This is a genomic window from Seongchinamella unica, from assembly GCF_004354085.1.
Lineage (GTDB): Bacteria > Pseudomonadota > Gammaproteobacteria > Pseudomonadales > Halieaceae > Halioglobus > Halioglobus unicus.
In genome coordinates, this window is sequence record NZ_SMSE01000002.1 from 1 (window position 1) to 57160 (window position 57160).

General features: G+C 59.9%; 51 protein-coding genes (1 of these 51 cut by a window edge). 22 read left to right on the plus strand and 29 right to left on the minus strand.

Translation table 11 applies throughout. The features are described from left to right. Positions 1–209: 209 nt before the first annotated feature. The 3 genes from E2F43_RS07110 to E2F43_RS07120 all read right to left on the minus strand — a co-directional run bounded on the left by E2F43_RS07110 (position 210) and on the right by E2F43_RS07120 (position 1351). On the minus strand, positions 210–494 hold the full coding sequence (locus E2F43_RS07110; RefSeq protein WP_238946795.1) for a hypothetical protein: 285 nt from the start codon (positions 492–494) through the stop codon (positions 210–212). A 2-nt stretch (positions 495–496) separates the two neighbouring features. Next, positions 497–745 (minus strand): type II toxin-antitoxin system Phd/YefM family antitoxin, encoded by a 249-nt coding sequence (locus E2F43_RS07115; RefSeq protein WP_133211158.1) that lies wholly within the window; start codon positions 743–745, stop codon positions 497–499. Between the two features lie 315 nt (positions 746–1060). Continuing rightward, complete coding sequence (locus tag E2F43_RS07120; RefSeq protein WP_133211160.1) at positions 1061–1351, minus strand: DUF1330 domain-containing protein; 291 nt, start codon at positions 1349–1351, stop codon at positions 1061–1063. Between the two features lie 183 nt (positions 1352–1534). Here E2F43_RS07120 and E2F43_RS07125 point away from each other — a divergent pair, with 183 nt between their 5' ends. Beyond that, on the plus strand, positions 1535–1846 hold the full coding sequence (locus E2F43_RS07125; RefSeq protein WP_133211162.1) for a DUF1153 domain-containing protein: 312 nt from the start codon (positions 1535–1537) through the stop codon (positions 1844–1846). Between the two features lie 17 nt (positions 1847–1863). Beyond that, the gene (locus E2F43_RS07130; RefSeq protein WP_133211164.1) at positions 1864–2523 is read left to right on the plus strand and encodes an integrase core domain-containing protein; all 660 of its coding nucleotides are present in this window, start codon (positions 1864–1866) and stop codon (positions 2521–2523) included. A 731-nt stretch (positions 2524–3254) separates the two neighbouring features. Here the strand turns inward: E2F43_RS07130 and E2F43_RS07135 are convergent. Both E2F43_RS07135 and E2F43_RS07140 read right to left on the minus strand, forming a co-directional pair. Continuing rightward, positions 3255–4493, minus strand: a complete 1239-nt coding sequence (locus E2F43_RS07135; protein WP_133211166.1) for a phytanoyl-CoA dioxygenase family protein — start codon at positions 4491–4493, stop codon at positions 3255–3257. A 302-nt stretch (positions 4494–4795) separates the two neighbouring features. Then, on the minus strand, positions 4796–7093 hold the full coding sequence (locus tag E2F43_RS07140; RefSeq protein ID WP_165954225.1) for an alpha/beta hydrolase: 2298 nt from the start codon (positions 7091–7093) through the stop codon (positions 4796–4798). Between the two features lie 477 nt (positions 7094–7570). On the opposite strand from E2F43_RS07140, the gene E2F43_RS07145 reads away from it, so the two are divergent. The 10 genes from E2F43_RS07145 (at position 7571) to E2F43_RS07190 (ending at position 20964) form a co-directional block, all read left to right on the plus strand. Continuing rightward, complete coding sequence (locus E2F43_RS07145) at positions 7571–8032, plus strand: cupin domain-containing protein (RefSeq protein WP_133211170.1); 462 nt, start codon at positions 7571–7573, stop codon at positions 8030–8032. A gap of 195 nt (positions 8033–8227) precedes the next feature. After that, positions 8228–10741 (plus strand): TonB-dependent receptor, encoded by a 2514-nt coding sequence (locus tag E2F43_RS07150; RefSeq protein ID WP_133211172.1) that lies wholly within the window; start codon positions 8228–8230, stop codon positions 10739–10741. A 130-nt stretch (positions 10742–10871) separates the two neighbouring features. Further along, positions 10872–12068: a M24 family metallopeptidase gene (locus tag E2F43_RS07155; RefSeq protein ID WP_133211174.1), complete on the plus strand. Its 1197-nt coding sequence runs from the start codon at positions 10872–10874 to the stop codon at positions 12066–12068. A 12-nt stretch (positions 12069–12080) separates the two neighbouring features. Continuing rightward, a complete protein-coding gene (locus E2F43_RS07160) occupies positions 12081–13055 on the plus strand; it encodes a thiamine pyrophosphate-dependent dehydrogenase E1 component subunit alpha (RefSeq protein WP_133211176.1) in 975 nt (324 codons plus the stop codon). Beyond that, on the plus strand, positions 13052–14035 hold the full coding sequence (locus tag E2F43_RS07165) for an alpha-ketoacid dehydrogenase subunit beta (RefSeq protein ID WP_133211178.1): 984 nt from the start codon (positions 13052–13054) through the stop codon (positions 14033–14035). The genes E2F43_RS07160 and E2F43_RS07165 overlap by 4 nt, the downstream gene beginning before the upstream one ends. Next, positions 14035–15945, plus strand: a complete 1911-nt coding sequence (locus tag E2F43_RS07170; RefSeq protein ID WP_238946796.1) for an outer membrane protein assembly factor BamB family protein — start codon at positions 14035–14037, stop codon at positions 15943–15945. The genes E2F43_RS07165 and E2F43_RS07170 overlap by 1 nt, the downstream gene beginning before the upstream one ends. Further along, positions 15945–17111: a dihydrolipoamide acetyltransferase family protein gene (locus E2F43_RS07175; RefSeq protein WP_133211180.1), complete on the plus strand. Its 1167-nt coding sequence runs from the start codon at positions 15945–15947 to the stop codon at positions 17109–17111. The genes E2F43_RS07170 and E2F43_RS07175 overlap by 1 nt, the downstream gene beginning before the upstream one ends. A gap of 266 nt (positions 17112–17377) precedes the next feature. Continuing rightward, positions 17378–18430, plus strand: coding sequence for a cytochrome P450 (locus E2F43_RS07180; RefSeq protein ID WP_165954226.1), 1053 nt, complete (start codon positions 17378–17380; stop codon positions 18428–18430). A 53-nt stretch (positions 18431–18483) separates the two neighbouring features. Then, positions 18484–18963, plus strand: a complete 480-nt coding sequence (locus E2F43_RS07185) for a nuclear transport factor 2 family protein (protein ID WP_133211184.1) — start codon at positions 18484–18486, stop codon at positions 18961–18963. 84 nt (positions 18964–19047) lie between these two features. Continuing rightward, on the plus strand, positions 19048–20964 hold the full coding sequence (locus E2F43_RS07190; RefSeq protein WP_133211186.1) for a pyrroloquinoline quinone-dependent dehydrogenase: 1917 nt from the start codon (positions 19048–19050) through the stop codon (positions 20962–20964). A 319-nt stretch (positions 20965–21283) separates the two neighbouring features. Here the strand turns inward: E2F43_RS07190 and E2F43_RS07195 are convergent, their stop codons facing one another. Next, positions 21284–21646 (minus strand): cupredoxin domain-containing protein, encoded by a 363-nt coding sequence (locus E2F43_RS07195; RefSeq protein ID WP_133211188.1) that lies wholly within the window; start codon positions 21644–21646, stop codon positions 21284–21286. Next, positions 21643–24129 carry a heavy metal translocating P-type ATPase gene (locus E2F43_RS07200; protein ID WP_133211190.1) on the minus strand — a complete coding sequence of 829 codons (2487 nt, stop codon included), beginning with the start codon at positions 24127–24129 and terminating at the stop codon, positions 21643–21645. The genes E2F43_RS07195 and E2F43_RS07200 overlap by 4 nt, the downstream gene beginning before the upstream one ends. Before the next feature lie 441 nt (positions 24130–24570). Between E2F43_RS07200 and E2F43_RS07210 the strand changes: the two genes are divergently transcribed. After that, positions 24571–25425 carry a transglutaminase family protein gene (locus E2F43_RS07210; protein ID WP_133211192.1) on the plus strand — a complete coding sequence of 285 codons (855 nt, stop codon included), beginning with the start codon at positions 24571–24573 and terminating at the stop codon, positions 25423–25425. Positions 25426–25488: 63 nt separating this feature from the next. Next, positions 25489–25914: a YqaA family protein gene (locus E2F43_RS07215; protein ID WP_133211194.1), complete on the plus strand. Its 426-nt coding sequence runs from the start codon at positions 25489–25491 to the stop codon at positions 25912–25914. Positions 25915–25964: 50 nt separating this feature from the next. On the opposite strand, the gene E2F43_RS07220 is transcribed toward E2F43_RS07215, so the two are convergent. The 6 genes from E2F43_RS07220 to E2F43_RS19005 all read right to left on the minus strand — a co-directional run bounded on the left by E2F43_RS07220 (position 25965) and on the right by E2F43_RS19005 (position 29809). Further along, on the minus strand, positions 25965–26669 hold the full coding sequence (locus tag E2F43_RS07220; RefSeq protein WP_133211196.1) for a hypothetical protein: 705 nt from the start codon (positions 26667–26669) through the stop codon (positions 25965–25967). Positions 26670–26734: 65 nt separating this feature from the next. Then, a complete protein-coding gene (locus E2F43_RS07225; protein WP_238946877.1) occupies positions 26735–27787 on the minus strand; it encodes a zinc-dependent alcohol dehydrogenase family protein in 1053 nt (350 codons plus the stop codon). A gap of 105 nt (positions 27788–27892) precedes the next feature. Beyond that, positions 27893–28201, minus strand: coding sequence for a DUF1330 domain-containing protein (locus E2F43_RS07230; RefSeq protein WP_133211200.1), 309 nt, complete (start codon positions 28199–28201; stop codon positions 27893–27895). A 281-nt stretch (positions 28202–28482) separates the two neighbouring features. Continuing rightward, positions 28483–29073, minus strand: coding sequence for a hypothetical protein (locus E2F43_RS07235; protein WP_133211202.1), 591 nt, complete (start codon positions 29071–29073; stop codon positions 28483–28485). 19 nt (positions 29074–29092) lie between these two features. Next, on the minus strand, positions 29093–29638 hold the full coding sequence (locus E2F43_RS07240) for a hypothetical protein (RefSeq protein ID WP_133211204.1): 546 nt from the start codon (positions 29636–29638) through the stop codon (positions 29093–29095). Between the two features lie 24 nt (positions 29639–29662). Further along, positions 29663–29809 (minus strand): hypothetical protein, encoded by a 147-nt coding sequence (locus E2F43_RS19005; RefSeq protein WP_165954227.1) that lies wholly within the window; start codon positions 29807–29809, stop codon positions 29663–29665. A 33-nt stretch (positions 29810–29842) separates the two neighbouring features. Here E2F43_RS19005 and E2F43_RS07245 point away from each other — a divergent pair, with 33 nt between their 5' ends. Next, entirely contained in the window at positions 29843–30649 is an 807-nt protein-coding gene (locus E2F43_RS07245) for an N-acyl homoserine lactonase family protein (RefSeq protein ID WP_133211206.1), read from the plus strand. A 90-nt stretch (positions 30650–30739) separates the two neighbouring features. On the opposite strand, the gene E2F43_RS07250 is transcribed toward E2F43_RS07245, so the two are convergent. From E2F43_RS07250 to E2F43_RS07275, 6 genes are all read right to left on the minus strand, one after another. Then, positions 30740–31978 (minus strand): Kelch repeat-containing protein, encoded by a 1239-nt coding sequence (locus tag E2F43_RS07250; protein ID WP_133211208.1) that lies wholly within the window; start codon positions 31976–31978, stop codon positions 30740–30742. 194 nt (positions 31979–32172) lie between these two features. Beyond that, complete coding sequence (locus tag E2F43_RS07255; protein WP_133211210.1) at positions 32173–33726, minus strand: long-chain-fatty-acid--CoA ligase; 1554 nt, start codon at positions 33724–33726, stop codon at positions 32173–32175. 26 nt (positions 33727–33752) lie between these two features. Next, positions 33753–34964 carry a dihydrolipoamide acetyltransferase family protein gene (locus E2F43_RS07260; RefSeq protein WP_133211212.1) on the minus strand — a complete coding sequence of 404 codons (1212 nt, stop codon included), beginning with the start codon at positions 34962–34964 and terminating at the stop codon, positions 33753–33755. Next, positions 34961–35965, minus strand: coding sequence for an alpha-ketoacid dehydrogenase subunit beta (locus tag E2F43_RS07265; protein WP_133211214.1), 1005 nt, complete (start codon positions 35963–35965; stop codon positions 34961–34963). The genes E2F43_RS07260 and E2F43_RS07265 overlap by 4 nt, the downstream gene beginning before the upstream one ends. 2 nt (positions 35966–35967) lie before the next feature. Continuing rightward, positions 35968–36951, minus strand: a complete 984-nt coding sequence (locus E2F43_RS07270) for a thiamine pyrophosphate-dependent dehydrogenase E1 component subunit alpha (RefSeq protein ID WP_133211216.1) — start codon at positions 36949–36951, stop codon at positions 35968–35970. 18 nt (positions 36952–36969) lie between these two features. Beyond that, a complete protein-coding gene (locus E2F43_RS07275; protein WP_238946797.1) occupies positions 36970–37752 on the minus strand; it encodes a ThuA domain-containing protein in 783 nt (260 codons plus the stop codon). A 217-nt stretch (positions 37753–37969) separates the two neighbouring features. Here E2F43_RS07275 and E2F43_RS07280 point away from each other — a divergent pair, with 217 nt between their 5' ends. Then, a complete protein-coding gene (locus E2F43_RS07280) occupies positions 37970–38383 on the plus strand; it encodes a hypothetical protein (protein WP_133211218.1) in 414 nt (137 codons plus the stop codon). A gap of 48 nt (positions 38384–38431) precedes the next feature. Here the strand turns inward: E2F43_RS07280 and E2F43_RS07285 are convergent, their stop codons facing one another. Genes E2F43_RS07285 through E2F43_RS07300 form a run of 4 tightly spaced genes read right to left on the minus strand, consistent with a single transcriptional unit; the run spans position 38432 to position 41719 of the window. Further along, positions 38432–39151 (minus strand): TorF family putative porin, encoded by a 720-nt coding sequence (locus tag E2F43_RS07285; protein WP_133211220.1) that lies wholly within the window; start codon positions 39149–39151, stop codon positions 38432–38434. After that, entirely contained in the window at positions 39141–40454 is a 1314-nt protein-coding gene (locus E2F43_RS07290; protein ID WP_133211222.1) for a S8 family peptidase, read from the minus strand. Before E2F43_RS07290 ends, E2F43_RS07285 begins: the two co-directional genes overlap by 11 nt. Positions 40455–40460: 6 nt before the next feature. After that, positions 40461–41123, minus strand: a complete 663-nt coding sequence (locus tag E2F43_RS07295; RefSeq protein WP_133211224.1) for a zf-HC2 domain-containing protein — start codon at positions 41121–41123, stop codon at positions 40461–40463. Then, positions 41120–41719 (minus strand): RNA polymerase sigma factor, encoded by a 600-nt coding sequence (locus E2F43_RS07300; RefSeq protein ID WP_133211226.1) that lies wholly within the window; start codon positions 41717–41719, stop codon positions 41120–41122. Before E2F43_RS07300 ends, E2F43_RS07295 begins: the two co-directional genes overlap by 4 nt. A 348-nt stretch (positions 41720–42067) precedes the next feature. On the opposite strand from E2F43_RS07300, the gene E2F43_RS07305 reads away from it, so the two are divergent. Then, positions 42068–43039, plus strand: a complete 972-nt coding sequence (locus E2F43_RS07305; RefSeq protein WP_165954228.1) for a hypothetical protein — start codon at positions 42068–42070, stop codon at positions 43037–43039. A 2-nt stretch (positions 43040–43041) separates the two neighbouring features. Next, positions 43042–44118 carry a hypothetical protein gene (locus tag E2F43_RS07310; protein ID WP_133211230.1) on the plus strand — a complete coding sequence of 359 codons (1077 nt, stop codon included), beginning with the start codon at positions 43042–43044 and terminating at the stop codon, positions 44116–44118. 39 nt (positions 44119–44157) lie between these two features. Here E2F43_RS07310 and E2F43_RS07315 read toward each other — a convergent pair whose 3' ends face one another. Next, the gene (locus E2F43_RS07315; protein ID WP_133211232.1) at positions 44158–45582 is read right to left on the minus strand and encodes a spinster family MFS transporter; all 1425 of its coding nucleotides are present in this window, start codon (positions 45580–45582) and stop codon (positions 44158–44160) included. Between the two features lie 255 nt (positions 45583–45837). Further along, on the minus strand, positions 45838–46710 hold the full coding sequence (locus E2F43_RS07320) for a crotonase/enoyl-CoA hydratase family protein (protein WP_133211234.1): 873 nt from the start codon (positions 46708–46710) through the stop codon (positions 45838–45840). Between the two features lie 293 nt (positions 46711–47003). On the opposite strand from E2F43_RS07320, the gene E2F43_RS07325 reads away from it, so the two are divergent. Both E2F43_RS07325 and E2F43_RS07330 read left to right on the plus strand, forming a co-directional pair. Continuing rightward, positions 47004–48575: a thymidine phosphorylase family protein gene (locus E2F43_RS07325; protein WP_133211236.1), complete on the plus strand. Its 1572-nt coding sequence runs from the start codon at positions 47004–47006 to the stop codon at positions 48573–48575. Next, positions 48575–49468 (plus strand): ribose-phosphate diphosphokinase, encoded by an 894-nt coding sequence (locus E2F43_RS07330; protein ID WP_133211238.1) that lies wholly within the window; start codon positions 48575–48577, stop codon positions 49466–49468. Before E2F43_RS07325 ends, E2F43_RS07330 begins: the two co-directional genes overlap by 1 nt. Positions 49469–49504: 36 nt before the next feature. Here E2F43_RS07330 and E2F43_RS07335 read toward each other — a convergent pair whose 3' ends face one another. From E2F43_RS07335 to E2F43_RS07350, 4 genes are read right to left on the minus strand one after another with little or no spacing between them, the layout of a single operon-like run. Beyond that, positions 49505–50698 carry an acetyl-CoA C-acyltransferase gene (locus tag E2F43_RS07335; RefSeq protein WP_133211240.1) on the minus strand — a complete coding sequence of 398 codons (1194 nt, stop codon included), beginning with the start codon at positions 50696–50698 and terminating at the stop codon, positions 49505–49507. Then, positions 50695–51927, minus strand: coding sequence for an acetyl-CoA acetyltransferase (locus E2F43_RS07340; RefSeq protein WP_133211242.1), 1233 nt, complete (start codon positions 51925–51927; stop codon positions 50695–50697). The genes E2F43_RS07335 and E2F43_RS07340 overlap by 4 nt, the downstream gene beginning before the upstream one ends. Further along, positions 51924–53600, minus strand: a complete 1677-nt coding sequence (locus E2F43_RS07345) for a class I adenylate-forming enzyme family protein (protein WP_133211244.1) — start codon at positions 53598–53600, stop codon at positions 51924–51926. Before E2F43_RS07345 ends, E2F43_RS07340 begins: the two co-directional genes overlap by 4 nt. 4 nt (positions 53601–53604) lie before the next feature. After that, a complete protein-coding gene (locus E2F43_RS07350; RefSeq protein WP_133211246.1) occupies positions 53605–54531 on the minus strand; it encodes an NAD(P)H-dependent flavin oxidoreductase in 927 nt (308 codons plus the stop codon). Between the two features lie 284 nt (positions 54532–54815). Here E2F43_RS07350 and E2F43_RS07355 point away from each other — a divergent pair, with 284 nt between their 5' ends. Both E2F43_RS07355 and E2F43_RS07360 read left to right on the plus strand, forming a co-directional pair. Beyond that, positions 54816–56351, plus strand: coding sequence for a carotenoid oxygenase family protein (locus tag E2F43_RS07355; protein ID WP_133211248.1), 1536 nt, complete (start codon positions 54816–54818; stop codon positions 56349–56351). A gap of 45 nt (positions 56352–56396) precedes the next feature. Next, positions 56397–57160, plus strand: partial view of a winged helix-turn-helix transcriptional regulator gene (locus tag E2F43_RS07360; RefSeq protein WP_133211250.1) — the 5' portion only. Its footprint extends 184 nt past the window's final position; the window shows 764 of its 948 coding nt (coding positions 1–764); its start codon is at positions 56397–56399; its stop codon lies beyond the right edge, outside the window.

A 57160-nucleotide genomic window follows, 5' to 3' on the forward strand; every position in this document is an offset into this window, starting at 1 on the left:
TCTGGTCAGGGCTCAGCATTATCGGGAGCTCAGGGTTAGTGCGTTCGCTGAATGGAGCAGGGTGGTTGCTTGAGAATCAAGGTCGGATTAACGCTGTCTCCAAAAGTTAACTTGCCGATACCTTTTATACTGCACGGCTTCGCAACCAATCTGCTAGCTCCGATTCGTCGACAATGCCTTGCGCCGCCTTCACGATCAGAGCGCCTATTTCAGCCGCGTCGTAATCGAGCGATATGCCATTCAAGGAGAGGCACACGTCCATAGCCGCGAATGCTGTGCGCTTGTTGGCGTCGAAACGCGTGCCCCACGGACAGGTAGCAGGCGTAGCACGCGGCCAGTTCAAAGACGTCACGGATCATGCCGAAGGCGATCCGGTTGTCGATTCTGCCAATGATGGCCTCGATGGATTTATCCCTGGCGATGCCCTGGAGTTCGTGCCCCTCGATAACGAACTCATGAATCTCGACGACATCCAGCGGCGAGAGGAAGATCACGGTTATTTGTCTTTCAGGTAGTCAAGCGTCGGCTTGAGACTGGAGCGACGTTTGCGCAGCAGGCCTGAAACCTCTTTCGGATCAGCAGGGGTAAACACGATTTTCGCAACGGCGGAGGCGGGTACGAAGTACCCCTCAAGCTGGTTGCGATTCAGGATTGCGACGGGTTTGTCACCCGCTTTCTCGATGACTTTTTTAGGGTCCCGTAATTCCGTGAGTGATGCGGTTTTGTTGGTCAGCAGGTTTTCCATAGCAGATTCCCGATGCGGAGGCATTTGCGGGGACTGTACCACCATGGTCAATTTAAATGCATATTTTAATGCGCATTAAAAAACATCTAAAACAGTCCGCAGCGCTAGGGTTACATGGAAGTGCTATTGCGCGTTCCCTTATATTTCCCTGTTAAGTGGGCCGATTAATGGCCGGCGCTCGGAAAATTGTCTATAAAAACAATGAGGTGGGGTGAGATTTAATGCCTGCAGGGTAATTGGGATCAGATGAAGATTAATTCTCAGCTACTGTCGACGGGTGAGCATGTCTTGCTCATCTGACCCCATTTTCCTTTTTTATTCTAATCCCTTCACTAATATAGAGTTCGCTGTGCTTCCGGCATTACGATGCTTCGATATAGCTTGATACTCATCAGATGTCATCCAAGCTAAGGCCGATTTTTTTGATGGGAACTCAATAATCACCGACCGAGTATCATCCCAGTCGCCCATCAATACCGTCGGATCTTCATCAACACTCAATAGCTTGCCGTCGAATTTTTTGAAGACCTCTGAGAAGCCAGCTTCATATTTATCGTACTCACTGCGATCATGTATTTTAAATCTAGCAATTATATAAACGGACATGGTTTTTATCTCCTGATGTTGTATTGATGATAGCGTAAGCGGCGTCAGGTGAACATTAATCCGTGTTCATCTGACCCCAATATCCACTGTTCGTCTGTGAAACGGTTTGCTGATCGTGACCTTGTAATGACCCAACGAATAACTGCACATGGTATGGTCGCCGCAACTGCGGAGGGCATCACCATGATGCAAGAACCAGAAATCAAACGATGGACTGCGAAGCGCAAGGCTGAGCTGATCAAACAGATCTACCGGGGGCAGAAGACAATCCCGGAGGCCGCCAGGGAATACGACCTCACCCAGGCCGAGATCGAGAGTTGGATGGGTGATGCCGAGGCCGGCATGGAAAACGCCCTGAAGGCCAATCCCAAAGACATTGCCGAACAGTACGAAAAGCAGCTCAGTGAGCTGAAGGAAGCGTACGGTGAGGCCATGCTCGAGAACAAATTCCTAAAAAAGTTGCAGCGCCATCTTGCATCGACCGAGGACTCTTAGAGCGGTTCATTGCTGAGATGGCGGAGGAAGGTCACCAGATCGCAGTCAGCAAAGCCTGTGCACTGGCTGGCATGTCGCGCCGAACGTATTACTACAAACCGAAGCGGCGCCGGCCGAAGGTGAATGAGTTTCTAGACCAGCGCATCAAGCGGGTGATTGACGCCTTGCCCTACGCGGGCTATCGCACCGTGGCCTGGCTCCTCGGTGAGAACAAGAACACCGTGCAGTGGATTTTCCAGATCAAAGGTTGGCAGGTCCGGAAGCGCAAGTCCGGCCACCGGCCGCGGGTGCAGTCATTGCTGTCGGCAGCAACCCGGCTGAACGAGCGTTGGGCCACGGAGATGGCCCGGGTCTGGTGTGGCGAACAGCACCGCTGGTGCGCCCTGACTATCCGGTCCGACAACGGCTTGGTGTTCACCAGCCGACGCTACACTCGTACGGTGTATCGGTATGGAATCAAACAGGAGTTCATCCGGTCCCACACGCCGCAACAAAACGGCATGGTGGAGCGGTTGATCCGATCGGTTAAGGAGCAGTGCCTGTGGCTCCATAACTTCGCCTCGCTCGACGAGGCCAGACAGGCACTGGGGGCATGGTTCCGTTACTACAACGAGCAGCGTCCCCATCAGGCCCTGGGCATGAAAACGCCCCGGGAAATTTATAAATTAGCGGCGTGAGTGTGCAGTTTTAGCTGGGTCATTACATCGGCACAGCATAGATCTACATTCCATAGGCTGTCCTTTGCATGACCGAGGGTAGTCAGCCAGGAGGGGCCGCGATCTGCGGGATCTGGTTTGTAGTGGACCGCTAACACACGCCGGACTATGTCCTTGTCCAGGTCTAAACCAAGAGCCAAGTTGTTCTGCTGTGCGATGCGAGTACAGCCATATCGTGGATTTCGCTGTTTCATTTCCACGATTGCTGCGATGACCTCCTCTGACTGTCCTTTCGGCCCTGGCTTCCTTCCTCCACGGGGAGAGTAAAGGAGGTGATACTTCCGTTTCTTCAGGGCTTTGTGAAAGGCGAGTCAGGTGGATGGCTGGATGATGACGGCTACTCGTCGAACCCGTCCGGGGCTCAAGAATATTGATAAGAATCCCAATATCGTGCGATCTTGAGTATTCAAATTCGGCGCTCTCTGGCGTGCTCGGCTGTGAATGATGAGTGGCTGTTTCAAGAGTAGATTCTCGGCAATGACGGTGCGGTATCCACCAGGCCGGAGTAGTTTGGCAAGTGCGGAAGGTCGATGTAAAAGTAGCAAGATCGCGCCGTTCATAGCGACCGACGGTGATATTCAGGTGTCTGTGGTAGCAGGCGCTAAGTGTCTGATAGTATTAGAGAATTACTAATTCTCCAGGCACAGGTTCAGGGCTGTCAACTTGGCGTTCCCCCTGATGGGAGAGTGAACTCAGGTGTCCTGCCTCGCGGCGCCCGCAATCCGGTCCCGCACGTTGGTCAGTTTGGCCCGCGTCGCACGTTGCTTTTCCACCGGCACCTCTTCGATAAAGTCACCCTGCATAAGTGGCTGCTGCAAACCCGTGTAGACAACCTTCCGCGGGCGCTCTATGGGTGGGTAGGCGCGGTGAAGCGTATCGCTGCAGTGGACCGTCAGGTCACCTGTTTCTGTGACCAGCTTGATCGCCGGCAGGTCCAGGCTTGGGTCCCTGCGCGCGGTTTGTACATTGGCCCGGTGTGAGCCCGGCACGATCCCCAGTGCGCCACTGCGCTCGTCTGCGCCGGTGATCGAAATACCAATGGTAAGACCGTTGCAATAGTACGAGTGGCGCCCCTGACCACAATCTTTGTGCCATGGGAGGTCTGACAGGCCGGTCTTGATGTCCAGGGGTTTGATCAGGCCCTCGGCGCCCATGCAGCCGGAATCCTCGACACTACCGACGAGATTGTCCCCGGTGATATTTGCCAGCCATCCCAGTCGCGAGTCCCTGAGCAGTTCAGCCAGCGTAGCTGAGCGCTCATGGAAGCACAGGACGCGCACCGGGTGTTGCACGCCCTGTGAATCCCCCGCCCACCAGGATGCTCCATCATCAGGCTCTGCCCTTGCCAGTGCCTTGTCGAGGTCCGCGGATACGGCCGCCATTTCCTCTTCGGTAAACACGCCACGCAGGTGCAGAAAACCTGCCTGGTGCAGGAAGTATGAGATTTCGTCGCTATCGTCATCGAGTTCAAAGCTGCGACTGAAGTCGAGGTCGCTGCCATCCCTGTCGACGACAGTGACAGCACCGGCTTCATGGACCGGCCGACCGTCGAAAAGCGCGCGAAACACCGGCTCCCACCCGATCCAGTCATCAAAATTGCCACGGGTCATCTGCACCCTGGAGTTCATGGCGAGCCCCATGGTGCTCGACCAGTCCTGCACGAGATCCGAAAGCGCATCGCTGTCTAGGCTCACTGCAGCGCTATCCGATGCATCTCCCTCCTCGACTTGTAGCGCACCATGTTTCTCACGCAGGGTAACGCAGCGGCCGTTCACCTCCAGCGTAAGCTGGGGCAGAGCCTTGTAGCGAAGGCCTCGACCAGCGAGTTCAGCGTGTTGCGACACCGCTTCGGGGATCAGGTAATCAAAGACTGCGTCTCTCTCCAGGCGAACCCGCTCACAGTGGCGACGGGTGCGACAATCTATGGACATGGCGTGACTCCTGCTGGATTGGTCTTATGAGAATAGCATCTCCACCGGCTTAGCCATGGCGCGGAGCCAAACTGGCGCCACAACCGGGCCAGTTGGTCTGTCACGGCAAGAAGTTTTCTGGAGACAGCCTCTGCTGAGACTGCAGCCACCGCTATACAGTCTGCAGTAGTGACAGAGAACCGGCAGTCCTGTCGCAGAATGACGCGAAAGCCGGCAAAGCTTACAATGCTCCCGGGCCGGCATCTAGGTTTCTTCAATGTCTACCGTGGCGTTTTTGTCGGTTGAGATCAGCTACAGATGTTCTATCGTAGGTGATCACTAGTTCTCCGATCATGGGGAACGATACACGTACCACTGGCCTCTGTCTGGTTTCCGGCCAGGTCGCGAGCCAAGGCAGTGATAGTGTATGTGCGGCCATCTCCTTTGCCTGAGCGTTCCGCACGTACCAGAACATTGCCATCCTCGATGACTACAGCGTCTTCCGCGGCAGCGTCGTTACTCACGCCTTCCACCACCAGCTCGGCAACGCCGGAAAGAGAATCCTCCGCCATCGGCGAGGACACTTGCACCAGTTTGTGATTGGCAGGCCACAGGAGGCAGTCTTCATCGGGCAGACCGGTTATCGTCGGGGCGGTTTTATCCACATTGACCACGACCCCCAGACTGGACTGGTTTCCGGCCAGATCGGCAGCAGTGCCGATTATTTCCCGGTTTTCACCCTCCTCGGAAACCGCAACCGGCGGGCTCACCGAGGCCAGTCCCGAGAGCTCATCACCCGCGATAAAGGCGACTGTCAAATCGCCGTTGTGCCAGCCCTCGCTATTGGCCGGCGGATCGATTACGGCACTGATCTGCGGGGGTGTCCTGTCCAGTCGAATGATCAGCGTATCGGCTTCCTCATAGTTGCCGTTGTTGTCGTGCGCATAGAATGACAAAACACTGATTCCCTCCTCGGTGACGATCAGTTGCGCCCGATCACCTGAAACCATGGCCGAGGCGATGTGAGCTCCCGAAAGCGAATAATGCAATCCCTTGACGCCCGATCCCCCCACATTGTCGGTTGCACTGAGCGTGATTAGCACGTCTTCGTTGTGCCAGCCTTCACTGTTGGCGCCGGGGGCCGTGACCGCGGTGCTGGTTGGTGGCGTGGAATCCGGTTCCGGGCCAGCTTCCAACAAAATCTGTTGTGTAATAGTGATCAGATCTGACGCCACCATATCCAGGTTCGGATTGGCCGGCTCGTGGCCCCAGGCAGGCGGGTGCGAGCTCAGCTTTCCAGGGGTTGCCGATGGCGCGCTGACCATTTCAATGAATTTCTGTTTCCGCTGCTCCGGGGTTCCGTCCTGCGCCAGCCCGGGCCAGTCAGAGGCTTTAAGTGCCACAGGAAAGTCCGGCGCTGTGGGGATTCCCCTGAAGCCGACGATTTCACCGTGACCATCCCCCGGGTTACAGTAAAAGTTTGGGTCTCGCGGATCCAGTTTCAACGGCGTGGCGCAGGTTTTGTCGGGATCTGATTCCAGTAGGGCATTCTTCTCCAATCCACGCTGGTAGTTTGGCTCCAGAATGTTATTCGAAAGTGGTGACGGATGGCCGTAATAATAGTCGGAGCTAAAATCGAAGGGAAACACGTTTTCCCGTTGCCAGCGGTGGTAAAGTCGGCGCACATTTGACCCGAAGCTGATGAGCGTACCTGTATCCCTGACAGGGCCACTGAACACATCGCTGCCGCGTGGACAAATGAGGGGCGCCTGACTGAAAGCACTCGGTGGGTGGTTCAGCCAGGGGCCGGACGGACCACAGCGGTATTCTATGAATAACAGTCTATCGTCAAAGTCGCGGCAGAGCCCCAGGGCGTTGCGAATACAGTCCCACACCCGGTAGCCGCGAAAGTCATGGGTGGCGCGCCAGCGGGTCCAGTTATAGGTTTCCGCCCCGGGCCGGGCCTGTAGAGGGGAAAACAGACCCTCCGGTAAACTTCGGTTTCCCACCGGATCCAGGGGCGCAAGCAAATCTATGGCCACCGGGGTCGAAGCGCCCAATCTCGCCACCGAGGCACCGCCCATGCTGTGGCCCGCCACAATAATTACGGCGTTGGGGTTATGACTGCGAATCGCCTGTAACAGTCTTCGGGCATCTGATTGAAACTGGAAATCTTCATTGGGGATGGCTTTGTTAAAGAAATTGCTGTCCAGGGGAATGAAACCGGCTGCGTGAATGCCCGCTAGGCCACCCGGGTTGGCGTCGTCCGAATGCAACGGCCCGGCCATATACTCCCTGAGCAGGTTGTTCCACCAGGCATAATGTACATAGCCGTTGTTTTCGGCGACAAACTTGGCAAAGTTATAGAGCGTCAGTTCGTCGAGGTTGTTATTGCGCTCGTAGCCGCTGGCAATCAGCGCATAGATACGGCAGCCATCCGGCACGACCAATTGGTCGGAGCCCAGATCGACGGTAAAGGTTGTGCCATTACCACACATTTCGTTTTCAAGGGGTCCCTGGGCGGCGGCAGGGGTACTGATACCGGCGCCAAGGCTAATCAACAGACACGTGGCAGTCATCACCAGAAGGGTCAGCGTTACCAGCGAGCGAGGTATCGGCATGCGTAACATCCTTGTGTCAAAGGGGGGCTTACCAGTAGGTTAGTAGAGATCTACTAATTAACACTGCTTTGCCTAGAACGAATTGGAATTAACAAGGAGAAAAGGCTTGCCGGTCATCCGTGGCCGGGCCGCTGCCCACCACGACAGGAGATTGAGGTCGATATCCGCCTGCGTCCAGATCTTGTCACCGATGTCCTCGAACAGCTCGAGAGCTCCATTGGCGCAAGCTCCCGGAATTGGGTCGCGTGACTAAGATTCGCAGAGTGGGTGGCCTGCAGCACGAAGATACGCGACTAACGGCATAAATTGGCTACAGTAAGTGAACGACGAATAAATGGAAGGGACGGCCCGTTCCTCTACAACCGGTTGGTACTGGTGCATCGATGTTATTCACCTGTACATTGACGAAACCTTTAACAAATCGGCGGACGCCAACTCGCCCGACGCGTCATTCCTGACATAAGCTGGAGAAACCCTATGAACAGCGCAGCAAACCCATATATCTCGGAGCAGGGTGATATTCTCGCCAACATCCATACGATGCCCTGGCTCGAGGTGGGCGGGGGAACGCGCTTCAAGGTGCTGCGGGCCTGTCGGGTAACCGGGGACTGGGCATTGTTCGTCAATATGGAACCCGGGGCTGCGTTCCAACCCCATCGTCATCAGGGACCGGGGCAGTTCTTTATCACCAAGGGAGAGCTTCTGTATGAGGTTGGCAGTGCCCCCGAGGGCACCTACGGATTTGAGCCGGTATTTGCCGAGCATTCCAGGGCCCGCTGCGAAGTAGAAACGGAAATGCTTTTTCTGGGTGCCGGCGCTGTGGTCTATTTCAAGGATGACGGCAGCGTGGATTACGTCTTTGATGCCGAGTCGTTGCTCGGTCTTGCCGCGGGCGATGTCGAATTGAACATCGGCAATGAAAACAAAACCACGGGATAATTTGAATTAAGGCGCAATGATTGGGGGCAGGGCTCGAACGCTTGCGCCCGGGCGTCAAAAAAGTATTGCGACGAGCCATATATTGAATTATATTCAAAAAACTAGTGGAGGGTTCGCGTCAGTCTGTTAGTGTGCAAGTAGATATCTGCAAGACAGATTGCGGGATCAAACGATAACTATAAGTGGGAATCTACAATGGTGAGTTATAGCAAGAAGGCCCTGAGTGTGGCTGTCTGTGTTTCTTTGTCGCAACTGTTCGGTGCGGTTGGCGCGCAGGCTCAGAACAATGATGAGAACAGGCTCCAACTGGAGGAAGTGCTGGTCACGGGTACCAAGCGCACGGTGGCCCAGCAGGATCTCTCGGTCGCTGTGACCACGGTTACCGCCAAACAGTTGGAAAATACCTTCCAGAACGACGTGACCGCGCTGTCCGAACTGGCGCCCAATGTGAATCTGACACCACAAACAGGTTTTAACGCCATTGCCGGCGGCATGCGGGGAACCGGGTTCAACTCCATTCTGGTGACCAAGGATGCCTCGGTAGGTATCACTGTGGATGAGTTCGCGTTCAACCACGTGCAGTCCCAGTTCATCGAAATGTTTGATATGGAGCAGGTCGAGATCTACCGCGGCCCGCAGGGCACCCTGTTCGGCAAGAACACCACCGGTGGAGCGATTGCCTTTACCACCAAAAAGCCCGTGTTGGGCGAGTTTTTTGGAGATATTGAAGGTAACTATTCCCAGTTTGCCTCCAATGACTCGGATGCCTACAAGATCAAGCTGGGACTTAACGTGCCCATCGGCGACACCCTCGCTGCGCGCCTCGCTGTGATTCAGGACAACAGCGACGGTTGGTACACTAATGACAAACCGGCGGGCGGCGAGTTCCAGAGTCTGGGCTGTCCGTTCCCGCCTGATCCCGCCGCAGAAGCCTGTAACAATGCCGCCCGGTCCAAGTTTCCCGATGTGGGTCGCGGCGAAGACATTGGCGGTAAGGACGTACTCGCGGCGAAGCTGAAGTTCCGCTGGCAGCCCAACAACTTTTATCTCGCAGACTTGACTTTTGAGTACGTCAAAGACCGCGGTGATACGGTCGCCGCTGTCAATGAGACGCCACTGGCCAATCAGAACGGTGGCGAGGGTTATCTCTGGCCGATCGCCGGCTTCCCGGGCATTGGCGGCGGTGACCCGTTCTCTACCGGACAGTCCTACACCGCAACCAAGGTGGTTGATATTCCCGGCGGCCATAAAATCGACGCCGATGGTATCTATCTGAACCAGACCTTCAGTTTTGACAACTACGAGGTCAAGTGGATCCTGGGCACCAGGAGCCAGGATGAAGTGCTCGCCAGCACCTATACCGGTGAGGCCTACACCTCACAGTACGACGCCAGCAGAAACTCCGAGCGAGACCAGCTGCAAAATGAGCTGCGACTCTCCACCAAATTTGGCGGTCCCTTCAATTTTGTCACCGGCGCCGCCTATTACGAGGATGACGTCGATTTCCTGGTGTTCGGCAACCTGGGGTACTTCCTGATATTCGCTGGTCCCGCCGCTGAATTCTACCGGGACACCTATGAAATTCAGGTGACCTCCCAGGAGCGGGAGAGTATGGCCTTTTACATTGACGGTACCTACGACATTACCGATGCCCTCAAGCTGACGCTCGGCTTCCGCCATACCCAGGACGAAAAAGACTTTACCCGGCTGAGTCTGGGCACCGCGGAAAACCCGGTGAGTAACTTCATCACCCTGGATGAGTTCAAGGGGCCCCACAAAAATCCTCTGCCGGAGTCTGCATTCGGCAATGTTGTCAAGGACGATAAGGACTTCAGCTCCAATACCTACCGCATAGTGCTGGACTACAACTGGACCGATGATCTGATGACTTACGCCAGCTTCGCTACCGGTTTTGTCGCTGGTGGGTTCTCTGAAACCTGCGGTAGTGCGTTCAGCTGCCAGCCCTATGCCAGCGAGGAGAATGAGAACTTCGAGATAGGCGTCAAGGCGGACATGCTGGACGGAAAGCTGCGCTTCAATGGCGCCTTGTTCCACACCCAATACGAAAACCTGCAACGGGATACGGTTATCTCCATCAAGGACGCTGCGGGCAATGACTTCCAGGAAACGGTTGCCCTGAACGAAGGGGAGAGTACCGCGATCGGCCTGGAACTGGAACTCAACTACGTGCCTACGCCCAATCTGCGTATCGATGCCAACCTGGGCTGGCTGGACCATGAGTACGACAGCTATGAACCGGGATATGATCCCGCGACGCTTGGCCTGGTCGGTACGCCGCAGCCCTTTGACTTCTCCGATCTGGAAGTTCCCTACTCACCCGAGTTCAATGGTGGCGTCAGCGTCACCTACTTCCAGGACCTGTCCAACGGCAGCTCGCTGACCTACAACGTGAATGTGCACTACCAGGACGAGGCGGAGATCAATCCGGCTCCCGCGAGTTTCCAGGGCGGTACGATCGCCAATCCGGTACTCAAGCAGAAAGCCAATACCCAGCTGGAAGAGCGTACGCTGCTGAACGCCTACGTGACCTGGGAAGGGGCTGACATACCGCTTGAGATCTCACTGTACGGCAAAAACCTCACCGACGAGGAATACCGTAACTCGGCCAACCCGGTGGCAAATCTCTGGAACTTCACCACCTACGGGGCGCCCCGTGAACTGGGTGTCCAGGTCGGTTACAGCTTTTAGGTGACCCCCATGTCAATCTGAAGCCGGCTTAGGTCGGCTTTTTTTCGCCTTTCGGAGATCGATTTTGTTCGCCACGATAAGGGAAAGACTCAGGATACGATTGGCAGAAGCGGGTGTCGGCGGGCTATTTTTGTCGACTGCAGACAATGTCGCCTATCTGACCGGCTACCAATCGGTGATGGATGGCTGGCACCTGCCTGAGCCCATCTCCGCTGTTTTCCTGCCGACCTCACCAGAGCTGCCCATGACCCTGTTTTTGCCCGAGGCGAGCCTGATAGGCCTGGTGGTGGCAGAGCGGGAAGGACAGGGGGTTGCATTTGACCGACTGCGTACCTTCGATCTGCTGAATTTCTGCGTCACTGCCCGTTCGGAGGATGTGCATCTTGAACTGGCGGCTGATCTGCAGGCCGAGTTGGCGAGGCTTGCGAAGGCGGTCGACGGTGCATGCGCGCCGAATATTGTAGCCGCCGCAGCCGACTGCCTGAAGCACCTGGGTGTGACCGATGAAACGGTGTTGTTCGATGATATGCGCATGGCACAGGCCGCGCAGCAGGCGTGTGGGCAGCGTTGCAGCGATGGCCTGGATACCATGTTCGCGGCGCGGGCAATAAAAACTGACGAAGAGATCGCCCTGTTTCGCGAAAGCGGCGTCAAGGCGGATCGGGTGATGGCATTCACCGTCTCGCAACTGGGCCGGGGCAGAAGCTGGGCAGACGTTGAGAAGGCTGTCGCTCATTTCATGATTGATGAAGATATCGATCCACTGCCCACCAGCCCGATGTTGTTCGGTGGCAGCTACGATGCAATTTTTAAACCCGATTTGTTCCGCACCCGCTTTGACACGCCTTTCTCCGGGGGTGAAATTGCGATCCTGGAAACCCAGGGGCGTTATCGAAATTTTTGGATCGACATCAACCGCACGGCCCATATCGGTGAGGCCACAGCGGCCTACCGCGAGCAGCATGCGATTGTGCAACGCTGCTTCGAGGAGGTGGTGAGCAGGCTGCGACCCGGCGCCAACTCCGCCGAGATTTGTGAACCGGTGCGTTGCGGTCTCGCCCGTGAACTGGACGCGCCGGAGAAGCTGTTGATGATAGTGCATTCCATTGGTCGGGTGCCTCTGGAAAGCCCGGTCGCTTTTCCCTCCACCGGGCTTCACGCTGCCACCGAGGGGTTTGAAATCGAGCCCAACATGGTTCTGAGCTTCGATGCATTGTATTTCGGCAGCAGGCTGGGGCCGTCGCATATGGAGAACGTATTCGTCATTGGCGAGGATGCAACCGAAAGTATCTACAGCTACCCGCTGGAACTTATTGAAACGGACTGACCGGAGCAAATTTTGATTTATTCAACCGAGATGTTGTACCAGGCGTATCGCTCAATGAAGCTGATTCGCGAATTCGAAGAGCGAATGAGAGAAGAATACCAGCGGGGTAAACTGCCGGGCTTTATCCATATGTACCGTAACCAGGAGGCCATCGCCGTGGGTGCCTGCATGCACCTTGGGGATGAGGACTACATCGCCAGCACTCATCGGGGTCACGGCCATTGTATCGCCAAGGGCTGCGATATCGAGGACATGCTGTTGGAACTGGCCTGCAAGCAGGACGGAATCTGCAAGGGAAAAGGCGGCTCCATGCACATTGCCGATATGAGCAAGGGCATGCTGGGGGCCAACGCTATCGTGGGTGGCGGGCCTCCGATCGCCGCCGGCGCCGCCTTGACCGCCCGAACCCTGGGCAATGGCAGGGTCTCCATGGCTTTTATCGGTGACGGTGCCTCGGATCAAGGCACGGTGGCCGAGGCATTGAACCTGGCGTCTGTATTGCAACTGCCGATGATTTTCATGTACGAGAATAATCATTTTGCCGAATTCACCCGAAATCCCAAGCCTGACGGCCGGATTGCCGAGAGAGCGGGTGCCTATGGCATGCCTGCGGTGACTCTCGACGGGACCGATTTTTTCGCGGTCTACGAGGCGGTGGCTGACGCGGTACAGCGCGGTCGCCAGGGACGGGGCCCTTCGGCCATTGAGGCTATCGCCTCGCGCTACTACGGTCATTTTGAAGGTGATGCCCAGCAGTACCGGGACTCAACGGAGCTTGAGTCGTCGCGCATCACCTCCGACCCCATTCCCAAGTTTCTGGCCGATTCCCGGTGCAGCGATCTTGAGACGGCCCGCATCGAGCAGATTGATGCAGAAATTCTGGCGAGCCTTGATGCCGGGGTGGAGCGCGCGCTGGCCGCCGCCGACCCGCTGCCGGAGCAACTCTACAGCGATGTCTATGTGAACTACCGGGGAGAATCCGCATGAGCAAGCTCTCTATCCGTGAAGCGATCAACCAGGTGTTGCATGAGGAAATGGCTCGCGACGATCGGGTGGTGGTTATGGGCGAAGATGTCGCCAACCGGGACAATGGCGGCGTGTATGGCATTACCGCCGGTCTGGCGGAGAAATTCGGTGAACTGAGAGTGATCGATACACCGATCACCGAGTCGGCGATTATCGGTGCTGCGGGCGGTGCGGCACTGACCGGCTTGCGCCCGGTGGCTGAGTTGATGTTCATCGATTTTCTCGGTGTCTGCCTGGATCAGTTGATGAACCAGATTGCCAAGTTCCGCTATATGTTCGGCGGCGGTGCCACCACGCCGGTGACAATCCGCACCATGATTGGCGCGGGCGCAGGCACGGGGCCCCAGCATTCAGCGATTCTATACCCCATGCTGGTCGCCATTCCCGGCATCAAGGTGGTGGCCCCGAGCAACGCCTACGACGCCAAGGGCCTGCTCGCGCAGGCGATCCGTGACGATGATCCGGTGGTGTTCTGCGAGCACAAAGCCATCTACACCGAGGAATGCGAAGTGCCCGACGAGCCCTTTACCATCCCCTTTGGCCAGGCGCGTACCGTATGCGAGGGCACCGATGTCACGGTAGTTGCATTTTCGCGGATGGTGCTGCTGGCGGAGCAGGCTGCGACACAACTGGCCGCCGAAGGCATTTCCGTTGAAGTGATAGATCCCAGAACCCTGTCACCGCTGGATGATGAGGCGATACTGGCCAGTCTGCAGAAGACCGGCAGGTTGGTGGTTGTCGATGAGTCCAATCCCTACTGCAGCATGGCTTCGGAGGTCTCCAGTATCGTGGTGGACCGGGGTTTCGATTACCTCGATGCTCCGATCAGGAAAGTGACCGCGCCGCATACACCCGTGCCTGCCAGCCCCGTGCTGGAACTCGAGTATGTGCCGTCGGTCGCCGATGTGGAGGCCGCGATACGGGAGGTGGTTGCTTACTGATGAACACGGCCGTGCTTAAAATGGGTTTTATCGCCCTGCTGGAAAGGACCGTTGCCAGCCTCCGAGGTGGCGCTTGGCGGCTACTGGCAGCGCTGGCTCTGACGGGTATAGCCCTCAGCGCGCAATCCGCGGTAGATCCTGGCCAGGCGGTTTATCAGCAACACTGCGCCCAATGCCACGAGGGCAATGTGCCCCGCGCGCCTCATAACATCATGTTCCGCATGTCGCAGCCGGAGGAAATTCTGTATGCCCTCACCGAGGGCGTCATGAAGCAGCAGGCGGCCACGCTTAGCGCGCAGCAAAGGGAGCAGGTTGCGAATTATCTGGCAGGCTCCGATGCGGCCGACGTGGACCGTTCAATGCCCATGTGCGCCGGTTCGCCCCCGGTTGCCAGCCCGGGTCAGGGTTTGCTGGGTGCCTGGGGGTTTGACGAGAGAAATCATCGCTTTGTTGATGCAGAAACGGCGGGCCTGCGGCGTGAGGACCTGGCGCGCCTGGAACTCAAGTGGGTGTTCGATTTTCCGGGCGCCAGCCGGGCGCGATCACAACCCACGGTGTATGGCGATGTGATCTTTGTTGGCTCGCAACACGGTACCGTCTACGCCATTGACATCGACACCGGCTGTGTCTACTGGAGTTTCCAGGCGGACGCTGAAGTACGTTCGGCGATCAGTATTGAACCGCCGGTCGCTGGCGCCCCGGTGGTGCTCTATTTCGGCGATGTTGAAGGCAATATTTATTCGCTGGATGGGGCCAGGGGCGTGGTTCGTTGGCGTGCCCACCTGGAAGACCACGCCAATGCCACCATCACCGGTTCGCCCCGCCTGTATGGCGACCGACTTTTTGTGCCCATGTCCTCCCGCGAGTGGGCGACCGCAGCCGACCCGCATTACCCCTGTTGTACCTTTCGTGGCGGTATCGCAGCCTACAATAAAGACAACGGCAAATTGGTCTGGAAGAGCTATTCCATTCCCGAGCAGCCGGTGGACACCGGCAAGCGAAATGCATTGGGTGTGCCCATTATTGCGCCTTCAGGCGTACCCATCTGGAATTCGCCCACGGTGGATGCGGCCAGGGGACTGCTGTATGTCGGCACGGGAGAGTCCTACTCTTCGCCGGCACACCGCAACAGTGACGCGGTACTGGCTTTTGACCTGAAGACCGGCGAGTTGGTCTGGAGCCAACAACTGACGGCAAACGACGCCTGGAACATGAGCTGTTTCATTGGCTCGAGCTATAACTGCCCGGAGGAAAATGGGCCCGATATGGATATTGGTGCCCCGCCGGTGCTGATTTCACTGCCCTCCGGCAAGGACATATTGGTGGTGGGGCAGAAGAACGGCACTGTGTACGGCCTTGATCCCGACAATGAGGGCGCAATTGTCTGGCGGCGAAAAGTGGGTCTGGGTGGCTACGCCGGTGGCATCCACTGGGGTCTGGCGACGGATGGGACTACCGTGTATGCCCCCAATGCCGATACCGATTTTATCGGCCGCTTCAAGGCGGAGCGCTTCCCGGGCGTGTTCGCCCTGGATGCTGCAACCGGGGAGCAGCGCTGGTATACCCGGGCAGTTGAGGATTGTAGGGAGCAGGAAAAGCCCGCCTGTGATGCAGGGGTTTCCGCCGCGGCCACGGCCGTCCCGGGCCTGGTGTTTGCCGGCGGATTCGACGGCCAGTTGCGCATCTACGACAGCGCCACTGGCGAGGTCCTGTGGCGCTACCAGACCAATCGTGAATTTAATTCCGTTGCCGGTCGCCAGGCCCACGGTGGGTCGATCGAGTCCGACGGGCCAGTGGTCTACCGGGGCAATCTATTGGTGAACTCAGGTTACCTGTTCGGTGACCGCTTGCCCGGCAATGTGCTGCTAAATTTCGCCGTGTCCGGCAGCGATGATAAGGAGGCCCAGTAATGCCAAAACTGATTCCCATAACGATTCCCAAGTGGGGAATCGAGATGGAGCACGGCACCATTTCCGAATGGCGTGTTGCGGAGGGTGACAAGGTCGCCAAAGGCGACGAGTTGGTCGATATCGAAACGGACAAGATCGTCAACAGCTTTGAAGCCGCCCATGATGGCGTCCTGTTGCGTATTCTGGCGGAGGAGGGAGATGATCTGGCGGTGGGAACCCTGATAGGGGTCATGGCCAGCGAACAGGTCGCGGAGGATGAGATAGACGCCTTCATTGCCGCCAATTCCCTCGCCAGCCCAGTGGCTGCTGAGGAGGCCGATGCGCGAGCCGATCAGATTGCCGCCACTGCCACAGAGCAGTCTGGGTCTCAGCCTGCCCGCATCTCGCCAGCACTGAGGCGTAAAGCAGAGCGCCTCGGCCTTGACCCCCGGACCATCGCCGGCTCCGGCTACGGGGGCAGGATTTTGCGCGATGATATCGAAGCTGCCCGTGCCAGCGGTGACGGAATGCCGCTGCGACAGTTGCAGGGTGCACAGAAAACCATCGCCGAACGCATGACCCTGGCCAAGCAGAACATCCCGCATTTTTATTTGCAGCGTGATTGCACAATGGAGGCCCCGCTGGCTGCGTTGGATGCACTGCGCGAACAGTCGAGTGCACCCGTCACGATTAACCACTTGCTGGTGCATGCGGTAGCGGGTGCGCTGCGGGCATATCCCTCGCTGAATATCAATGTTCTCCCCAATGGGATCAGGGAACTCGACAGTATTGATATCGCCATCGCGGTTGAAACCGGCGACAGCCTGCTGACGCCGGTGATCAGGGATATTGGCGAAGCTGATATTACCCGGATTGCACAACTGTCTGCGGAAGTCGTGGCGCGCACGCGCAACAAGGAATTAACTGCACAGGATCTCGAAGGCGGGGCCATCACCGTGTCGAACCTGGGCATGCTGGGCGTCGACAGTTTCACCGCGATCATCAACCCGCCGCAGGTGATGATTCTGGCGGTTGGAGGGATCCGGCAACGCGTGGTGTTGGATAATGGCCAGGTGACAGCCGAGCGCTTCTGCTCTTTGTCGTTGGCCTGCGATCATCGGGTGATCAATGGCGCTACCGGCGCCAGATTCCTCGCCGCAATCTGCGAGGGTCTGGATTCGATGTAGTCTGGAGCGGTAGCACACGCCCGTGGTCAGGCATATCTGTGAGAATGTACCTGGTGGTCACGCCAGAGATAAACGATAAGGAGTGACTTGTGGAAACTCTGCTCGACCCCGCTCTACAGTCGTGCCCCTACGCGTATTACCAGCGGCTCAGGGCAGAAAGTCCTGTCTATCGGATGCCGGACACGGGATTCTATCTGATCACGAACTATGAACTGTGTCGCGAGATTATTCGAGAACCGGATATTTTCGTCAGTGGGGTGACCCCCATGAATTTGAATCCCGAGGCCGCTCCAGAGGAGGTCTCGGCGATCTACCGCGACCATGGCTGGATGCCCGCGGCCTCCTGCTCAACGTCTGATCCGCCCCGGCACACGCAGGTCCGGGCACTGCTTTCGAAACTTTTTACAACGGCAAAGGTCCGTTCAATGGTGCCCCACATTCGGGAAACGGCCCACCATCTTGTGGACGGTTTCATGACCGGGGGTGAATGCGAGTTCGTGAATTCCTTTTCCCATCCACTGCCCATGATCATCATCGCTGAGCAAATCGGAGTGTCGACCAGGGACCTCGATACATTCAAGGAGTGGTCAGACGCAATCGTTGAAATGTTTGGCATGATGATCTCAAGGCAGCGACAACTTGAGTGCGCCAGGTTAATTGTCGACATGCAGCATTTCTTCAAGCAACAGATTGACCTGCGCCGTGAGCATCCACAGGATGACCTGCTGACCATTCTGGCGGACAGTCGCTACGAGAATGGCCAGGAAATCCCCATGAATGAGCTGCTCACTATCGTAACCGTGGACCTGTTGGCATCGGGAAACGAAACAACAACGGCAGGAATTTCTTCGGGCACGATGTTGCTGGCAGAACAACCGCAGCTATTGGCAACGCTTAAGGCAGAGCCTGAACTCATTCCTGTGTTTGTCGAAGAAGTGTTGCGGCTGGAATCCCCGGCCCAGGGTATGTTCCGTGAAGTTGTCAAAGAGACCACACTCGGTGGTACTTTCTTCAAACCGGGCGATATTCTGAGTCTACGGTTCGGTGCCGCAAACCGCGATGAGGCAGAATTTCCCGATGCCGACCAGGTCAATCTTCAGCGGGAAAAGCCTGGCAAGCACCTGGCGTTTGGTGTCGGCAGACACCACTGTATCGGTGCACCCCTGGCGCGGCAGGAAATGCTGATCAGTTTTCAGGTGCTGATTCAGCGCCTGGAGGATATCCGCCTGAAATATCCCGCTAAAGCCCATCCCTACACCCCCAGCTTTTTTGGGCGCAATTTGCAGGCGTTGGACATTGAGTTTAAAGCGGCCCGCTGACAAGCAGGCAGCTGGCATCAAAGTGTGCCCACTAACAGAATGGTGTTGTTGACATGGAAAACCAATTCACTGCGTCAGAAGTATCCAGCCTTCGAAGCCTGCTCGACATCGAAGCAATTCGCCGACTGCGGCTGGACTTCTCTCTGGCTATTGATCTGAGAAATATGGACGGTGTTATAGCGCTGTTCACCGATGATGCGCTGTGCGAGTACGGACCTTACGGCACCTGGGAAGGTAAGGAAACAATAGCCAGAAATTACCGGGAAATGTTTGAAGGTGAAACAGTGGACCCACCGTTCACTTCGCAACATATCAACACTAACCACACCGTCGACATCCTCTCTGACACCACGGCAAAGGGCGACTGCTACCTGATTGACCTGGACACCAGCACCCCGCCCGCAGAGAACCCCGTCATCTGCTTCGCTCACTATGACGAAGAGTATCGCAAAGACAATGGTCGCTGGCGATTCTCCCGGTCCAGCCTGAATTTCCTGTGGCCACAGAGACAGGTTTTGCCTGATTATAGCTGATCACAACATTTATACCGAGGCAAACGGATTGAACTGATGACCGATTTCCTGAAGAAAACAAGTCCTCCGTTGCAAGGCCTGGTTATGGCCCTCCTGTTTGCAACAAGCCTGGAACTCGATGCCGGAACCAGCAATTGGTACTACTATGGCGGTGACCCATCGGGCACCCGATATTCCCCGCACGCGCAGATCAACACCAGCAATGTGTCTCAGTTGGAGCTTGCGTGGACATATCACACAGGGGAAATCGAACGGCGCGGCGAGCAACTGGACGCCAACAGTACCCATCAGAATACGCCGGTGATGGTGGGCGATTCACTGATGGTATGCACGCCATTCAACCGTTTGATTGCACTTGATCCCGCCACCGGCCGGGAGCGCTGGGTGTTCGACCCCGAGGTCGATCTGGGGCATCCCTTGCCCCAGTACAATTGCCGCGGCGTTGCCGGCTGGACGGCCAGTCGAGGTGGGGAGGAAGACCGCTGCAAGCAGCGGGTTTTCATGGGGACGAACGACAGCCGGCTGATCGCAGTCGATGCCAAAACCGGGAACCGTTGCCATGAGTTTGGGCAAAATGGAGAGGTAGCTGTTCGTCAACACAAGGCCTTGCAGTTTGCCGGGGAACGAAAAATCGCCTCGGCCCCCGTGGTTGTCAACGATGTGGTGGTCGTTGGCTCCTACATCATGGACAATGTCCGAACTGACGCGCCGGCGGGCACCGTCTTTGCGTTTGATGCCTATAGTGGCAAGGAAGTCTGGCGCTTCGACCCGATTCCGAGGACGCCGGAAAATCCAGCGTACGCGAGCTGGCATGACGACAGTGCGCTCAATGCCGGGGCGGCCAACGTGTGGTCCAGCATGGTTGCCGACCCGCCAAACGACCTGATTTTTCTGCCAGTGGGCTCTGCTGCCCCGGATTTCTGGGGAGGTGCCCGGCCGGGTAACAATCTTTACTCCAGTTCCCTGGTGGCATTACACGGCAAATCGGGGGAGGTGGCCTGGCATTTCCAGTTGGTTCACCACGACATCTGGGACTACGACGCCGCCTCGCCACCGATGTTGATTGATATCGACCGGGGGGGAGAAACAATCCCCGCCGTGGTCCAGAACACCAAACAGGGTTTGTCGTTTGTCTTTAATCGATTGACGGGAGAGCCGGTATTCGGGGTTGAAGAACGGCCGGTTCCGCAGCATGCGCTGCCGGGGGAGTGGCTCTCGCCAACCCAGCCTTTCCCCCTGGCGCCGCCTCCCCTGACTCCGACCCAGGTTACCCCCGACGACGCCTGGGGTTTCACGTTTTTTGACCGATGGCTGTGCCGCCGGAAAATTGCGGGCCTGCGCTCCGAGGGAATATTCACTCCGCCCTCCACCGAAGGCACCATTCAGGTGCCCGGTTCCGCCGGTGGAATGAACTGGGGTGGTCCGGCCTATGATCCCCAACGCCAGCTGATGATTGTCAATACCAATACGGTGGTGCAGGTGATCACCATGATCCCGTTGACGGATGAGACAAGCCATAATGCACCGGTGTTGCATGCCAAAAGTGATGTATCGGCCCCGGAGGGAGCACCTTACGGCGTCCATCGGGAGTGGCTGCTGTCACCCCTGGGTGCTCCCTGCACGGCGCCGCCCTGGGGGGAACTGCTGGCGGTAGATATGAATACCGGTAGCGTTGTCTGGCGGGTTGCTCTTGGCTCGATCGAGAAAATGCTTCCGCTGCGCTTTGAGTGGAACCTGGGAACCCCCAATATGGGTGGACCGATTGTCACCGCCGGAGGACTGGTATTTATCGGTGCAGCGATGGACGGTTACCTCAGGGCATTCGACATTGAAAGCGGGAATGAGTTGTGGAAAGAAGAACTCCCGGGGGGAACCCAGACCACACCGATGACTTACCTGCATAATGGAAACCAGTACGTGGTCATGGTTTCTGGCAGGCACGGTTGGTTCCAGACCCCTTCCAGTGACGCGGTGGTCGCTTACCGACTCTTCTCGCGCTGATTCTGTTCCGACGTCGTGTCCCCCGGTGGTACCGTGCCTGTGACGGGAGCTGGAGAACGGCATCGCGGAGTGGGTTCAGCACTTCAAGCACTGAGCAACATGCGCTGACCGAACAGGTTGCGCTCAATCGTGGTCAATTCCGCAGTAGTGGAAGGAGCGGCTGGCGGTGTTCCTGCAAGGCTGCGATATAAGATTCATTGGCGGTGGCAAGAGAAAGCCAAGTGGAGAGATCGATCTTGCGACCGATCAGCGTATGTTCGAACGCAAAACTGGCGTTGTCGATCCTCGGCCGTTCGATTGCCGCCCCCTCCCCACGGCGCTAATCCACCAACAAGCGCCCCTGATACATCTGCATCTGGCAGGTGAAGCGATACTCACCCGGGGGCAGGTCGTTCAACCTGACGGTGGTGGTCTTGCCCGTCTCCAGGAATTCACTGACCTCCAGACCGTGAAAAACCACCTGCTCCGCGCAGGGCGAGGGGTCGCGGCGGTCAAAGTGCAAGGTCAGCGGTTTTCCCGCCCGGGCGTGCACCACCGAGGGTGTGTAAACCCCCGCGTCAACCACGATGGTCGCTTCCTCCGTCGCCGCAGCCGCCTTTTGCTGGCCGCTCCGGGACAGCCAGAACCACCAGATAATAAGTGCGATCAGGGCACCGCCGATAAGGTTGATGGTCAGGCTCATACTGCATTCCTCTTCGGTTTGAACAGCCGCAGGCGGTTGGCGTTGGTCACCACAGTCACCGAACTCAGCGACATGGCGGCGCCGGCGATCACCGGGCTGAGCAGGGCGCCGGTCAGGGGGTACAGCACGCCGGCCGCCACCGGCACGCCGAGACTGTTATAGACAAAGGCGCCGAACAGGTTCTGCTTGATATTGCGTACAGTGGCGGCCGAGATCGCCATGGCGTCGGCCACCCCGTGCAGGGAGCCGCCCATGAGGGTAATGCCGGCAGACTCGATAGCCACGTCGGTACCCGTGCCAATGGCAAAGCCGACATCGGCCTGGGCCAGGGCGGGCGCATCATTGATTCCGTCGCCCACCATCGCCACGATCCGGCCCTCGCCCTGCAGGGCCTTGACCTCCTCTGCCTTGTCTTCCGGCAGCACCTCCGCGATGACCTGATCCACGCCGACCTGGGCGGCAATGGCATTCGCGCTGGCCTGGATATCCCCCGTGATCATCACCACCGTCATCCCCGCCTCCCTCAGTCGGGCGATCGCGTCACGGGAATCCGGCTTGATCCGATCCGCGACCCCGACAATACCCAGCAGGTGCTTCTCGTCCGCCAGGAACAGGGGCGTTGCTCCCGTTTTCGTCAACGAGGCGCTATCCAGCGAGACCTTAATTCCTTCCTGTTCCAGCCAGCGTCGATTGCCGAGTCGGTAGCGCATCCCGTCGATGACGGCGGTGACCCCCTTGCCATTGAGCGCCTCGAACCGGGAGGACTCCTGCAAAGCGAGGTCACGGCTCTCGGCTTCCCTGAGTACAGCCAGGGCCAGTGGGTGTTCCGAACTGCGTTCCAGGCTGGCGGCCAGTTGCAGGACGGCCTCCTCCTGTTGACCCTCGACACACAGCACTCCGGTCACTGCCGGCTTGCCCTCGGTGATGGTGCCGGTCTTGTCGAGCACGACAGTGTCCAGTTTGCTGCTGGTTTGCAGGGCTTCCCCCTGGCGGATCAGGATGCCGTATTCCGCTGCCTTGCCCACGCCCACCATCACCGACATGGGTGTCGCCAGGCCGAGTGCACAGGGACAGGCGATGATCAATACCGTGGTGGCGCTGATCAGCATGTGGGTCAGCCGCGGGTCGGGCCCGAAGTTGTACCATGCCAATGCCGACAGGATAGCGATGATCATGATGGTGGGCACAAACACCGCGGAAACCTGGTCGGCCAGGCGGCCGATGGGCGGCTTGCTGCCCTGGGCCTTTTTCACCAGGGCAACAATCTGCGCCAGGGCCGTATCCTTGCCCACCGCCGTGGCCTCATACAGCAGCGTTCCGCTGGCGTTGATGGTGCCCGCGCTGACTGTGTCGCCGGGGCGCTTTTCCACCGGCATCGGCTCCCCGGTCAGCATCGATTCATCAATACGGCTTTCGCCCTCGCTCACCTTGCCGTCCACGGCGATCTTTTCACCGGGGCGCACCCGCAACAGGTCACCGGTTTTTACCTGCTCCACAGGGATATCCTGCTCGCCGCTCTCGCGCACAACGCGGGCGGTTTTGGCCCCCAGGTCCAGTAGGCGCCGGACCGCCGCGCTGGTCTTGCCGCGAGCGCGAACTTCGAGTGCCTGGCCCAGGTTGATCAGGCCGATGATCATGGCGCTGGCCTCAAAATAGACGTGCCGGGCCGCCTCGGGGAATACAGCCGGCACCAGTACCACCGCCATCGAGTAGAGCCAGGCGGCACCGGTCCCCAGGGCGATGAGCGTGTCCATATTGGCGTTGTGGTTGCGAAAGGCCTTCCAGGCACCGATAAAAAAATGCCGGCCCGCGGTTGCCAGCACCGCGAGGGTGGCCAAACCCACGACCAGCCAGGCCCACTGGCTGGCGGTGCCCTGATGCACCATCATCTCCCCCCCCAGCAACCCCCATGCCATCAGCGGCACGCCCAGGCCGAGACCCAACCAGGTGTGACGCAACAGCTTGCGGTAGTGGGCGAGTTCGATGGACGCCTGCTCACTGTCATCATCGTTGTCGCCGACTTCGGCCGCACCATAGCCGGCGGCTTCAACCGCTCTGATCAGGGTGTCGGCAGGGGCGCTCCCGGAGACACGTGCCGTTCGGTCGGCAAAGTTCATCTCCGCCTGTTCGACGCCCGGGGTGGCTCGCAGTGCCTGTTCGATGGTGCGAACGCAGGAGGCACAGGTGGCACCGCTGATGTTGAGCGTAATCCCGGCGTGTTCGGCAGGCGCAACGGAGGCGCCTGCCTGCTGACAGCTGGCGGGCTCCTCGGTCTCTTCACGCCCGGGAGCGTAGCCGGCAGCGGCTACCGCCTGCTCCAATTGGTCGTGCGCCAGTTCGCCACTCCCGGTCACCGTCACCGTCTGCTGGTCGAGATCGACCCGCGCATCGCTAACGCCCGGAACTGCCAGCAGCGCCTGGGTGATTTTTCGCGCGCACCCCTGACAGGTGGCTCCGGAAACCTTTAACGTGTGTTCTGCCATAGGTGCCTCCTCTGTGCCCTGACAGGCCCTTCCGGGCCCATAAGGCAATGCTAGACCTTCCAGTCGCTGGAAGGTCAAGGCTCGGGTGAGTGCCTTTTATACACAGATGATGAATTCAATGTTTCGGTACCAGTGATCTGACGCAATATGCGTTTGCGACAGACCGGGATAGTGCGGCTGTGGAATGATATTTTAACGATACTGTGGATGTTATGTTCAGGCTGTTGCTAACGACGTATGATAACGTCCCGGTTAGGCCCCTGTCGGTGTGCGGCGAGCTTGCAGGGCGCCAGCGCACCTTGCCAGGCGCCTACAGAGCGGGATAAGGACACTCAGTGTCTCTCTGCCGTTGGTTCCAATCATCAGGGAAGCCGTCACCAGTACACTAAGTTCAATGTAGGTGATATACCACGCCGCCGGAATTGGATAGCAGGATGAAATATGCAGCGCTACAAAATTCTACACCGCACCTACTATAATTTCTCGGCTGCCGTGCGGCTCGGTCCCCACACCCTGCTCGTACGTCCGAGAGAGGGACACGAGCTGCGCATAGAGTCCGCGAACCTCGAGATCACACCTCCGGCGACCCTGCGTTGGCACCGTGATGTGGAAGACAATTCTGTTGCGATTGCGACCTTCGATTCGGCCACTAGCCAACTGCTGATTGAGAGCGAGGCGATCATTCAGCAACATAACCGCGCGCCTCTCGATTTTCTGGTGGCTGATTACGCAGTCGACTACCCGTTTTCCTATACACCCGAGGACAGGGTCGTACTGGCACCTTACATGAATCTGGCGATGCGTAAGTCGGGCGACACGCTGGATCAATGGCTGGCGACTATATGGCGGCTGGACGACCCGGTCCAGACCTACGCCTTGCTGCAGCGTATTAGCGCCCAAATTCAAAATCAGCTGTCGTATCGACGACGTGAAGAGCCCGGAGTGCAAAGCTCAGTTGAAACCCTGTCTTGCGGTACGGGTTCCTGCCGAGACTTCGCCAATCTCTTCGTTGAAGCAGTCCGTCGTCTGGGGCTCGCTGCGCGTTTTGTCAGCGGTTACCTGAATTCGCCTCCGTCAGCGGTCGATTTCGGTGCAACCCATGCCTGGGCCGAAGTCTACCTGCCTGGCGCCGGCTGGAAGGGTTTCGATCCTACCCTCGATGACGTCGCCGGAACAAACCATATTGCGGTGGCAGTGGCACGGTTGCCTGAAACCGTGCCTCCCATAGCGGGTTCCTTCTTCGGGTCTGCCGCCGCGAGTCTCGATGTTGGTGTTTGGGTTACCGAGCTGTCTTAAACTGCGCTGGTTTCGCGCGCCGGACACCTGCGCCCGTACCGGCGTAGCCAGCGGCCCACAGTGATGGATGCCTACCTGGGACTGTTTTTCAGCGCCTTCCTGGCAGCGACGCTGGTGCCAGCCTATTCCGAAATCCTGTTCGCGGCCCTGATTAACGCGGGCTACGGCCCACTGCTACTGCTGTTTTGGGCTTCCGCCGGAAATTCCCTGGGCTCCGCCGTCAACTGGCTGCTGGGTCGCTACCTGCTGCATTTCCAGGACCGTCGCTGGTTTCCCTTCCAGGCCACGAGCCTGGCCAGGGCGCAGCAGTGGTTCAGAAAATTCGGCGTCTGGTCGCTGCTTCTGGCCTGGATGCCCGTTGGGGGCGATGCGCTGACCTTTGTCGCCGGGGTGATGCGCGTTCCCTTCTGGCTGTTTTTCACCCTCACTGCCATCGGCAAAACGGGGCGTTACGTGATCGTAATGGGCCTGGTGCAGCAGCTGACCTGAGGGCTCCTTCATGATCAGCTCATCCAGTCCTGCAGGTTCGGCCGCCTGTGTCAGCAGGCCAGGAAGACCACCAGGCCAAGCTCCGACGGCCCGAGGTTTTTGACCTGGCGGGGGCGAGTTTCCTCATAAAACCTGAATCCGCCGACAATAGCACGCCAGGATTCGAGATCGAGCTGCAGTTTCCCCTCAGCCAGCGGGGCCAGCAGCAGTCCATGCCCATCCTGCGGGAGTTTAACCACTGCTCCAGACGGCAGGGTGAGAAGATAGCCCTGGCCGCGCCGGTTGGACGCTAATTCGCGGGCGTGGGGTTCATCCCAGGGTGCGAGTTTCGCACGGCAGGCATCGGCTGGCGGCCGGAGAAATTCGAGGCCGACATTGATAAACGGCTTCTCGCCAGTGGCGCCCACGCGGTGCACATAGGGCGCACTATCGTCAGAGTAGGGGAAAAGCACCAGCGTACCGGCGGGCGCGGTTTGTTCCCGACGCTCGCCGGCCAGTGACTCGCTGCTCGCGACAGTATCGCCCACGATCAGCGCCAGCAGGTCGTTCCGGTGTTCATGGTACTGCGTCCAGATGCCCGGCTCGATCCAGTTGGTGTAAATCAGGAACCCTTCGCTGCGGTGCCTGACGACGTGGAGTGGCTCCTCGGTGACCGGAACCACGTGGAGAACGTTCTCTTGCGTTCCTTCCCCGGCCAGTGACCAGGCGGGCAGGGTGGACAGCAGCGTGATCAGCAGTAAACGTATCGCAAGCATAATGGTTGAGGCCTCCGGCGGAAATGTTGAGCCTGATTCTGCAGGTTCCCGGTCAATCACCGATACTAATCAAAGTCGAGCAGGATTTTTCCTGACCTGCCGGATTGCTGTGAAGCCCTGACCGCCGCCACGGCATCGGCCAGGGGAAATTGCGCTGCTATCGAAACATTGAACATCCCGCTAGCGCTTAGCCTGCCAAGCTCTCCCATCACCTCACCCAGTTTCGCGGGTGTTTGCGCGGCGAGCCAGCCCGGCAGGTAAAAGCCGCCCACTGTGGCGTTCGTCATCATCAGGTCGCGAGAGAACAGCTGCATCGATGGTCCGGCGAGCGTGCCGTAGAGCAGCATCCTGCCGCCATCCGTGAGCGAAGCGATCATCTGCTCGGCGACTGACCCGCCAACACAGTCGAGGGCAAATTCGACCCCTCTACCCCCCGTCACCCGCTTGACCTCCTCGCGCAGGTCCTGGCTCTCTGTATTGATAACCACGTCACCCAGCTGTTCAGGGAACTGATCGGGCATTTTCTCGCCGCGAACGAGGCTTATCGTCCTGAAGCCATAATGGCGACCGATTGCAGCAGCCAGTTTGCTCACGGCAGAGGCCCCGGCGCTCATCAGCAGCCACTGACCTTCCTCAACCCCCAGAACATGCCGGGTCGCTATCAGCGCCGTCAACGGGTTGAGCATCATCAGCGCTGCCTGTTCGTCAGGCAAGGCCTCCGGCACTGGCGACAGTTGCGCGGGCGCGGCGATCACGTATTCCTGCCAGGTACCGCTCGGCGGCCCGGCGAACAGGGCGACCCGTTTACCCAGCCACTGGGTGCTGTTGACATCAGCGCCGCAGGCGTCGACAACACCCACACCCTCGCCCCCCGGGATGCAGGGGAGTTGGGGATGCAGCTTGCTGCGCTCGACGTCAAAGGAGGGACGCTCCTCCCCGAGGTTCCATATCAGTCGCTCGATGGCCTCCCGGTACTCACCCCGTATGTAGTTGAGGTCTGAGGGGTGCACAGCGGCTTTGGTCATGCGCACCCTGAGCATTCCCGGGCCGGGTTCAGGCTCAGGAGCATCAACGACCTGGAGGCCGCTGAGGTCGTCGGATACGTGGTTTAAGGTCACAGTTTTCAACGGTTTTCTCCTCAGTTATCGGGTCGGAAGGTGCGATTGCTCGCATCCGGGTGCGAGGGGAGGTACAGTGTTTTGCCATTCCCCGACGACAGCTCATCAACGGCCGGGGCTTTCCTCATCATAGCCCTCGACAATAACGATATGGCCGGAGCTGCATTCGTCCCTTATCGCCTTGTATCCCTGGTAAAGGTCGCTGTTGTAAAACTCCTCGGCCTTCGCTATGGAGGGAAATTCGAACAGGACCAGGCGCCGCGGCTCCCAGTCGCCTTCTATTACCTTGTGTTCACCGCCTCTCGCCAGATAGCGGCCGCCTGCGGCCTCAAGCGCGGGTTTTGCCTTGACCATGAACTCCTGGTATCGCTGCGGATCCCGGATATCGACATCATAGATTACATAGGCGGACATCATATACTCCTCAAGTAGCTGTGCCCCGGAATGTCCGGGTTTAGCGGCCTCGATAGCGAGGATCCGCTGTGGATAAGGTGTTACCCGTCTCCTGCTGATCGGGCTTTAACTGGCAACGAGTCTAAATCCCGGCAGAGCACGAGAATGTCATCTACCTGACGTTTCACCCCCTTAATTCTCTAAAAAAAGCATTAAATGGGCCGGAAAGGCCGGTCGCTGCTGTCGCAACAGACAGCCAGTGCTGCAACTTGCCGTGGATAGCGGCAGGTACCAGCCCGACATCATAGCTGTAGCTGGTCAAATTCCCCCAGGTTGATCAGGAATTTGTGGGCCGCAAACTGGACCGAGGCGCGGTCGGCTGCTTCTGAGAGGTGACGTACGCTCTCGGTAATCGCCAGCCACCAGCGCATGTGCTCGGGACTGAGTTGGGCGGCAACCGGGATAAGGTCCCGTGTGACACCGTAGCTGTGGTCTGCGCATGACTTGAGCCTGGCCATATTGTGCAGGTCCAGCTCCACGGTATTGAGCTTTTTGAACAGGGTCGCTACCACTTGCGGGTCGTGTTCCAGTGCCTGGGAGCTCGCGGGTTCGGCATTCTGCTCCAGTAGGGCCACGTCCAGGTGACTCAACACGTCCCGGAGCGCACCGCGCAGGCTCTGGCGCAGCTCCTGTTTTCGATCCCGCTCAAGGCGGCGCTGGATCAATGAGAACAGGCCCACCAGGAAGAATCCTTCCAGGCAGAACCCGATCAGCTCGGGTAGCAGGTTATCCTGGAATGCGCCCTCGGCAGCGTCACGCAGGAAGGAGGACAGCAGGTAGATGCCCGCCAGACCGAAAATCAGCAGTGGAGCGAAGACCAGCAGGCGCCTCAAGGGCTTGTTCTCCCCCGGCTCACTCGCCGGTCACCGGTTGTGCCAAAGCCCTGATCACCCTGGCGATGCGATCAGCTTCCTGGGGGGTCAGGTCCAGTGGCACATTCTGCAGGTAGACGACCAGGTTTTCGCGAATGGGCACGGGGAAGATTTCGTGCGGGCTGCGCGGCGGATTAAGCGCCAATTCCTCCCGGGCTCGAGCCTGCCCCGGGTCGTCACGCGCCGCCACCAGTTGTACTTCCGGTGTCTCTCCCTCGATGCTGCTGAAACTGTTGGGGTCGTCGGCCCAGCTGAAAAAATCGCGCAGACCGGCTTTCAGCCGTTCGTTATAGATTTGCAGGGTTTCAGGTCGGATAGTGGAGCCCTGCAGCTTGTGAAAGCGGGTGCAGAGTTCGTCGACGTCCAACTGGCGAAGGTCCCGGCGCTCGTAGGACCTGAGTTGGACCAGTAGCTGGTCCGCCGCCTTTTTGCGAGCCCGGGCCGTGCCGGGACGGATGGCGCCCGCCATCGCGCCTTGCCGCAAGAAGTCCAGGAAAGCTTCCTCTGAATAGTCCCCTTGCGCCATCTCAACGTCCCCCGGTTGCTCTGCCTAGTGTAGTACCCATTGAGCTTGCGCGTACAGCAGCGTACTGCCTTTCTCTATCGAAGGGTCTTCCCTGAAGCCCGCCTTTTCATCAAACCGACGCTCCCTGGCATTGCTCTTGTTGGGCTCCAGGAAATTCTGCACTATGCTCATCTATTCATTCCCTCGACACCGACCGGAGAAAACATGAAGTACGTCTTGTCGTTACTACTGCTGCTCTCGTTACCGGTACAGGCGGGGCCGAAGCTCTATGTCTTTGACTGCGGCCTGATCAAACTGGAAAGCCTTGAGTTATTCAACCTCAAACCTGCCGATTCCCCGGTGAGGGAAATGGTTGTCCCCTGTTTCCTGGTGGAGCACGCGAAGGGCAGACTGCTTTTCGACGGTGGATTGCCCAGGCATGTGGCAGACAGTGCCGAACCTGTCGCGATTGAGGGCGGATCCCTGGTGTACGACCGCTGGATCCTCGATCAGCTGGCGGACATGGGCCTGGTGGCAGGGGACATCGACTTTGCCGCCTATTCCCACCTTCACTTTGACCACGCCGGTGCGGCCAACTCGTTTGTCGATTCGACCGTACTGATGCAACAGCGAGAATGGGATGCGGCCTTTACGCAGGAGCAAGGGTTTATTGACGTGTCGCTGGTTGAAGGACTGAAGCAGGCCGATGTCAGATTTGTCGACGGCGATCATGACGTATTTGGTGATGGCACCGTGCAGCTCATCCTGGCCCCTGGGCATACGCCCGGCCACCAGCTGCTATTACTGGAGCTCGAAAGCCGCGGGAAAATTCTGCTCTCCGGGGACCTGTACCACACCCAGGCCAGCCGCAAGCTGCGTCGGGTACCGACCTTTAACAGTGATGAGCAGCAGACCTACGCGTCTATGGATCGCATAGAAGCCCTGCTCAAGGAGACCGGCGCCACCCTGTGGATCGAACATGATAAAAGCCTGTTCGACACCTTGAAAAAGGCTCCGGATTATTACGACTGAGCGCAAAGTCACTGCCACCACATCCATCACCCCGGTATTCACCGACCCCCGGGGATGGATGCCTGTGTCGATAAGCAGGTAATGCGGCTGCTATTGTGGCGTGTACACCTCGGTAGCGGCGATTGGCGTCCCCTGGTGATCAGGAGCCCTGCCGCCGGCGATGATGATCTGGCCGCTGATTTTTTCAGCAACGGTGTCGCCGCGTGCCTCAGGCAAATCGGCAATACGACGCCAACGATTGGCAGCCGGGTCGTATCGGAACGAGCGGGTTAAGGGCTGGGGTGCGAAGCCCCCGAAGACGTAAAGGTAATCGTTGAGCGCTACCACGGCCGCGCTGGTAAAGGCGGCCGGCGCCGGATCCAGTGTCTGCCATTCATCGGCGACCGGATCATAGCGTTCGACAGTGTCGCTGAACTCGAACCCCCCCATACGATTGGCGCCGCCGACGGCATAGATGAGGCCGTCGACCGTGCCAACCCCCATGCGCCGCCGCGCGGTCGGCATCTCCGCGCCGGCAGACCAACGGTTGCGTGCCGGATTGTAGATAAATACCGAGGCTTCAGCAGGCGCAAATGGACTGAGGCGATCGCCACCGCTGCCCCCGATCATATAGATCCGCTTACCCAGGGTCACGCTGGAAGCGCTAAAGCGACCCTCGGGGAGGCGTGCGCGACTGCGCCAGCTATTGGTGCGGGGGTTGTACGCTTCCACCACGGCTTCCACCTGACCGCCAGCGCTGCCCCCCATCACATAGCACTCGCCCTTGAATGCGCTGGCGGTCGCCCAGGCTCGCGGCGTCGGCATGTTCGCACGGCGCCGCCATGTATCTGTGACAGGATCGTATTCCTGGGTGGAGTCCAGCGGCGACCCGGTCTCCCAGCCGCCACCGAACACATACAGTTTACCGTTGACCGTACAGCTGGCCCTCACGGCACCCCCAACCGGCATATCCTGGCCTGAGCGGTAGCTGTCGGGCTCTGCAAACAGTGGGGACAGGTAATAGCGTTCATCAGAAGCGAGAATGGCCAGCAAGTCGTCATTGCCCTCGAATGCGGCCGTCGACAGTCGACAGGACTGCGCCCGTCCCCCGCAGAAACCCCGATCAACTCTTCTCCAGGCGACAAACACACTGCCGTCGCTCGGAACTGCGATAAATTCCTGGTCGAAGAAGGTATCGGTGACTTCGACAACACAGGTCTCTCCCGAGGGGCAGAAGTAATCACCGGAGCTGGTCTCCACCGTGCCGTCGTCGGGGACGGTGATTACTATTTTGCATCCCGTGATGGAGAGCAGCACGGTAACCATCACAAGGCAACAGAGCGTGCGCATGGACTCAAGGACTGACCTTTGCCGACCGTACCCGGAAAGGTAGTGCAACTACCCGGGGTTCGCAAGCAAGGCCTGTGCAACAGGAGGTCGACCGACGGTGTTGATTTGCAGTTAAAGCTGACCCGGGATGGGAGTGAACCCGTGAGTACATTACGGACTGGCGGACGCCATGTCCCTGGCAGGGCAGCGCGAGCCTAGCCGATCTCGCGGCCCTGCGCCTGCCAGAAGGGTTCCCGCAGGATCTTCTTGAGAATCTTGCCCGAGGGATTGCGCGGCAGTTCGTCGATCACCTGTAATTGACGGGGAATCTTGTAGCCGGCGATCTTGTCGCGGCAGAATTCCACCATCTCGTCGACGTCCAGTGACATACCGGGCTTGGTGACCACGAAAGCCAGCAGTGCCTCGCCGTACTTGTCGTCGGGCACGCCTATGACCGCCACGTCCGCCACAGCCGTGTGCTTGGCCAGGGCATTTTCCACCTCCACGGGATAGATGTTCTCGCCGCCGCTGACCACCATGTCCTTGATGCGGTCCTTGAGGTACAGGTAGCCCTCCTCGTCGAGATAGCCGGCGTCCCCGGTGTGTATCCAGCCCTCGGTGAGGTTATCAGCTGTAGCGTCGGGCAGGTTGTAGTAGTGCAGCATATTGGTGTCGGACTTGACCCATATCTCGCCGACCTCGCCGGTGGCGACCGCCTTGCCCTCCGGGTCCATGATCCTGATTTCCACGCCAACAGAGGGGCGCCCGCAGGAGCGCAGCAGGTCGGGCTTGCCCGCCAGTGCCCGGCGGTGGTCATCCGGGGTGAGATTCACCACCGTGCCCGAGGTCTCGGTCATGCCGTACATCTGCACGAACTCGCACTGGAATACCTCGATGGCGCGGCGTAGAACGGTTTCAGAGATGGGAGAGGCGCCGTAGAAAATTGTCTGCAGCTGGCTGAAGTCCCGCTGGTCGATATCCGGCAGTTTCAGGATGGCCATGATCATCGCCGGCACCAGGAATATACTGGTGACCGGGTTGTTCTCCATGTCATCCACCAGTTGCTCCGGGTCGAATACACGATGTAGCAGGGTGTGCTGCCCGTTGAAGATGCCCGCTATTGTCGAACCGGTGCCGCCAATATGGAACAGGGGCGCACATACAATGCCGGCAGATCCAGGCTGGGGTCGCCTGGGCGTGGCGATGAGGTTCATCAGGGTCAACTGCAGGAGGTTGTAGTGTGAGGTCACCACGCCCTTGGGGTTACCGGTGGTGCCGCTGGTGTAAAGCTGGATGAAGGGCGCATAGCGGTCCACGTCCACTCGCGGGGCAGTCGCTGGGAACCGTTCGAGCCAGGCGTCCCAATGGAGGCTGTCCGGATGGCTGCCGGTAATCAGGTCGACACCAGCCGGCAACAGGTCACGCAGAGCCTCCAGGGTCCGCTCCACGCCTTCTGTCACCAGCAGTATCCTGGCATTGGCATCACTGATCACGAAGGCCAGTTCTGCCGAGGCCAGGCGGTAATTGAGGGGCACGGATACTGCCCCGATCTTGCTGGCGGCCATGAATAGCAGGCAATGCTCGATACTGTTTTCCCCCAGTACAGCCACCCGCTGGCCTGGCTCGATACCCAGATCGAGAAAACCGTTGGCCAGGCGATTGGCGGCAGCGTCTACCTCGCCATAGCTCAGGTGAGTGTCGCCGTGACTCAGACAGGGCGCATCCGGCGTATTGCGGGCGTAGTACTCCAGGAAATGGTGAACCAGCATGACTGTCTCCCTAGGGGCCGCTGAGGTCAGTTGCCCAGCGCATCGATCTCGCGTTTCAGCGCCGCCATAAAGCTGGCGCCTACCGCCCCGTCGATGGCGCGGTGGTCGCAGGAAAGAGTGGCGTTTATGACGGTGGCCACTGCCAGTTCGCCGTCTTTCGCCACCGGTCTTTCCTGCGCCGCTCCCAGTGCCAGAATGGCGCCCGCTGGCGGATTGATGATGGCGGTGAACTGGTCGATGCCAAACATGCCAAGGTTGGATAGGGTGAATGAGGCGCCGCTGATGTCTTCCCGGGTGAGGTCTCCGGCCTTTGCCCTGGCCGCCAGTTCGACGGTGGCTGCTGCAATTTGCTCCGGCGCCATATTCTCCGCACCACGAATGGTGGCGGGGAACAGGCCGTCATCCGTGGCGATGGCCACGCCGATATTGGCCTGCTGGAACTGGTGTACGCTGTCGTCGATCACGTTGATGTTGACTCGCGGTTCGGCGAGCAGGGCTCGTGCCACGCAGTACACCAGCAGGTCGTTCAGTGAAATTCGGGTGGAGGCCTTGTCATTGAGTGCTCTGCGATAGCGCAGCAGGCCATCGATTTCCCACTCGACGGACAAGTAGTAGTGGGGTATCTCCTGCTTGGCGTCGACCAGACGCCGGGCGGTGGTCTTGCGGGTGGCACTGAAGGGTGTGATCTGCACGCCGTTATCATTGCTTGCGGGGCCTGCTGGGGCATCGCCGGAGGCGGCGGCTCGGACGTCCTCCTGGGTTATGCGGCCATTGCGACCGCTGCCGCTCACCGTGCCCAGGTCGACACCCAGTTCTTCCGCCAGGCGCCGCACTACCGGGCTGGCCCGGCGTCCACCTGCCGCAGGCGCGCCAGCGGCTGCAGCCGGTGCCGATGCTGCAGCGGCAGGGGCCGGTTCCTCCGCCTGGGGTGCTTCTTCCGTCGCCACACCGGCGTAGTCGGTGATATAGGCATCAATGCTGGCGTCGTCGACATCCGCAGCGGCGATGATACCGAGTAAGTGGCCCACCCGGCGGGCTTCCCCTTCTTCAACCAGTCTCCGGCGCAGAATGCCGTCGGCAGGGGCTTCCCATACGTTGACGATCTTGTCGGATTCGATCTCCAGGATTTCCTCGCCCTTGCTCACCGCGTCACCGGGCTGCTTGAGCCAGCTATTGATGGTGCCTTCGACCATCTCGATGCCCCACTTGGGAATAGCGATCGGGTAGATATCGCTCATTGCAGGGTCTCCCGGATAGCCGCCTGAATCTTGTCAATAGACGGCACGTATTCTGCCTCGAGGTCGGGGGAAAAGGGCACCGGGGTGTGCGGCGCACACACCTGCTTGACCGGTGCCTGCAGGGAGCGGAACGCTTTCTCGCTGACCATGGCGGCGATATCCGCGGTAAGCCCGCAGCGGGGAGGGGATTCGTCCACCACCACCAGGCGACCGGTGGCTGCCACGCTCTCCAGGATCGTTTCGCTGTCCAGCGGCGAGGTGGTGCGCGGGTCGACCAGGTCGCAGCTGATGCCCTGGGCTTCCAGCCCGTCGATCGCCGCCATGGCGCGGCCCACCATCTGGCCGAAGGCCACCACGGTGACATCGTCGCCTTCCCGTGGCATCGCCGCTTCGCCGAAGGGAATGGTGTAGGGCTCGTCCGGCACCTCACAGGCCTCCTGGTACAGGGCCTTGGGTTCGAAGAACAGCACCGGGTCGTCGTCGCGAATGGCGCTGAGCAGCAGTCCCTTGGCATCGTAGGCGTTAGAGGGAATTACTACCTTCAGGCCGGGCACCGCGGTCATCATCTGGTACATGGTCTGGCTGTGCTGGGCGGCGGCGCTGAAGCCAGCGCCGCAGGCGAAGCGGATCACTGCCGGGCAGCGGGTCTTGCCGCCGAACATGTAGCGGAACTTGGCCATCTGGTTGACGATCTGGTCCATGCATACGCCGATAAAGTCTGAGAACATGATCTCCGCCACCGGACGCATGCCGACCAGGGCGGCGCCCGCAGCGGCGCCGACGATGGCTGACTCCGAGATGGGGGTATCGATACAGCGCAGGGGGCCGAACTTTTCATACAGGCCTGCGGTAACGCCGAAGACACCGCCGGCACACCCGACAGTGCCATCGGAGCCGTTGCCGCCGGCCACGTCTTCACCGATGACGAATACGGTGTCGTCGACTGCCATCTCCTGGTGCAGGGCCTCGTTGATGGCATCGCGCATGGTTTTCTCTGGCATGATCAGGCACCTCCCTGCGCATAGTTGATATAGACATCGCTATCGAGATCGGCCGCGGTCGGGCGGGGGGCTGTCCTGGCTTCGGCCACCGCCTCGTCGATCAGGCTCAGCACCTCGGCGTCGATGGTATCCAACTCCTCTGCGCTGACGTCACCATACTCCCCCACCCGAGCGCGGAAGTGCTGCAGGCAATCCCGCTCCCCCCGCAGGTTGTCCAGTTCACCCTCGCCGCGATAGCCCTGGGGGTCGCCCACGAAGTGGCCCTGGAAGCGGCCCTGTTCACAGAAAATGCCCGCCGGTCCGTTGCCGGCACGGGCGTGGCCGATGGCCTCACCCGCCGCCCGGTACACATCAAAAAAGTCGGCGCCGTCGGCGACAAACACCGGGAAGCCAAAGCCTTCGGTGCGCGCCTTGAGGTCGTCGCAGCCTACCGCGTAGTTGATGGAGGTGTGTTCCGAGTAGTAGTTGTTCTCGATCACGAAGATGGCCGGCACCTTGAGCACCACCGCCAGGTTCATGGCCTCGAAGCAGGTGCCCTGGTTGACCGAGCCGTCACCTGAGAAAGATACCGATACATTGTCGCGGCCGCGGATCTTGGCCGCCAGTGCCGCGCCCACAGAGATGGGCGGGCCGCCTGCGACGATGCCATTGGCGCCGAGAATTCCATTGTCCACGTCGGCAATATGCATGCTGCCGCCCTTGCCCTTGCACAGGCCGCTGGCAGCACCCCATAGCTCCGCCATCATGCCTTTTACGTCGGCACCGCGGGCAATACAGTGACCGTGGCCGCGGTGGGTGGAAATTATGGTGTCGTTGCCGGACAGGTGTTCACATACGCCCACCGCGTTGGCTTCCTGGCCGGTATAGAGGTGAGTGAAGCCGGCGATCTGGCCGTTCATGATCTCGGTGAAGGTGCGCTCCTCGAACTCGCGTATGGTTTTCATCTGCCGGTATGCCCGCAGCAATCCGTCTTTATCCAGGCCCATCTGTTCGCTCCTGTTGCTCTATTTGTGCAGCGTGCCCATAGCCCAACGCAGGCCACGGCGCAGCAGTTCGTAGTACTCGTCGGTCTTCCAGGCGCCAAATTCCGATTCCGGGTACTCCTCCATCAGCGGCTGCATGTCGTACTTGCCGCGGCAGTGCCCCAGGGTGAGGTACAGCACCTCGCCCTCGCCGTAGGGGTGCAGGTACATGCAGGGGCGCGGCTCGTCGTCTTTCCACTGGTCGCTGGTAAAAGCCTCGGTAGTGCCGGTCCAGTGGGTGTGCAGCAGGGTGTGTTGTTCGCCGTGCAGGCTGCACAGGTAGAGTTCGTCATCCACCGTGAACGGGTTGATGCCCGCTACCAGGGGGTGATCCGGATCGCTTACCTCCACCTGGTAGGGCTCGATGGGTGGGTGGGACAGGAATTGGCTGCCCAGCAGTTCCATGAAGTCGTTGTTTTCCCGCGGGCAGTCGACCCGCCCGTCCTCCAGGAAGCACAGGATGGAATTAGTGCCGTGCAGGGCAAACCACTTGCCCCCGCTGCGCATATGCTGACAAAGGCGCCGGGTCTGGTCGGGAGTCGGCATTACGTCGCAGGTGTATGTCACAATGACGTCGGCGCTGCAGATGGCGTCGATATCGCTGTAGTCACTCCCCACCTGCACCTTGAGGCGTGGCTGTTCTGCCATCAGCTTGAGCAGTTCAAGTCGGGCGTAGTCGATGTTGTGGTACTTGCCACCTGCTACCAGGTAGACATCAAGTCGGTCGCTTTTGGACATGGTCGGGCTGACGTTGTTTTTGCGCAAGTTAGCACGGCCTCTGGCCAAAAACAATCAGAATTGACTGTTTATTTTTTGCTGCGTTACGGTATGGCCCAATCAGCCATAATTACCGTTTTTCGGATGTTCCGAAGTACGATCCCCGGCCATGAGTTACCGTTGCCTGGCCGGCCTTTCACCAGGGACGCCTCGCGGTCTGAAGGATGTCGGCACCGATTAACTCAAAACACAGGGAAAATAATCCATGGATGCATACAGTTTGGCAATAATCGCCTCCGCCAGCTTTTTTTTGGCCGGGCTGGTACTCGGTGTCTGGAAGTACCGGGCGATGGCCACCAGCAAAGACGGCCTGGCACATCCCTATATTGATATCGCCCACAGAGCAGCGCTGATGTATGCCTTTGCCTCGGTCATGATCGCGGTGTTCGTCCAGATCAGCCAGCTTTCGCCGCGAGTCGAGTTATTCGCGGTGAGCCTGCTGGTGGCTTACTTCGCCATGGCGATCATCACTTACATCGTTCAGGGCCTGCGTAAGGACACCGATAATCAGGTCAAGGATATGAGCGCCTCCGCAGTGGTGTTCATGTGGTCGCTGATCGCGGCAGAAATCGGCGGCTTCCTGATTATCTTCTATGGGCTGATACAGGCGCTACTGTAATCAGAAGGAGTTGTCCCACCCCTTACCCGGGGTGTCATGGCGTGTACCTTACCAGTGCCAGTTGATCTGGGCGATCCACTCCCGGTCCGCCTGCGCGTCCGGGTAGGCTGTATTCATGCCGAAGCCCTGGTGAAATTGCAGCTGCATACTCCAGGAGCCGAACAGGTAGCCCAGGCTCAGTTGCAGGTAAGCGTAGTCATCGCCCGCAGTTCCTCCCTGTGTCACCCAGCCTGCGGTGCCCGCGCCCAGCAATTGCGGCACAAACGACCAGCGCCCGGTCACTGCTCCCACGTGCTGGTGTCTTCCCAGGCCCCACAGGTCCGGTGTATAGGTGTAATCGAATACCAGGTGAGGCGAATACTCCAGGCTGAGCGTGGTCTCGCGGTAGTCCTGTGAGCCGCGGTCCGCGTCCCACGGGTACCGGTACCAGCTCTGGACAATGGCCAGGCTCCAGGAGGTCGTTGCAGGCCACTGATAACCGATAGCGGCCATGGCCTGCCACTCATTGTCGCTTTCCTGGTAAGGGTAGGGTTCGGGTATATTCAGCTTCGTCAGCCAACCGTGGGTGAACAGACCCGAGCGGTGTTCCACGGCAATGTTCAGGTGGGGAATCAGGTCTTTTTGACCCAGAACAACGCCCCGATTGACAAAGCCACTACCAGCGCCAAGTCTGCCGGACCAGGATAGCCCGGTAGCGGCAGCGTTGGCAGTGAGACAGAAACAAAACGCCGCCGCCGTGAACACCGGGGACAAAGCCTTAAGGTGCATGACCGTCCTGTCCCGCGAACCGGCGGCCGGGTCCAACGTGTTCCGTGAGCTCATTCGTGGCGGTATCGGGACCGTCCTGTTTTGCAACACCGGGGCGCAGACCCTGGCGCAGCATCCGGTTGAGCCAGTTCGTACGATGCTCTGCTGATAGCCTGCTTTCGCTTTCCAGCGACAAGGCCGTCAGGCCGGTCACCAGGGCGGTCGCCATCGAAGAGCCTGAGTAGTAGTCGTAACCACCCCCCGGTCCCGTGCTCAGGACTTCCGTCAGCGGTGCCCGAACTACCAGTGCTTTTCTTTCCGGCGCATGATCAATGTATTCTCCCGGTTCCTCCCTTACTGCAATAACGCCCGGTAGCAGTGCGGGATAGCGCTGCTGGCCTTGCCCCGGATCCGCAGCGGCAATTAACTGGCCCCGGTCCAGGGCTACCGCCACCAGCCTGGCAACCAGGGGATCAGGAGGCCCTGACAGGCTCAGATTGATAATGTCCAGCTGCCTGTTGATGGCAAAGTCGATGGCGCGTGCCACGGTAAAGCTGTCGCACTCCGCCAGGCTGGAATGACTACCGACCTGACGGCAGGCCCGGAGGGAATGAATGCGTGCATCGGGTGCCAGACCGACAATGCCGAGTTTGTTGTTCGCGCGTGCTGCGATAACGCCCGCCACCGCGGTACCATGGATACCGGAGTCCGGGGTGACCGCCTCACCGACCAGGAATACTTCCTCGCTCGCGATCTGGTGGCGCAATTCCGGGTGTCTTGCATCCAGACCGGTATCGATAATTGCCACATCCACGCCCAGGCCAGTGGCACGTTGGTGCAGCCCCAGTACAAAGTCCCGCGCATTGCCGTACTGAAGATTAAAATAGGGATCGTTGTACGTGGGCGTCGCGCGGGTCGAGTACTGTTCCAGGCGCTGGGCGCTCTCCACCCGAGGATCTGCAGTCAGGCGGTCAAGGAACTCCTCTACCTCCTCATCGGGCGGCATGTCGTAAAGGCCACAGTAAACGCCCAGGGATTCAATCACCCAGCCGGTTTGCCCGGTAATCCCGTAGTCGCGCGCGACGCGCTGCAGTTGTTGCCGTGTGCTCAGGGGGGCGTCGTAACGTCCCCGGTAACTGCTGCTGTTAAAGGCATCCAGCAGACCGGCCTCGTGGGTTTCGCCGAGGGTCACCGTGACCAGTATTTGGGGCGCGGGTACCGCCGTGGGGCGAGATCCCGGTTCAGGCAACCCCTGGCAGGCGCACAGGCAGAACACCAGCAACAATGTGCCGCGAAACAGCCTCGTGTGAGACCTGAGGCTCATCGCAGGTCAGCGGTCACTGTGTGCCGCCAGTTCCGCAAGCAGCACTTCCGGACGGGTGCGCAACTCGCCAAGAACATCTTCTGTCGGTCTGTTGCCCGGGGGGACCACCAGCGTAAAACTGCCGCGTTCCGAGGGTCCGTCGACCACCCGGGCCCCCAGCTCGCGTATCACCTGCTGCACAGATCCATGTCGCGCTTCATCACTGAAAACCACCCGAAAAACCGGTCCTGTGACCGCAGACGAGGTGGCGGGTACAGTGGAACGCGTTTGATAGGTTATCGGTGTTGGTGCAACACTGAGCGTTTGCCACTGGAGCGCCAGTGCGACGCCGAGGAACACCGCGGTTGCGGCCAGGGCAAACCAGGGAGCGGATGCCCATTTCCTGCGCCGCTTGCGATCATCGCCTGTCGTGTTGGCAATGTTTCTGAACAGTCGAAGCCGGTTGCCATTGCGTGTCTCCGAGGACAGCATGGCTTCCAGATTTCCGGGGGGATGCGACATTGTCTCGACCCATTGCAGGTCGCGGCGATGGGCCGAAGCACAGCTCGCACAGATGGCGATATGCTCCTGCACCTGCCGCTGTCGCCTGCTGTTCAGTTGACCGTGAATAAAGGCGGGCAGCAAAAGAGCGACCTCTTCGTGGGAAATATCAGCGCGCGGGTGTGTCATGGTGTGGTCTTCTCGAAGAAATCATCCGCTGCGAGAGCCTGGTTGCCTTCACTCAATAGTGTGTGCAATCTGCGGCGGCCATAATGAAGTCGGGTCTTGGCGGTATTAACCGGACAAGCGCATACCTCAGCAATTTCCTCGCAGCTCATACCGTGGAAATAGGCCAGTTCAATCGCGACTCGGTGATCCTCACTCAGCTGCCCCAGGGCCCATTCCAGGGCGTCCAGCGTGGCCAGGCGAGCCTCGTCGAGCCCCGGACATTCACAGGGGATGGGTCCATCTACGATACGTTGCCAGCCCCGTTCGCGTTGCAGTCTGTTGAATGCGCAGTGCCGGGCAATCCCCAGCACCCAGGTCAGCACCCTGGAATCGCCGCGAAAAGTGTCCGCCTTCTGCCAGACCACCAGCATGACATCGTTCAGGACCTCCTCGACGACCGAGGGGGATTGCGTGTGGCGATAGATGAACCTGACCAGGGACATATAAAGCAGGTCATATAACTGGCCGAATGCCTGCAGTGAGCCGCCGGCAGTACCGGCGAGTAACTCCCGGTGATGCTGGTCTTCCGCGTTTGCCTTACTGTTGCGTTCCTCCATGGCATCCTCTGGACTTCACCGACCGGCCTGGCTCGCAACTATTGCGTGGTCGCCAGGGACGCGGACCACTACGCAGTGGCAAGTGCTTAATTGGTTAGTGTCGGAATTTCCGGTCCAGGTTCAATCCGGAAAATTTTTTTCCTGATTGAACCGGGTATGCGCAAAAAAGCCACTCACAGATAACAGCATAGACGGCGCACCGTACCGTGCAAATTCAGGCCAACCGTGGAGATACCTATGTGCCCAATTCTTGCTTACAGAATATCGCCTATCTTCCGGACCTTTCGGGGCCGCGCCCTGGCAGGCTGCCTGCTTCCTTTGTTGGTCGCCCTGTCCGCCTGCAGGATTGTGATACAGACACCGGAGCACGGCTACGTGGAGTCGGTCTCGGGTACCTATCGCTGCGACCCTGACAGCATCTGTGTCATCGATGTGGACGACACAAATTTTGACGAAATATTCCTGGCGCTGGCGACTGATGACAGTGTTGAGTTTTCCCACTGGCGACGAAAATTTCGCGGTGACGAGGACAACTATCTCTGCGGTCCCGGCACTGGGGAGTGTGCGCTGTCCACCACGGGATTCGGTGACTCCGAAATTCTGTTGGAGATCCTGGAGTCCGACCAGGAGTTTCTTCTTGAGCCGGTTTTCAGTCGCGACATTGAAACCGGGGGGACAGTTTTGTCCGAGTGCATGATCCCGAAGATGCCCACACCATCATCGGACTATGCGGCCTGGAACAACAACTGCAGCTTTCCTGTTAGCGTCAAATGGATCGACGCAGATTCCTGTGTGACCGGCTGTGGTTCCGGCGCGGGCAGATTCCAGCAGACTGATCCGGTGGGTTCCTTGACTGGAGACATCGCCTGGGCGGTATGCCCGCGTTCAGACGGCCCGCCACGAGACGCGGACGGTGGTGCATGGCAGGGGGGCGCCCAGTATACCTGTGATTCCAGTCCGGGCGTGCTGTTCAGTAGTCTCGGCAATCCACTATCAGCGTCCACCACCCTGAGTGAGATTCAAGCAAACATTTTCAACCGCTCCTGCGCCTTTTCCGGCTGTCATGCCGGCGCCAGTCCTGCGGCCGGACAGAATCTTTCTGAAGGGCGGTCGTTCTCCAACCTGGTCAACGTGCCCAGTTCGCAGAATTCGGCATTTATCCGCGTGCTACCGGGGGATCCGGACAACAGTCTGTTGATCCGCAAACTCGAAGGACCGGTGCCGTTTGGTTCACGGATGCCCCTGGGCAGACAGCCGCTCGATAGTGAAGCCATACAGTCCATACGCGACTGGATTAGCGCAGGCGCGCTGGACAATTGATCATGTGTTTACACCGGTCTCATGTACTGGCACTGGCAGCCTGCATATTCTGCGGGGGATTCGGCGAGCGGGTTGTTGCGGAGCCCTACATCGCCGTACGCAGTGGTCAGCCCTGCCATGCCTGCCACAGTAACAGTAGCGGCGGGGGTATGCGCAATACCTTTGGCTATGCCTATGGGCGGAACGTACTTTCGGTGCAGCCATTGTTGAAAGAGGAGCGGGAACCGGAGTGGAACGTTCTGGACGGTATCCGTCTCGGGGGAAATGCCCGGTACAGTGCGCGGCAGTTCGAATCGGATGAGGCGGACGGAAATCTCGAATTTGTAACGGACAGGGTAAGCCTTTACGGACAGGTCAGGCTCAATCGCGTCGTTGACTTCTATGTCGACCAGCAGGTGGCGCCGGGAGGGTCGTTGAACAGGGAGACCTGGGGGAGAGTGTCCGGGGAAAAGTGGTATTTCAAGGCGGGGAAATTTTTCCTGCCGTATGGGTGGCGGCTGGAGGATGACAGCGCCTATATACGGGAAGCCACCGGGATCAACTTCTTTTCACCGGATAACGGTCTGGAGGTCGGTTACACCGGAAGCCGTTGGCAGGCGCAGGTGTCCGTAACCAACGGCAACGGCGGAGGAGGCGAAAGAGATGACGGCAAGTTTTTCCTCGGACGCCTGAACTGGATAGGCCGATTTGGACAGTTGGGTATCAACGCGGGGCTGAACGACTTCGACGGCGGAGAACGCATGCTGGCAGGGATCACGGCGGGATTTAATACCGGACCGTTCACCTGGCTGGCAGAGTACGACCGTATCGAGGATGAGGTGGATGATTTTGCCGATGAAGAGCAGGACCTGGCACTGATCGAGAGCAACTGGTTGATTGTTCGCGGCCACAACCTCAAATTGACCCTGGAGTGGCAGGACTTCAAGCGCGGTGGTGACAGGAACCGCGCCAGCGTCGTCTGGGAATATTTTCCCTGGGCGCACACGCAGCTGCGCGCTGGTTACAGGGCCGAGCAAACAGATGGCCTGCCTTTCCCGGACGAGGATGAGTTCTTTGTGCAGGCCCACCTGTATTTCTAGATAGAGAGTTGCCCGCGGCAATCAAGTAGCCCCCGAGATTCAGTGCATCCGGCTGACCAGATCCCGTTGTAAGCCCCGGCACATCAACAGATATCCGGCTCCCGCCACACCCATGACCAGGATGGTCCAGCTGAGTGACTGGCGCAGTCCCCCTGCGCTCGCCGCGAGACATACCTGGGCTTTCGCCTCACCCAGTTGGGTGAGCAGGGCGCTCTCCGCACCCTTACAGGCCTGCAAACTGAGTTCCGCGGCGTGGGGCGATGCCTGCAACAGCGCATCCATCCGCAGGTCACTCAGAAGCCCCACCCACAGCGGCCCGAGGCCATAACCGATCAGGTTGACGATAAACAGGAACAGGGCCACGGCGGTAGCCCGGGCGCGGGTACTCGCCACGCCCTGGCAAATCGTGTACTGGGCGCCGAGGTAGCTGTAATGCAGTACCGAGGCGACAAGCAGCAGGCCCAGGGCGAGCCCCACGCTGTCGGCGGACAGGCCGAGGATGTACAGTGGCACGGCGGCCACCAGGCCGATGCCGGGCAGCCATGCGATCGCGTTGGGATGGCGCCCGCTGATGCGCTCGGTCAGGTAGCCGGCGGCAAAGGCGCCAAAGGATGCTGCCAGCCCCAGGGGCACGGCCACTTCCACGGCCACCTCGGCCACCGACATGCCGTGTACGCGCTGGAAAAATGCCGCCTGGAAGTTGATCATGCCATAACCCACAAAAGCGACCAGTGCAGCGGCGCCGACGTTCAACCAGAACGTCGGCTTGCTGGCGAGTTCCGCCACGGTCTCGCGAAATCCAAGGCGATCCACCTCGGGCGTGCCGGGCGGGTCGGCATAGCCACGCGGTGGCTCCCGGATCACGAACAGTACCGCGAGGCCGATAACGACCCCGGGCAGACCCAGCACGAGGAAGGCTTCCCGCCAGGAAAACATTTCTGCCACCGGACCGCCGAAGGCATTGGCCAGCACACCACCGATAGTGATCCCCATGGCATAGGTAGCCAGGGCCCTGGCGCGGCTGCGGGGAGGAAAGTAGTCGGCGATCAGGGAATTCGCCGGCGGGGTGCAACCGGCTTCACCGATACCCACACCGATGCGAAACACCAGGAGGGCGAGAAAACCATTCGCGATACCACAGAGAGCCGTCATGCCGGACCAGAGGATGACACTGACCGCGATAATCCGTACCCGGTTATAGTGCTCCGAAAGTCGCGCTATCGGGATGCCCATCAGTGTATACATCAGTGCAAAACCGAAGCCGGACAGCAGACCAAACTGCCAGTCCTGCAGCCGGAATTCCTCGATGATGGGCTGGGCGACGACACCAATCAGCACGCGATCGATAAAGTTCAGGGTGTATACGAGGGTGAGCGTATACAGCACGAAATTGCGATAGACGGGTGTTCCGAAGCCCTGTCCGGTGTAGGAGCCGGACGCCGCAGGGGCCTGCCTGGAAGCCATATTAGTCACCTTTCTTTTATAATTTTTTCACGGTATTCCGCGGTCCGGGCCATAACTGTCGCGCGGTTTTGCGCGCAAATGAAGTCTCCAGGTGGCACCGCCAGACAGTGTGAAGAAAACGGGCGGCTATGTCTATTGCGTTGCTCCAGGGCCGCGGTGGCGACAACTTAATACCCCTTCGGCTTGGACTCAATCCCGTGGCTATCGCTGCTTTCCGGTCGCTATATTGACGCGTCCTCCAGGATTATTCCGGGTCTACCACCAGGGGTAGAAAGCGGGCATGTCGCAGGACGTTTTATCGGTAAACTGCGGCGCACGTTTTTCCAGGAAAGCGGCGACGCCCTCCTTGCCGCTTTTCTGGCTGCAATAATAAATGGCCAGTGAATCGACCTTGTGGGCCTCCACGGGATGCGGCTGGGCGGCGTTGCGGTACATCATCTGGCGGGTCAGGGCGATGGCCACCGGACTGTGTCCGGCAATACGGCGGGCTATCCGGTAGGCTTCTTCCAGCAGCTGGTCCGCCGGTAACACTGCCTTGACGTAGCCACCGGCGAGGGCCTCTTCTGCGTCGAGGATGTCGCCCGTGTAACACCACTCCAGCGCCTGTGACATGCCGACGATACGCGGCAGGAACCAGGTGGAGCAGGCTTCAGGCGTGATGCCGATTTTATTGAATACAAAGCCGATGCGAGCGTGTTCCGATGCCAGGCGAATATCCATGGCGCAGGTCATGGTGGCGCCGATGCCGACCGCCGCACCGTTAATGGCGGCAATGACCGGTTTTCTGCAGTCATAGATCGCCAGGGTGACCCGTCCGCCGGTATCGCGCACACCCGCTATGATGTCGGGATCGTCGAGGCGTTGTTGCATGTCCTCCATGGTCGGCTGCAGCGCCTCGTCGAGGCCAAACACGTTGCCTTTTGCAGTCAGGTCCATGCCGGCGCAAAAGGCCCGGCCCGCGCCGGTCACAACGATTGCCCGGATGTCGTCATCGTCGCTGGCGCGGTTAAAAGCGTCGATCAGCTCGTTGGCCATCTCCACGGTAAAGGCGTTCAGGTGCTCGGGACGATCCAGGGTCAGGGTGAGTATGTCGTCAGCCACTTCGTAGCGCAGGGTGTTGTAGTTCATGATGGGTCTCACTGCCGGAAAAATTGTCGCCGGATACTATAGCCTCTGCGTTGCAAACATGACATATGCAGTCGCTGACAGTGCTCTTGCATGGAGCGAATTCGGGCACTGGGCTGCCGGGGGAGGTCGCCGCAGTGCCCGGCAATCAGGTTGCACGATAATCAGGGCGCCAACCATTCAGTGCAGTTGGCAGCGAACGCTTTACCTCCCGGCAGCGCGCCGCGGCGAACTGGCCGAAGCGGCCCGGGACAGTTAGACTCAAATCATCCTATTTATTCAGGCGCCACCGGACTATGGCAACGAAGCGAAACAAGCCGAAAAACGCCACTGGCACTGGTACCCTGAGGCTACGGCGGGTGGGTATCGATACCTACCACGAGAACGTCGCCTACCTGCACCGGCAGTGCGAAATCTACCGGGCAGAGGGTTTCCAGGCGCTGGCCAAGGTAGAAATTTGCGGTGAGAACGACCAGTACATCCTGGCGGTGCTGAACGTCGTCGATGACGAGGCACTGGTGGGATCCGATGAACTGGGGCTCTCGGAGGAGGCATTTGCCGCTCTGGGCCTCAACAGCGGAGCGCCGGTGCGTGTTCGTCACGCCGAGCCGCCCGCATCCATGGATGCGGTGCGACGCAAAATCGAGGGCGAACGCCTGGATGCGGGGGAATACCTCGCCATCACCCGGGATATCGCTGATCGCCGCTATGCCAAGATGGAAATCGCCGCCTTCCTCGTGGCTTCAGGGCAGACAGGACTGGATCGCGACGAGGTCATGAATCTCACCCGGGCCATGGTCGCCCAGGGCGACCGCCTGCAGTGGCCCGGTGACCTGGTGGCGGACAAGCATTGCGTCGGCGGATTGCCCGGGAACCGCACCTCCATGCTGGTGGTCCCCATAGTGGCGGCCCACGGCCTGCTGATCCCCAAAACCTCGAGCCGCGCCATTACCTCGCCGTCGGGAACCGCCGATACGATGGAGGTACTCGCCTCGGTCGAGTTGACACCCGAGCAACTCCATGCGGTTGTGCAACAGGAACGCGGTGCCCTGATCTGGGGAGGGACCGCCAACCTGGCCCCGGTCGACGACATCCTGATTTCCGTTGAACGCCCCCTCGGGCTCGATTACCAGGGCCAGATGGTGGCATCGATCCTGGCCAAGAAGATTGCGGCGGGATCAACTCACCTGGTTATCGATATTCCCGTCGGCAGAAGCGCAAAGGTCAGGCACATGCGTGACGCGCTGGCGCTGCGCAAGTTGTTCGAGTATGTGGCGGATTGCCTTGGCCTGTTCGTTCAGGTGATCGTCACGGATGGCCGGCAGCCCGTGGGCCGGGGCATTGGACCGGTGCTCGAGGCCCGCGATGTCATGCAGGTACTGAGAAACGATCCCGATGCCCCCGCTGACCTGCGCCAGAAAGCCTTGCGATTGGCCGGCCGTGTGATCGAGTTCGATCCAGACGTGCGTGGCGGTGACGGCTTCGACATAGCTCGCGACATCCTCGATTCAGGTCGCGCCCTGAAAAAAATGGAGCGCATCGTCGCGGCGCAGGGTGCGCAGCAACAGCGCTTCGAACCCGGGTCACTGGTCAGGGAGGTTAAAGCTGAGACCGCAGGCACAGTGATCGACATTGATAATTACCAGATGGCGCGCATCGCCCGCATGGCCGGCGCACCTATGGACAAGGGTGCCGGAGTCGACCTGCTGCGGAAGCTCGGCGACCGGGTGGAAAAAGGCGAAACGCTATATCGCGTGCATGCAAGTTTTCCGGCGGATTTTCGTTTTGCCGGCAACCTGGTTGACAGTGACAACGGGTACCAACTGGGCGCACCGGATCTGGTCCCGGAGATCTATGCGGAGTTCTGATGTTAGTACTGGGATTTACCGATTCGAACAAACAGGCTACCGAGCTGGCGGCGGCACTGGGTGTGCCCCATGCCGGTATCGAGGTGCATCGCTTTCCGGATGGAGAGAGCCGGGTATGCCTGCCGCCCCAGCTGCCTGAGCATGTCGTGCTCTTTCGCAGTCTCCACTACCCCAACGAGAAACTGCTGGAACTGATGCTCGCCACGGAGTCCGCACGGACGCTTGGCGCCCGTGAGGTGACACTCGTCGCCCCTTATCTGTGCTACATGCGTCAGGACAAGGCTTTTCATCCCGGTGAGGCGGTGAGCCAACGCATCGTCGGGCGCTTCCTGGCCGATCTCTTCGACACCCTGGTCACCGTGGATCCCCATCTTCACCGGGTGCATGACCTCGCACAGGCGGTGCCGGTGAAGCGGGCCTTCGCCCTGAGTGCCGCCCCTGCCATGGGCCAGTTTCTCACTGGGCGCAAAGCGGAGGCGCTGCTGGTTGGGCCGGACCAGGAATCTGAACAGTGGGTCAGTACCGTCGCCCGGGGTGCCGGGCTCGCTTACGCGGTGGCGAGCAAAACCAGGCACGGTGACCGTGAGGTGGACGTCAGACTGCCGCCACGGGATTACACCGACCTGCACGCGGTGCTGGTGGACGATATGGCGAGCACCGGTCGTACCCTGGCCGCAGCGGCAAGGGCGCTGCTGGATGCCGGCGCGGCACGGGTGGATGTCCTTGTGACTCACGCCCTGTTCGTTGGCGATGCTTTGGAGGTCCTGAGGGCGGCCGGTATCTCAGAGGTGTGGAGTTCGGATAGCATTCCCCATGCCAGCAATGCCTTCGCCCTCGCTGCGGACCTGGCCCGGAGCATCGCGCCCGGTCGCGGTGAGACCGTGTTTCCTTAACTACTCCCGGTGGCGAGGGGGAGTGATGAGGCCGCCTCAGCCGAGACGTTCGATGAGTATTGCGCTGCCGGTGCCGGCCGCGCCGGCGGCGGAGACGACGCCACGCTGCAGGTCCCGCCGTTCCAGCTCGTCCAGCAGTGTGCCCAGCATCATTGAGCCGGTGGCGCCCATGGGGTGTCCCAGGGCAATCACCCCGCCGTTGACGTTGTGCCTGTCCTCGGGAATATCGAGTTTGCGCATCCCCATCACCGAGATGGCAGCGAAGGCCTCGTGTATTTCGAACAGATCGATATCGGCGGTGCTGAGTTTTTCCTGAGCCAACAGGGCGCGAACCGCCTCCACGCAGCCCGAAAGCACTTGGGTGGGATCGGCAGCCACGCTATTACTGGCCACGATGCGTGCCCGTGGCGGGGTATCCAGGGCGTCCTCGGCGGCCACCAGTACCAGTGCCGCGCCATCGGCCATGGCCGGGGAGTTACCTGCGGTGTGAATGTGGCGGATGGCGGACAGGTTCCGGTGCCGTGCCAGTTGATAGTGGTCCACGCCCATGGCCCCGGCCTTGGCGAAGGCCGGTTCCATGGCGGCGAGTCCCGTTGCGGTGGTGTCCGGTCGAATACATTCATCCCGCGTACACTGGCTGCCGTCGCCGCGGGTGATCGGCACGATGGATGTGAAGTAACCCGCTTCGCGGGCCTGGGCAGCACGCTGCTGGCTGCTGGCGGCCAGGGCATCGGCCTGCTCGCGGCTGACGTCGTGCAGCGTTGCCACCAGGTCGGCACCGTTGCCCATCATCAGCATCTGGCAACGGGCGGCGAAGGCCGGGTCTTTGAACACCCGCGCGTCGTCCGCCAGCATCGGCACCCGCGACATCATTTCAACGCCACCACCGAGCGCCCTGTCGACCTGTCCCGCCTGTACTTTCAGCGCCGCCAGGGCGACGCTGTCGATGCCGGAGGAGCAGTAGCGATTGATGGTCATGCCCGGCACACTGCTGGGCCAGCCGGCGTACAGGGTCGAGCTTTTGGCAATATTGCCCGCCTGTTCGCCGTGCTGGGTGGCGCAGCCGAGAACGACCTCGCCGACACAGGCGGGATCCAGCCCGGTGCGTTCTACGAGCGCGTTGTAGAGCTGTTGCAGCAGGGCCTGGGGTGTCAGTTCATGCAGGCCGCCGGTGTCTTTGGCGCGGCCCCGGGGGGAGCGGATGGCGTCGTAGATAAAAGCGTCTCTCATGCGTCGACTCCGATAACCAGGCTGGCACAGGTGGTGGCGCTGCCGCCGAGATTGAAGGTGGCCATATTACGTGCCCCTTTAATCTGGCAGCCCCCGGCGTGGCCACTGACCTGCTGGGCACAGTCCAGTGCCATACGGACCCCGGTGGCTCCTACCGGGTGACCCAGGCCAATCAGTCCGCCGCTGGGGTTGATGGGAAAATCCCCGGTGGTCGCTATGCGGCCTTCCTCGACCGCTTTCCAGCTTTCCCCGGGCGCCGTCAGTCCGCTGTGATCTATGGCCATGTATTCGGTGACCGAAAAACAGTCGTGGGTTTCCAGGCCGTCGAGCTCGGTTACCGCGTTGAAGCCGGCCCTGCGCAGGGCATCGCCAAACATGTCAGCCACATGGGGAAACAGCAATGGCTGGCCTGCGCTGAGCTGTAGCTTGTGTTCCAGCGAAATCGGTGCGCAGCGATGTCCCCAGCCCTTTATCCGTGGAATATCCGCCAGCGAGAGGCCGCGGGCCCGGGCGTGCTCTCCGGCGATTTTTTCATCGGCGAGGATGATGCAGACGGCACCGTCGGTAATCTGGCCGCAGTCCAGCTTGCGGACCCGGCCCTCAATGACAGGGTTGAGTTCGTCGTCAGCGCTGAAGCAGCCCGGAGGAAACTGCCAGTCACGGGTCTGGGCGAGGGGATTGCGTTTGGCATTGGCGAAGTTGTTTTCGGCGATCTGCAGCAGGTGAGCGCCGTCGATGCCGTGACGTGCCTCGTATTCGCGGGTGATGCGGTCGAACATGGCCGGCCAGGGGAACTGGCAGTCGGTGGCCTCGTGACCGGTCCAGGCGGCTGCGCCCAGGTGCTCGGCACCGGTCTGGCCGCTGACGTTACGCATCAGCTCCAGCCCGACAACCGTGGCACAGCGATAGTGCCCCGCCTCGATATCGCGCATGGCGGCGAGTATGGCCATGGAACCGGAAGCGCAGGCAGCCTCGTGCCGGGAGGTGGGGATGCCGCAAAGCTGTGGGTAGACCTCGGCAAAAAAGCCGTTGAGCTGACCCTGCCGGGCGAACAGGTCGGCGACAAAATTGCCCACGTGGCCGACTTCAATCTGTTCCGGTTCAATACCCGCGTTGTCGATCCCTGCGCTTAGTGCTTCGCGGAACATATCGTAGATTTCCAGACCTTCGCGGGCCCAGTTGCGGGCGAAATCGGTTTGCGCCCCGCCCAGGATGTAAATGCCACTCATGAAGAAGGTTCCTTTTCGATCAGTGTTTGCAGCTCGCTGCGGACGACTTTGCCCAGGGGGTTGCGCGGCAGTGCGTTAAGGACTTTGATACGCTCGGGCAGTTTGAATTTGGCGACGCCCCGTTCCAGCAGCCACTGACCGAGCGCTTCCAGGGTTGGCGGCTCGGCTCCCGCTGCGGGCACCACGCAGGCGCAGATTTTTTCGCCCAGCATGGGATCGGCATAGGCGCAGACGGCCACTTCGGCCAGGTCCGGATGGCCCTCCAGCACGGTGTCCAGGTCGGCGGGAGAAATCTTCATCCCGCCGCGATTGATAATGTCCTTGCAGCGCCCCACGATACGGTAGTAGTTGGGGGGATCACCGGCAATCTCTACCAGGTCGCCGGTGCGGAACAGGCCGTCTTCGGTGAACACCCCGGTGCCGTCGTGGCCCAGGTAACCGTCGAAGACGGCGGGTCCGCTGATACACAGTTCGCCGGGGACGCCGGCCTCGGTAATCTCCCGGCCGGTGTCGGGGTCAATGACCCGGGTCACCGTGCTGGCGTGGGCCTGACCCTGCCAGGGCATGCCCGGTACACCAAGGCGCGGGAAGAGGGCGGCACGATATTCCGGTTCCGGCGCCGTGGCCGGGGTTGAGAACAGGCTGATGCCCTCGTTGGAGCCGTAAAAGTTGATGATGCTCTTGCCGTAATCCCCCTCCACCGTCTCGATCATTGCCGGGGACAGGGGCACAGAACCGGAGCCGAAAGCGCGCAGCGAACTGAAGTCGCCCTGTTGCCACAGCGCGGGCTGGTGGGCGAGATGGTTGAGCAGGGCCGGCGGCGCGATGGTAAAGGTGGCTCCTTCGTCCTGCAGTTGTTGCAGGTAAAGCGGCGGGTCCATGGGGTGGTGAAGTACGAGGCTGGCTCCCAGCAGGGCCGACGGAAACAGGAAGCCACCGATGGCGGCCATATTGATCAGCGGGAAGGGCGCCAGCAGAATCTCGCCCTCCCGGTAGTCGCCGGCTTCCATGGTGTTACGGGCGATGGCTATCCACATGTTGTGGGAGCGCGGCACGCCCTTGGGCGCGCCCGTGGTGCCAGAGGTCCAGCAAATGGTGACGATATCGTTGGCATCCGGGGGGTGGCGGCTCTGCTGATCGCTAAGCCGCTCCCGGTCAAATTCCGCCGCCGGGTCCCCGGCGCCAATCGTTTCGCCGAGTATCCATACGGGCAGGTCAGGGAGCGTTTCGGCGGCACGGGCGCAGAGCTTGTCTCCGCGAAAATCGGCCAGGCCGATAAAGGCGACCGGGCTCAGCGCGGCGGCGAATTGCTGTATCTCGTGGGGGGCGTACTGTACCGGGATGGGGGAGATAATGGCGCCGATCCGGCTGCAGGCGTAATACAGAGCCACCAGTTCGCTGATATTGGGCAACTGCACCAGCAATCGGTCACCCGACCTGACCCCGCAGCCGAGCAGTTCACTGGCCAGTCGGCCGCTGAAGTGTTGCAGGGTGCTGAAATCCAGACGCCGGGGGGGGATCCCGCAAAGCTCCGCCTTATTGGGCGGGTCGGCGACGGCGAGTCTGTCGCCGTGGGATTCGGCGCAACCGGCCAGCAGGCTGTGCAGGGTGTCGTGACCCCAGAACCCTCGCTCGGTCATTTCACGGATACGTTCAGGGGAGCTGGTTCTCATTGCGTTATTCCTCGCAGGCTGCCCTATATTCGTTTACCAGCCGATCGACCAGCTCAGCGACCGGCAGGATGTCATCAATGGCGCCGGCACCCTGGCCAGCTGCCCACACGTCACGCCAGCGTTTGCGGTCACCGACGGAACGGGTGATATCGATATCGCCGGGCCGGGGCATGTTCTGTGGGTCATAACCAGCCTGTTCAAGACTGCCGCGCAACCAGTTTGCCTTGACCCCGGTCAGGGCGTCGGAGCAGATGATGTCCTCGCTACTGGAGGCGAGGAGCATCTGCTTGTATTCGGCCACGGCCATGCTTTCGTCGGTGGCGATAAATCGCGTACCGAGATAGGCGTAGGTGGCTCCCAGCACCTTTGCTGCTCGCACCGCCCGGCCCGAGGAAATACCGCCGCCGAGCACAATGGGACCGTCCCAGAAACGGCGCACTTCTTCGACGAAGGCAAAACCGGAGAGTTGCCCGGTGTGGCCACCGGCGCCGGCGGCCACCAGGACCAGTCCGTCCACACCGGCGGCGATGGCCTTGCGGGCAAAGGAGACGGTGATAACGTCAGCATAGAGGCTGCCGCCATAGCTGTGCGCCGCCTCCACGGCATCCCGGGGGCTGCCCAGGGCAGAGATGACGATGGGGGCGCGGTATTTAACTGCCAGCGCCAGGTCCTCGTCGCGGCGGGCGTTGGAGCGGTGCATCATCAGGTTGATGGCCCAGGGGGCGTCTGCTGCCGGGTCCAGCTCGCCGCTTATACGCTGCAGCCACTGCTCCAACTGTGCCACGGTGCGGGCATTGAGGGAGGGGAAGCTGCCCACCATGCCCGACTTGCAGGCGGCAATGACCATGTCCGGGCCCGATTGCAGGAACATCGGCGCCTGGAAGGCGGGAATGCGCAGTCGCGACAGGGAGTAATCGGCAGTAGCTGTCATGGGTTGGTTCCTTGCCCGGGTATCCGCCACTGCGGAGACGTGGCGGCAGGTCGGTGCTCAACCGCCACAACGGTGTGACTGCCGCCCGGGCGAGAGCAGCAATGGCGGAAAACCAGCGAGGGTGGGTTCTGGAATACGCATCGAGTTTCTTGGCTCTGTTGCTTTCACAAATAGACTATATGGGTTAGTCTTGTTACGCAAGCATGTAACAGGACTATCAGGGCGAAGTGCCTGAAGACCCATCCCTGTGGGTCGCCAGGCCGCCAACCATGGGAGAACCAGCTATGCAGCCCCTGAGTCGCATGACCGAATACCCCTCTGTCGAGCAGTGCCTGGGTCGCGTTGCCGAGTTCGATAACACCCAGCCGTGGATTTATGGCCACGACAATCCCTACCTGCACGGGGTGTATGCACCGGTGAGCACCGAGATGGATGTGGGGGAACTGCAGGTGGAAGGCGAGCTGCCCCTGGACCTGTGCGGTGCCTACTTTCGCAATGGCCCCAACCCGCGCTTTGAGCCGAAGAACCGCTATCACCCGTTCGATGGCGACGGCATGATGCACGGCGTTTATTTTCACCAGGGCAGGGCCCGCTACCGCAATCGCTATGTCGATACGCTGGCGCGCAATAACGAGTTGCGTGACGGGCGCTCGATATCCCCCGGGGTGATGGGACCCTTCGACTACGAACTGTCCCCCTTTGGTATCAAGGACACCTCCAATACCGATGTGTTTTTTTACGACGGCTCCCTGATGAGCCTGTGGTATAACGCCGGCCATCCTTACAGGGTGGACGCTCACGACCTGGGTACCCGCGGCTATTTTGAGTTACAGGGTCGTGACAAGCGGCGCATGTCGGCCCACTCCAAGGTGGATGTTCACACCGGGGAGCTGCTGTTTTTCGACTATGGCAACGAGCCTCCCTACATGACCTACGGTGTCGCCGACGCCAGTGGCCGGATGTTGCACGAAGTCGCTATCGACCTGCCCGGACCGCGCCTGCCCCACGATATCGGCGTGAGCCGCAATTACACGGTGTTGCACGATCTGCCCTTCTTTCATGACATGGACATACTGCGCCGTCACGGTTATCGGGTGCTGACATTCCATCGCGATATCCCGATTCGTTTCGGGGTGATTCCGCGCCACGGGGCGGGCAGCGAGGTGCGCTGGTTCGAGTGTGAGCCGGGCTACATCCTGCACACCAGCAATTGCTGGGAGGAGGACGAGTGGCTGGTCATGGACGGCTGTCGCTCCACCAACCCGATGCCGGATTCACAGCCCGGGGAGGGCGAGCTTGCCTCGATGCTGGCCTATATGCGCCTGGAGGCCAATAATTATCGCTGGGCCTTCAACCTGCGCACCGGTGAGGTTCGCGAGGGCGATATCGATGACCTCAATACCGAATTCAACAAGACCAACCCGCTCTATATGGGTATCAAGGGCCGTTACGCCTATCACCAGCGCATTCCCCTGCACCACGAAGGCGGTTACACCCTGCGCTTTACCGGGCTGGTCAAGTACGACAACGAGACCGGCCGCCGCTGGCAGTGGGACTACGGTCCCGGCGTATTCGGCAGCGAGGCGGTGTATGCGCCGCGTCGCGGCGCCACGGCCAAGGACCGGGAAGACGATGGCTACGTCATCACCCTGGTGACCGACAGTAAGGATTGGCAGTCACACTGCCTGGTGTTTGACGCCACTGATATCGAAGTGGGACCTGTCGCCCGGGTGTGCATGCCGCAGCGGGTTCCCTTCGGGTTTCACGCTACCTGGGCGCGAGGAGAAGACCTCTATCCCGGTCGCCGGCATGAATTATGAGCCGGCTTTGGGCACAATGGCCCCTTGCGATAGCCCGGTGGTGGTATGACTGAACTGACAACCCGCGCCAGCTCGATTAATCGGGCGCTAGACCAGATAGGGGACAAATGGTGCCTGCTGATTCTGCAGGAGGTATTCTGGGGGGTGAATTCCTTCGGCGGCCTGCTGCAGGAAACCGGTATTTCCCGCGGGGTGCTGTCCAACCGCCTGAAGTGGCTGCAGGATCACGACTGCCTGCGACGGCGCGGCAGCACGCGGTATCCGCGCTACCACCTGACGCGCAAGTCGGTAGACCTTTACCACAACGCCCTGATGGCGGTGGTGTGGGAAGACCGTCACTTCGATACCCCTGAAATCCAGGCGGTAAGGCTGGTGCACCGTAACTGCGGTAAGTCCTTTGTACCGCTAATGGTTTGTGGTTGTTGTCAGCAGGCTGTGGATGGGCGCGAGGTGAGTTACCTGCCCGGCCCCGGCGCGCAGCAGGACGTGCGCGGGAAAAAAGTGCGCCGGCGCTCGTCGGTGTCCGCGCATGAGGTCCCCAGCGAGCGGCAGGTCTACCGCAACCTCATTAACCTGGTGGGCGATCGCTGGACAGCCAACCTTATCGCGCTGGCCTTCCACGACCTCCACCGCTTTGATGAATTTCACCGGGAACTGCCGGTGGCCACCAATATCCTGTCGGACCGCATGCGCTTCCTGGTGGAGGAGGGCATATTCGAAACGCGACCGTACCAGCAGCGTCCGCTGCGTCACGCCTATCACCTGACCGGGAAGGGTTGGGATCTGTTCCCCTGGTTTCTCACCTTGCT

Excerpts from the sequence above, each read along its gene's own strand:
- E2F43_RS07120 (WP_133211160.1), bottom strand. The coding sequence starts at position 1,351 with ATGTCCGTTTATATAATTGCTAGATTTAAAATACATGATCGCAGTGAG.
- E2F43_RS07260 (WP_133211212.1), bottom strand. The coding sequence starts at position 34,964 with ATGAGCGATATCTACCCGATCGCTATTCCCAAGTGGGGCATCGAGATG.
- E2F43_RS07150 (WP_133211172.1), top strand. The coding sequence starts at position 8,228 with ATGGTGAGTTATAGCAAGAAGGCCCTGAGTGTGGCTGTCTGTGTTTCT.
- E2F43_RS07250 (WP_133211208.1), bottom strand. The coding sequence starts at position 31,978 with ATGCGCACGCTCTGTTGCCTTGTGATGGTTACCGTGCTGCTCTCCATC.
- E2F43_RS07330 (WP_133211238.1), top strand. The coding sequence starts at position 48,575 with ATGTTAGTACTGGGATTTACCGATTCGAACAAACAGGCTACCGAGCTG.
- E2F43_RS07175 (WP_133211180.1), top strand. The coding sequence starts at position 15,945 with ATGCCAAAACTGATTCCCATAACGATTCCCAAGTGGGGAATCGAGATG.
- E2F43_RS07295 (WP_133211224.1), bottom strand. The coding sequence starts at position 41,123 with ATGACACACCCGCGCGCTGATATTTCCCACGAAGAGGTCGCTCTTTTG.
- E2F43_RS07290 (WP_133211222.1), bottom strand. The coding sequence starts at position 40,454 with ATGAGCCTCAGGTCTCACACGAGGCTGTTTCGCGGCACATTGTTGCTG.
- E2F43_RS07345 (WP_133211244.1), bottom strand. The coding sequence starts at position 53,600 with ATGAGAACCAGCTCCCCTGAACGTATCCGTGAAATGACCGAGCGAGGG.
- E2F43_RS07125 (WP_133211162.1), top strand. The coding sequence starts at position 1,535 with ATGATGCAAGAACCAGAAATCAAACGATGGACTGCGAAGCGCAAGGCT.
- E2F43_RS07215 (WP_133211194.1), top strand. The coding sequence starts at position 25,489 with ATGGATGCCTACCTGGGACTGTTTTTCAGCGCCTTCCTGGCAGCGACG.
- E2F43_RS07315 (WP_133211232.1), bottom strand. The coding sequence starts at position 45,582 with ATGGCTTCCAGGCAGGCCCCTGCGGCGTCCGGCTCCTACACCGGACAG.
- E2F43_RS07200 (WP_133211190.1), bottom strand. The coding sequence starts at position 24,129 with ATGGCAGAACACACGTTAAAGGTTTCCGGAGCCACCTGTCAGGGGTGC.
- E2F43_RS07115 (WP_133211158.1), bottom strand. The coding sequence starts at position 745 with ATGGAAAACCTGCTGACCAACAAAACCGCATCACTCACGGAATTACGG.
- E2F43_RS07350 (WP_133211246.1), bottom strand. The coding sequence starts at position 54,531 with ATGACAGCTACTGCCGATTACTCCCTGTCGCGACTGCGCATTCCCGCC.
- E2F43_RS07195 (WP_133211188.1), bottom strand. The coding sequence starts at position 21,646 with ATGAGCCTGACCATCAACCTTATCGGCGGTGCCCTGATCGCACTTATT.
- E2F43_RS07270 (WP_133211216.1), bottom strand. The coding sequence starts at position 36,951 with ATGGGCCTGGATAAAGACGGATTGCTGCGGGCATACCGGCAGATGAAA.
- E2F43_RS07145 (WP_133211170.1), top strand. The coding sequence starts at position 7,571 with ATGAACAGCGCAGCAAACCCATATATCTCGGAGCAGGGTGATATTCTC.
- E2F43_RS07240 (WP_133211204.1), bottom strand. The coding sequence starts at position 29,638 with ATGGCGCAAGGGGACTATTCAGAGGAAGCTTTCCTGGACTTCTTGCGG.
- E2F43_RS07180 (WP_165954226.1), top strand. The coding sequence starts at position 17,378 with ATGAATTTGAATCCCGAGGCCGCTCCAGAGGAGGTCTCGGCGATCTAC.
- E2F43_RS07335 (WP_133211240.1), bottom strand. The coding sequence starts at position 50,698 with ATGAGAGACGCTTTTATCTACGACGCCATCCGCTCCCCCCGGGGCCGC.
- E2F43_RS07245 (WP_133211206.1), top strand. The coding sequence starts at position 29,843 with ATGAAGTACGTCTTGTCGTTACTACTGCTGCTCTCGTTACCGGTACAG.
- E2F43_RS07355 (WP_133211248.1), top strand. The coding sequence starts at position 54,816 with ATGCAGCCCCTGAGTCGCATGACCGAATACCCCTCTGTCGAGCAGTGC.
- E2F43_RS07210 (WP_133211192.1), top strand. The coding sequence starts at position 24,571 with ATGCAGCGCTACAAAATTCTACACCGCACCTACTATAATTTCTCGGCT.
- E2F43_RS07280 (WP_133211218.1), top strand. The coding sequence starts at position 37,970 with ATGGATGCATACAGTTTGGCAATAATCGCCTCCGCCAGCTTTTTTTTG.
- E2F43_RS07140 (WP_165954225.1), bottom strand. The coding sequence starts at position 7,093 with ATGCCGATACCTCGCTCGCTGGTAACGCTGACCCTTCTGGTGATGACT.
- E2F43_RS07170 (WP_238946796.1), top strand. The coding sequence starts at position 14,035 with ATGAACACGGCCGTGCTTAAAATGGGTTTTATCGCCCTGCTGGAAAGG.
- E2F43_RS19005 (WP_165954227.1), bottom strand. The coding sequence starts at position 29,809 with ATGAGCATAGTGCAGAATTTCCTGGAGCCCAACAAGAGCAATGCCAGG.
- E2F43_RS07310 (WP_133211230.1), top strand. The coding sequence starts at position 43,042 with ATGTGTTTACACCGGTCTCATGTACTGGCACTGGCAGCCTGCATATTC.
- E2F43_RS07255 (WP_133211210.1), bottom strand. The coding sequence starts at position 33,726 with ATGCTGGTTCACCATTTCCTGGAGTACTACGCCCGCAATACGCCGGAT.
- E2F43_RS07285 (WP_133211220.1), bottom strand. The coding sequence starts at position 39,151 with ATGCACCTTAAGGCTTTGTCCCCGGTGTTCACGGCGGCGGCGTTTTGT.
- E2F43_RS07230 (WP_133211200.1), bottom strand. The coding sequence starts at position 28,201 with ATGTCCGCCTATGTAATCTATGATGTCGATATCCGGGATCCGCAGCGA.
- E2F43_RS07165 (WP_133211178.1), top strand. The coding sequence starts at position 13,052 with ATGAGCAAGCTCTCTATCCGTGAAGCGATCAACCAGGTGTTGCATGAG.
- E2F43_RS07320 (WP_133211234.1), bottom strand. The coding sequence starts at position 46,710 with ATGAACTACAACACCCTGCGCTACGAAGTGGCTGACGACATACTCACC.
- E2F43_RS07325 (WP_133211236.1), top strand. The coding sequence starts at position 47,004 with ATGGCAACGAAGCGAAACAAGCCGAAAAACGCCACTGGCACTGGTACC.
- E2F43_RS07185 (WP_133211184.1), top strand. The coding sequence starts at position 18,484 with ATGGAAAACCAATTCACTGCGTCAGAAGTATCCAGCCTTCGAAGCCTG.
- E2F43_RS07220 (WP_133211196.1), bottom strand. The coding sequence starts at position 26,669 with ATGCTTGCGATACGTTTACTGCTGATCACGCTGCTGTCCACCCTGCCC.
- E2F43_RS07340 (WP_133211242.1), bottom strand. The coding sequence starts at position 51,927 with ATGAGTGGCATTTACATCCTGGGCGGGGCGCAAACCGATTTCGCCCGC.
- E2F43_RS07190 (WP_133211186.1), top strand. The coding sequence starts at position 19,048 with ATGGCCCTCCTGTTTGCAACAAGCCTGGAACTCGATGCCGGAACCAGC.
- E2F43_RS07265 (WP_133211214.1), bottom strand. The coding sequence starts at position 35,965 with ATGCCAGAGAAAACCATGCGCGATGCCATCAACGAGGCCCTGCACCAG.
- E2F43_RS07300 (WP_133211226.1), bottom strand. The coding sequence starts at position 41,719 with ATGGAGGAACGCAACAGTAAGGCAAACGCGGAAGACCAGCATCACCGG.
- E2F43_RS07135 (WP_133211166.1), bottom strand. The coding sequence starts at position 4,493 with ATGTCCATAGATTGTCGCACCCGTCGCCACTGTGAGCGGGTTCGCCTG.
- E2F43_RS07130 (WP_133211164.1), top strand. The coding sequence starts at position 1,864 with ATGGCGGAGGAAGGTCACCAGATCGCAGTCAGCAAAGCCTGTGCACTG.